This is a genomic window from Methyloversatilis sp. XJ19-49 (assembly GCF_024580145.1).
Classification (GTDB): domain Bacteria; phylum Pseudomonadota; class Gammaproteobacteria; order Burkholderiales; family Rhodocyclaceae; genus Methyloversatilis.
Genome location: NZ_JANINI010000001.1, coordinates 1 through 57,671 on the forward strand (window position 1 = coordinate 1; position 57,671 = coordinate 57,671).

43 protein-coding genes and 3 tRNA genes are annotated in these 57,671 nt (G+C 65.0%); 27 read left to right on the forward strand and 19 right to left on the reverse strand.

Going from position 1 to position 57,671, the window contains the following annotated elements:
* Positions 1-188 precede the first annotated feature (188 nt).
* Positions 189-737, reverse strand: coding sequence for a PEPxxWA-CTERM sorting domain-containing protein (locus NMQ16_RS00005; protein WP_257078416.1), 549 nt, complete (start codon positions 735-737; stop codon positions 189-191).
* A 453-nt stretch (positions 738-1,190) separates the two neighbouring features.
* On the opposite strand from NMQ16_RS00005, the gene NMQ16_RS00010 reads away from it, so the two are divergent.
* The 3 genes from NMQ16_RS00010 to NMQ16_RS19305 all read left to right on the forward strand — a co-directional run bounded on the left by NMQ16_RS00010 (position 1,191) and on the right by NMQ16_RS19305 (position 5,153).
* Positions 1,191-1,910: a class I SAM-dependent methyltransferase gene (locus tag NMQ16_RS00010; RefSeq protein ID WP_306441598.1), complete on the forward strand. Its 720-nt coding sequence runs from the start codon at positions 1,191-1,193 to the stop codon at positions 1,908-1,910.
* A 72-nt stretch (positions 1,911-1,982) separates the two neighbouring features.
* Positions 1,983-2,363, forward strand: a complete 381-nt coding sequence (locus NMQ16_RS00015) for a DUF423 domain-containing protein (protein ID WP_257078417.1) — start codon at positions 1,983-1,985, stop codon at positions 2,361-2,363.
* Between the two features lie 207 nt (positions 2,364-2,570).
* Positions 2,571-5,153, forward strand: a complete 2,583-nt coding sequence (locus tag NMQ16_RS19305; RefSeq protein WP_257078418.1) for an ATP-binding protein — start codon at positions 2,571-2,573, stop codon at positions 5,151-5,153.
* A 340-nt stretch (positions 5,154-5,493) separates the two neighbouring features.
* Here NMQ16_RS19305 and NMQ16_RS00025 read toward each other — a convergent pair whose 3' ends face one another.
* The 5 genes from NMQ16_RS00025 to prfB all read right to left on the reverse strand — a co-directional run bounded on the left by NMQ16_RS00025 (position 5,494) and on the right by prfB (position 12,886).
* A complete protein-coding gene (locus NMQ16_RS00025) occupies positions 5,494-8,283 on the reverse strand; it encodes an AAA family ATPase (RefSeq protein WP_257078419.1) in 2,790 nt (929 codons plus the stop codon).
* A 131-nt stretch (positions 8,284-8,414) separates the two neighbouring features.
* The gene (locus NMQ16_RS00030) at positions 8,415-9,110 is read right to left on the reverse strand and encodes a hypothetical protein (RefSeq protein ID WP_257078420.1); all 696 of its coding nucleotides are present in this window, start codon (positions 9,108-9,110) and stop codon (positions 8,415-8,417) included.
* A gap of 108 nt (positions 9,111-9,218) precedes the next feature.
* Positions 9,219-10,520 carry a hypothetical protein gene (locus NMQ16_RS00035; RefSeq protein ID WP_257078421.1) on the reverse strand — a complete coding sequence of 434 codons (1,302 nt, stop codon included), beginning with the start codon at positions 10,518-10,520 and terminating at the stop codon, positions 9,219-9,221.
* The gene (locus NMQ16_RS00040; RefSeq protein ID WP_257078422.1) at positions 10,517-11,785 is read right to left on the reverse strand and encodes a hypothetical protein; all 1,269 of its coding nucleotides are present in this window, start codon (positions 11,783-11,785) and stop codon (positions 10,517-10,519) included. Before NMQ16_RS00040 ends, NMQ16_RS00035 begins: the two co-directional genes overlap by 4 nt.
* Positions 11,782-12,886, reverse strand: a protein-coding gene (prfB, locus tag NMQ16_RS00045; RefSeq protein ID WP_257078423.1) for a peptide chain release factor 2 whose coding sequence is annotated in 2 segments (ribosomal slippage) — positions 11,782-12,804 and positions 12,806-12,886 — 1,104 coding nt in all. Because the reading frame shifts where the segments join, the coding sequence is not laid out codon by codon here. Before prfB ends, NMQ16_RS00040 begins: the two co-directional genes overlap by 4 nt.
* Before the next feature lie 354 nt (positions 12,887-13,240).
* On the opposite strand from prfB, the gene NMQ16_RS00050 reads away from it, so the two are divergent.
* Positions 13,241-14,359, forward strand: a complete 1,119-nt coding sequence (locus NMQ16_RS00050) for a beta-propeller fold lactonase family protein (RefSeq protein WP_257078424.1) — start codon at positions 13,241-13,243, stop codon at positions 14,357-14,359.
* Between the two features lie 175 nt (positions 14,360-14,534).
* On the opposite strand, the gene NMQ16_RS00055 is transcribed toward NMQ16_RS00050, so the two are convergent.
* From NMQ16_RS00055 to NMQ16_RS00085, 7 genes are all read right to left on the reverse strand, one after another.
* Positions 14,535-15,413: a hypothetical protein gene (locus NMQ16_RS00055; protein ID WP_257078425.1), complete on the reverse strand. Its 879-nt coding sequence runs from the start codon at positions 15,411-15,413 to the stop codon at positions 14,535-14,537.
* Positions 15,410-17,686, reverse strand: a complete 2,277-nt coding sequence (locus NMQ16_RS00060) for a hydantoinase B/oxoprolinase family protein (protein WP_257078426.1) — start codon at positions 17,684-17,686, stop codon at positions 15,410-15,412. The genes NMQ16_RS00055 and NMQ16_RS00060 overlap by 4 nt, the downstream gene beginning before the upstream one ends.
* A gap of 46 nt (positions 17,687-17,732) precedes the next feature.
* Positions 17,733-19,868 (reverse strand): hydantoinase/oxoprolinase family protein, encoded by a 2,136-nt coding sequence (locus tag NMQ16_RS00065; RefSeq protein WP_257078427.1) that lies wholly within the window; start codon positions 19,866-19,868, stop codon positions 17,733-17,735.
* 72 nt (positions 19,869-19,940) lie between these two features.
* The gene (locus tag NMQ16_RS00070) at positions 19,941-20,327 is read right to left on the reverse strand and encodes an acetone carboxylase subunit gamma (protein WP_257078428.1); all 387 of its coding nucleotides are present in this window, start codon (positions 20,325-20,327) and stop codon (positions 19,941-19,943) included.
* A 17-nt stretch (positions 20,328-20,344) separates the two neighbouring features.
* Positions 20,345-22,282, reverse strand: a complete 1,938-nt coding sequence (locus NMQ16_RS00075) for a hydantoinase/oxoprolinase family protein (protein ID WP_257078429.1) — start codon at positions 22,280-22,282, stop codon at positions 20,345-20,347.
* A 471-nt stretch (positions 22,283-22,753) separates the two neighbouring features.
* Positions 22,754-23,296 (reverse strand): hydrolase, encoded by a 543-nt coding sequence (locus tag NMQ16_RS00080; RefSeq protein ID WP_257078430.1) that lies wholly within the window; start codon positions 23,294-23,296, stop codon positions 22,754-22,756.
* Positions 23,297-23,368: 72 nt separating this feature from the next.
* On the reverse strand, positions 23,369-24,976 hold the full coding sequence (locus NMQ16_RS00085; RefSeq protein ID WP_257078431.1) for a 4-hydroxyphenylacetate 3-hydroxylase family protein: 1,608 nt from the start codon (positions 24,974-24,976) through the stop codon (positions 23,369-23,371).
* 66 nt (positions 24,977-25,042) lie between these two features.
* On the opposite strand from NMQ16_RS00085, the gene NMQ16_RS00090 reads away from it, so the two are divergent.
* Positions 25,043-25,741 (forward strand): TetR/AcrR family transcriptional regulator, encoded by a 699-nt coding sequence (locus tag NMQ16_RS00090; protein WP_257078432.1) that lies wholly within the window; start codon positions 25,043-25,045, stop codon positions 25,739-25,741.
* A gap of 6 nt (positions 25,742-25,747) precedes the next feature.
* On the opposite strand, the gene NMQ16_RS00095 is transcribed toward NMQ16_RS00090, so the two are convergent.
* Positions 25,748-27,034 carry a GTP-binding protein gene (locus NMQ16_RS00095; RefSeq protein WP_257078433.1) on the reverse strand — a complete coding sequence of 429 codons (1,287 nt, stop codon included), beginning with the start codon at positions 27,032-27,034 and terminating at the stop codon, positions 25,748-25,750.
* A 527-nt stretch (positions 27,035-27,561) separates the two neighbouring features.
* Here NMQ16_RS00095 and NMQ16_RS00100 point away from each other — a divergent pair.
* From NMQ16_RS00100 to NMQ16_RS00135, 8 genes are all read left to right on the forward strand, one after another.
* The gene (locus NMQ16_RS00100; protein WP_257078434.1) at positions 27,562-29,658 is read left to right on the forward strand and encodes a sigma-54-dependent Fis family transcriptional regulator; all 2,097 of its coding nucleotides are present in this window, start codon (positions 27,562-27,564) and stop codon (positions 29,656-29,658) included.
* Between the two features lie 278 nt (positions 29,659-29,936).
* Positions 29,937-30,734, forward strand: a complete 798-nt coding sequence (gene epsA / locus NMQ16_RS00105) for an XrtB/PEP-CTERM-associated transcriptional regulator EpsA (protein ID WP_257078435.1) — start codon at positions 29,937-29,939, stop codon at positions 30,732-30,734.
* Complete coding sequence (locus NMQ16_RS00110) at positions 30,731-31,555, forward strand: ankyrin repeat domain-containing protein (protein ID WP_257078436.1); 825 nt, start codon at positions 30,731-30,733, stop codon at positions 31,553-31,555. The genes epsA and NMQ16_RS00110 overlap by 4 nt, the downstream gene beginning before the upstream one ends.
* 217 nt (positions 31,556-31,772) lie before the next feature.
* Positions 31,773-33,749 (forward strand): sigma-54-dependent Fis family transcriptional regulator, encoded by a 1,977-nt coding sequence (locus NMQ16_RS00115; protein ID WP_257078437.1) that lies wholly within the window; start codon positions 31,773-31,775, stop codon positions 33,747-33,749.
* Positions 33,739-34,359 (forward strand): flavoprotein, encoded by a 621-nt coding sequence (locus tag NMQ16_RS00120; protein ID WP_257078438.1) that lies wholly within the window; start codon positions 33,739-33,741, stop codon positions 34,357-34,359. Before NMQ16_RS00115 ends, NMQ16_RS00120 begins: the two co-directional genes overlap by 11 nt.
* Entirely contained in the window at positions 34,311-35,816 is a 1,506-nt protein-coding gene (locus tag NMQ16_RS00125) for a DUF6513 domain-containing protein (protein WP_257078439.1), read from the forward strand. The genes NMQ16_RS00120 and NMQ16_RS00125 overlap by 49 nt, the downstream gene beginning before the upstream one ends.
* Complete coding sequence (locus NMQ16_RS00130; protein ID WP_257078440.1) at positions 35,813-36,376, forward strand: DUF447 domain-containing protein; 564 nt, start codon at positions 35,813-35,815, stop codon at positions 36,374-36,376. The genes NMQ16_RS00125 and NMQ16_RS00130 overlap by 4 nt, the downstream gene beginning before the upstream one ends.
* Before the next feature lie 5 nt (positions 36,377-36,381).
* Entirely contained in the window at positions 36,382-37,092 is a 711-nt protein-coding gene (locus NMQ16_RS00135; RefSeq protein WP_257078906.1) for a (5-formylfuran-3-yl)methyl phosphate synthase, read from the forward strand.
* A 353-nt stretch (positions 37,093-37,445) separates the two neighbouring features.
* Here the strand turns inward: NMQ16_RS00135 and NMQ16_RS00140 are convergent, their stop codons facing one another.
* The 3 genes from NMQ16_RS00140 to NMQ16_RS00150 are packed head-to-tail and all read right to left on the reverse strand — an operon-like array spanning position 37,446 to position 40,093.
* Entirely contained in the window at positions 37,446-38,837 is a 1,392-nt protein-coding gene (locus NMQ16_RS00140; RefSeq protein ID WP_257078441.1) for a sigma-54 dependent transcriptional regulator, read from the reverse strand.
* A complete protein-coding gene (locus NMQ16_RS00145; protein ID WP_257078442.1) occupies positions 38,804-39,241 on the reverse strand; it encodes a universal stress protein in 438 nt (145 codons plus the stop codon). Before NMQ16_RS00145 ends, NMQ16_RS00140 begins: the two co-directional genes overlap by 34 nt.
* A 57-nt stretch (positions 39,242-39,298) precedes the next feature.
* Complete coding sequence (locus NMQ16_RS00150; RefSeq protein ID WP_257078443.1) at positions 39,299-40,093, reverse strand: outer membrane protein assembly factor BamD; 795 nt, start codon at positions 40,091-40,093, stop codon at positions 39,299-39,301.
* On the opposite strand from NMQ16_RS00150, the gene rluD reads away from it, so the two are divergent.
* The 13 genes from rluD (at position 40,092) to NMQ16_RS00215 (ending at position 51,181) form a co-directional block, all read left to right on the forward strand.
* Positions 40,092-41,057: a 23S rRNA pseudouridine(1911/1915/1917) synthase RluD gene (gene rluD / locus NMQ16_RS00155; protein ID WP_257078444.1), complete on the forward strand. Its 966-nt coding sequence runs from the start codon at positions 40,092-40,094 to the stop codon at positions 41,055-41,057. The two genes, NMQ16_RS00150 and rluD, sit on opposite strands and share 2 nt — an antisense overlap.
* Complete coding sequence (gene pgeF / locus NMQ16_RS00160) at positions 41,054-41,809, forward strand: peptidoglycan editing factor PgeF (RefSeq protein WP_257078445.1); 756 nt, start codon at positions 41,054-41,056, stop codon at positions 41,807-41,809. Before rluD ends, pgeF begins: the two co-directional genes overlap by 4 nt.
* A gap of 32 nt (positions 41,810-41,841) precedes the next feature.
* Positions 41,842-42,732, forward strand: coding sequence for a ZIP family metal transporter (locus NMQ16_RS00165; RefSeq protein WP_257078446.1), 891 nt, complete (start codon positions 41,842-41,844; stop codon positions 42,730-42,732).
* A 435-nt stretch (positions 42,733-43,167) separates the two neighbouring features.
* Positions 43,168-44,949 (forward strand): class I poly(R)-hydroxyalkanoic acid synthase, encoded by a 1,782-nt coding sequence (gene phaC, locus NMQ16_RS00170; protein WP_257078447.1) that lies wholly within the window; start codon positions 43,168-43,170, stop codon positions 44,947-44,949.
* A 68-nt stretch (positions 44,950-45,017) separates the two neighbouring features.
* Positions 45,018-45,758, forward strand: a complete 741-nt coding sequence (gene phbB, locus NMQ16_RS00175; protein ID WP_257078448.1) for an acetoacetyl-CoA reductase — start codon at positions 45,018-45,020, stop codon at positions 45,756-45,758.
* An 85-nt stretch (positions 45,759-45,843) separates the two neighbouring features.
* The gene (locus tag NMQ16_RS00180) at positions 45,844-46,584 is read left to right on the forward strand and encodes a beta-ketoacyl-ACP reductase (RefSeq protein WP_069037385.1); all 741 of its coding nucleotides are present in this window, start codon (positions 45,844-45,846) and stop codon (positions 46,582-46,584) included.
* A gap of 152 nt (positions 46,585-46,736) precedes the next feature.
* Entirely contained in the window at positions 46,737-47,339 is a 603-nt protein-coding gene (gene phaR / locus NMQ16_RS00185; protein WP_257078449.1) for a polyhydroxyalkanoate synthesis repressor PhaR, read from the forward strand.
* A 75-nt stretch (positions 47,340-47,414) separates the two neighbouring features.
* Positions 47,415-47,915 carry a GNAT family N-acetyltransferase gene (locus NMQ16_RS00190; protein WP_257078450.1) on the forward strand — a complete coding sequence of 167 codons (501 nt, stop codon included), beginning with the start codon at positions 47,415-47,417 and terminating at the stop codon, positions 47,913-47,915.
* A gap of 57 nt (positions 47,916-47,972) precedes the next feature.
* A complete protein-coding gene (gene rimO, locus NMQ16_RS00195; protein WP_257078451.1) occupies positions 47,973-49,304 on the forward strand; it encodes a 30S ribosomal protein S12 methylthiotransferase RimO in 1,332 nt (443 codons plus the stop codon).
* A 2-nt stretch (positions 49,305-49,306) separates the two neighbouring features.
* Positions 49,307-50,737 (forward strand): FAD-binding oxidoreductase, encoded by a 1,431-nt coding sequence (locus NMQ16_RS00200; RefSeq protein ID WP_257078452.1) that lies wholly within the window; start codon positions 49,307-49,309, stop codon positions 50,735-50,737.
* A 125-nt stretch (positions 50,738-50,862) separates the two neighbouring features.
* Positions 50,863-50,938: transfer RNA gene (locus NMQ16_RS00205), tRNA-Ala, on the forward strand.
* 35 nt (positions 50,939-50,973) lie between these two features.
* Positions 50,974-51,049 (forward strand) — tRNA-Glu (locus NMQ16_RS00210).
* Positions 51,050-51,104: 55 nt separating this feature from the next.
* Positions 51,105-51,181 (forward strand) — tRNA-Asp (locus tag NMQ16_RS00215).
* Positions 51,182-51,296: 115 nt separating this feature from the next.
* Here NMQ16_RS00215 and NMQ16_RS00220 read toward each other — a convergent pair.
* Positions 51,297-52,304, reverse strand: a complete 1,008-nt coding sequence (locus tag NMQ16_RS00220) for a GGDEF domain-containing protein (protein WP_257078453.1) — start codon at positions 52,302-52,304, stop codon at positions 51,297-51,299.
* Between the two features lie 160 nt (positions 52,305-52,464).
* Between NMQ16_RS00220 and NMQ16_RS00225 the strand changes: the two genes are divergently transcribed.
* Positions 52,465-56,127 (forward strand): DUF748 domain-containing protein, encoded by a 3,663-nt coding sequence (locus NMQ16_RS00225; RefSeq protein ID WP_257078454.1) that lies wholly within the window; start codon positions 52,465-52,467, stop codon positions 56,125-56,127.
* 43 nt (positions 56,128-56,170) lie between these two features.
* Here NMQ16_RS00225 and NMQ16_RS19185 read toward each other — a convergent pair whose 3' ends face one another.
* Positions 56,171-57,508: a PAS domain-containing protein gene (locus NMQ16_RS19185; RefSeq protein WP_306441599.1), complete on the reverse strand. Its 1,338-nt coding sequence runs from the start codon at positions 57,506-57,508 to the stop codon at positions 56,171-56,173.
* Between the last annotated feature and the right edge of the window lie 163 nt (positions 57,509-57,671).

A 57,671-nucleotide genomic window follows, 5' to 3' on the forward strand; every position in this document is an offset into this window, starting at 1 on the left:
ACTTGCGTAAAAAAATTTATCTGACAGTGCTAACTGAACGGCATTACCGCTCCGCCCTCGCCGCGATAGGCGCTTCGCACGGCGCTGGTCATGGTACCGATCGCGACGGGGCCGTCGCTCCCACAGTCCCTGCGCTTGAGGGCTCGCTGTGGTCTCTTTGCGCCGGTCGGTCTGTCGGATGTATTGCTTCAGGACGCCCGGCGGCGCACGGCGGCACCGATCAGGGCGATGCCGCCCAGCAGCATGGCCCAGTTCGCGGGCTCGGGCACGGCCGGCGCGAACTGCGACGTGCCGTCGAGCTGTATCCACCAGGTGCCGCTCAACGTGCCGATGGTCGGGTCGAATCCGTCATAGACGACCTCATCGATGCGAAACGCACCATACGCGCCGTCGCGCCGCAGCACGACGAAGTCACCAACGCCGTTGGACGCACACGAAGCGTCGCACAACGGGCCGACGAAGAGTGTCGTGAAGCTGAGCAGCGAGGCGTCACCGATCTGTTCGACCGTGCTGACGCCGGGCGCCACGGCAATCTCGTTCCCGCTGCCATACAGGTAGGCGCGGTCAAAGGTGTTCACGCTCCAGCCGAATTCGAAGTTGAAGCCGTCCATGCCGATGTAGATCAGCGTCGGTTCCTCGACCGGTCCGGTATCGCCGGACAGCAGTTCGGCCTGAGCGGGGGCAGAGATCAGCGCGAAGGCTGCGGCGCTTGCGGCAAGCAGGTGGCGGATGGGCATGAGTGGGCTCCGGGTTGAGGCAACTGGACGAGCACAAGCATTCAACGTGCCACCAGAAGCCATATCCGTCAATGCCTTGCCGCGCGGAGCAATGAGCGGCAAGGACCGGTCGGCGCTTCGGATCAGTGTAAAAGGCGTCGACACTCTGCAAAGCACAGCCGTCGTGCTGCAGCTGCGCGTCAGCGCACCCGTTGTCCTGCACCCGGCTCGATTGCAACGGCCTGCGAAGCGGCGGCGTGTAGGAGCGGCCTCTGTGGGAGCGGCGGCCTCGCCGCGATAAGCACTTTGCTCAACGATGGTCGCAGCACAATCGCGGCGAGGCCGCCGCTCCCACAGGGACACCATCCACAGGGACACCATCCACAGGAGCACCTCCATCCGCGCGCACCCGGCGTCGAACTTCTGCCACGGTTTTCACTCTCCAGAGCGCGTTCATTCATCGGTGCGAGTGCCATGACCCGTCTTCCTGTCCTGTTCATCACCTGTGCTGTGCTGATCGGCGCGGCGGTGGCGCCCGTTGCGGCGCAGTCGGAACGCTATGTCGAGCGTTCGCCGAGCCGTGACGGCATCGGCAAGGTGTACATGGGGCGCGAAATTTCGGCGGTGATGGGCTGGCAGGGCGCGGGCTGGCTGGAGCGCAGCGAGCGGGCGCAGGAAGAGCGCACCGATCTGCTGCTGATGGCGCTGGCGCTGAAGCCGGGCATGGTGGTGGCGGACATCGGCGCCGGTACCGGCTACCTGTCGCGGCGCATGGCCGGGCTGGTGGCGCCCGGCGGCAAGGTACTGGCGGTGGACGTACAGCCGCAGATGATCGAGGTGCTGGATCGGCTGGTCAGGCGCAACGGGCTGAAGAACATCGAACCGCGTCTGGGCAGCGAAACCGACATCAATCTGCCGCCGCAGTCGGTCGATCTGGCGGTGATGGTCGATGTGTACCACGAGCTGACTCACCCGTACGAGGTGCTGGCCAGCGTGCTGCAGGCACTCAGGCCGGGCGGTGAAGTGGTGTTTGTCGAGTACAAGGCGGAAGACCCGACCGTACCGATCAAGCCGCTGCACAAGATGAGCGAGGCCCAGATCCGGCTCGAGGCGTCGGCCCACGCGCTGGAATGGGTGCGTACCGAAACCGGTCTGCCGTGGCAGCATGTGGTGGTGTTCCGCAAGGTGCGCTGAGCATTTTTTCCGGCGCGCTTTCCACTAGGCGCGTTTTCCACCCTCTCTGCATATATGTATACACAACCCGACTTGAACCCCGCCGCACGGCGCATGCTGACGCTGGCCGCGCTGGCTGGCGCAGTGGCGGTGATGACCGGCGCCTTCGGCGCGCATGCGCTGAAGGCGAGCCTGACGCCCGATCTGCTCGTCGTGTGGCAAACCGCAGTGCAATATCATTTCTGGCATGCGCTGGCGCTGGGCCTGATCGGCGTGCTGATGCTGCATCGGCCGGACAGCCGCGCGCTGCGCACCGCCGGCTGGCTGATGATGCTCGGGCTGCTGTTGTTCAGCGGCAGTCTGTACGCCCTATCGCTGACCGGTGTGCGCGGCCTCGGCGCAGTGACGCCGCTGGGCGGGCTCGCATTCATCGGTGGCTGGCTGATGCTTGCCTGGGCCGTCTGGCGACGCTGAATCGTCCCGCCTGCGAAAAAGGCGGACATTGACCAAGAGACCTTACACTCGCTGTGTCATTCTATGCATAAGGGCGTATTCTTCGCGCCGGTCTTATTCTCCTGGTTCTCGTGTGGTGCAGCATTTCCATCGTCTTGCGGCAGACCTGCCGGGCTGTGTTTTCGTTGCCCGGCCAGACCCCGCGGTCCGGCAGCGAAAGTTTGAAGGGTGAGCGGCCTCACGCCCGGTCTTGACGCGCCGTCACGCGCCCTGCGCCTCCGGCTGATCGGGGCACTGGTCGTTTTCAACGTACTGGTGCTCGCGCTGTCCGTTCATTCGGTGCTGCAAAGCCGCACACAGCACGAACTGGAAGCGGAAACGCTGACCCAGAACGTCGCGATCGCGCTCGAACAGACGCTGTCGAACAGCATCGGCAAGATCGAATTCGCGCTGCGCGTCGTCGCCGACGAGCTCGAGCGCGAGCTGGCCGATGGCCACATCGACGCACCGCTGATGAACACGATGCTCGAGCGCCATGCCGGCCGCCTGCCCGAGCTGGAGTCGTTTCGCGTGGCCGACGCCGACGGCGTTGTCATTCTGGGCAAGGGCGTCAGCGACAGCGTGCGCGCCAGCTGGTCGGACCGCGACTACTTCGCCTGGCACCGCGAACACGCCGGAGACGCGATACGGGTGACGAAACCGATCGTCGGCCGCGTAGCGCAAAAGTACATCGTGGCGTTCACGCTGCGCTACAACCATCCGGACGGTCGCTTCGCAGGGGTGATCGCGGCGCCCATTGCCGTGGACCATTTTTCGGAAGTGCTCGGTCGCTATGATCTAGGCACGTACGGCACGCTGATATTGCGTGATGCCGAACTTGGTCTGATCGCCCGCCAGCCGCCGATTCCGGACAAGCCAGTCGGCCAGATCGGGAATCGTGGTGGATCACCCGAAATGATGAAGCTTTACGGCGAGGGCGCGCGCGTCACGACCTACTACACGCCGGTCGGCGCCGACGGCTACGAACGCATCGTGACCTTGCGGCGCTTGGAAAGCGTGCCGATGGTGGTCATCGCCGCCACCGCGAGCGACGATTACCTTGCGCCTTGGCGCAACGAAGTATGGGCAGCATTCGGCTTGGCGGGCGGTTTTGCGCTGCTGTCGGCGCTGCTCGGCGGAGGGCTGATGCGTCAGATCGGCGAAGCTGAACGCAGTGGCCGGGCGCTCGCCGAACGCAAGGCGCAACTGCAGACGCTGATCGAAGTCGTGCCCGATTCCATTCGTTTCAAGGACGCGGAGGGCCGCTGGCTGATGGCCAACAGCGTATGCCTGCAGAATTTCGGACTGGGAGCCGATGACTGGCAGGGTTGCACCGATGCGGAACTGCTTGTCCGACACCCGGAACTGGCCGACCGGCTGGCGCTGGTGCGTGCGTACGAGGATGCCGCGTGGACGGCGGGTGGGCCGTCGCGCACCGAAGAGCACGGCGTCGATGCCGACGGTCGGCCGACCTGGCACGAAGTGATCCGTGTGCCGCTGTTCGACGATGCGCAGCAGCGACGCGCCATGGTCGAGGTGGGGCGTGACATCAGCGAACGAAAACGCAGCGAAATCGAGCTGGAACAGCACCGCCGCAACCTGGAAGACCTGGTCGCACAACGCACCGCCGAGCTGATCGACACCGAGGCACGCGCCATGCACATCGTGCAGTCGAGCGCAGCCGGCCTGTTTGGCGTGGATACACACGGCATCATCACCTTCGTCAACCCGGCGACCTGCAGCATGCTGGGCTATCCGGCCGACAAGTTGATCGGCGCCTCGGGCCATCTGCTGTTCCACCACAGCCGATCCGACGGATCGCCTTACCCGCTGGCGGACTGCCCGAGCCACGGCGCGCTGTTGTCGGGCAGCAAACTGCGTGTTGACGACGAAGTGTATTGGCACGCCGATGGACATGCGATTCCGGTCATGTACGAAGTGCATCCCATCGAGCAGCACGGCAACATCACGGGCGCCGTCATCAGCTTTGTCGACATGAGCGCTCAGCATGCCGCGGCGCGGGCTGGCGAGCGCGCACTGGCGGTTGCCGAGCAGCTCGCGCGCATGCGCAGCGAATTCCTCGCCAACATGAGTCATGAAATCCGCACGCCGCTCAACGGTGTGCTCGGGTTCGCCGAAATAGGCCTGCGCAACCACCGCAACATCGACAAGGCGCGCGAGGCATTCGAGAAAATCCAGGCATCGGGTATCCGGCTGCTCGGTGTCATCGAGGATGTGCTCGACTTTTCGAAAATCGAAGCCGGCAAGCTGGTGATGGAACAGGCGTCGGTCGATCTGCGTGAGGTCATCGCACACGCGGTGGATCTGGTGCAGGTCCTGGCGCAGGCAAAGGGGCTCGAGGTGCGGGTCGAACGGGCGGCCGATCTGCCCGACACCTGCCTCGGCGACCCGACGCGCATCGGGCAGGTGCTGTTCAATCTGCTGTCGAATGCGGTCAAATACACCGAGCGCGGCTGCGTCCAGCTGTCGGCGTCGCTGCACGACGGACAGCTCGCATTCGTGGTGGCCGATACCGGCATCGGCATGAGCGCGTCGCAGATCGAGCAGCTGTTCAATCCGTTCCAGCAGGGCGACGGCTCGACCACCCGACGTTTCGGCGGCAGCGGTCTCGGGCTGGCCATCAGCAAGCGCATGGCCGAGCTGATGCGCGGCCACATCGACGTGCGCAGCGCGCCCGGCGTCGGTACCACGGCCGAGTTCAGACTGCCTTACGTTCCGCTCATCCGCGCACCGGCGGCTCAGGCGGAGTGAGGCGGCACAGAGACCGCAGTCACGCTCAGTGAAGCGGTCGTGCGGTGGCTACCCTGTGGAGGCACCCTGTGGGAGCGGCGGCCTGTGGGAGCGGCGGCCTCGCCGCGATCGGCGCGTTGATCAACGATCATCGCGGCATCAATCGCGGCGAGGCCGCCGCTCACACAAATCCGCGCCGCTCCCGGGGGTCGCACNGCCGCGATCGGCGCGTTGATCAACGATCATCGCGGCATCAATCGCGGCGAGGCCGCCGCTCCCACAGGTGAAGCTGCTCACAGGTGATGCTGCCCACAGGCCGCTTCCACAGCGTCCTGACCTGAAGGTTCTGATTCCCCAGGCGCTACTTCGCGCGCTTCAGGATGCCGATCGGCGGTGCCCAGCTTTCGGTGGGTGACTTCTTGCTGGTGATCAGTGTCAGCTGCGAGGGCGCGAACACGTTCGCGTTGTGCGTCACCGGGGTGGTGATGAGGTATTGCGCACGGGTGGCGCCAAGGAAGCGGCCGACGCGGTCGATGTTGGCGACGTCCAGGTGGGCGAACGGCTCGTCGATGAACACGAAGCCGCCGGGTCGGGTGTCGTCCATCAGCAGCGCGATCAGCAGGATGAGGGACTTCATCACCTGCTGGCCGCCGGACGCTTCGCCGTCATTCAGGCCGACAGCGCCCTTGCGGTCGAAGTCGAAACTCACGTCCAGTCCGGCCTGGGCAAGCGCCAGATCGTCGTTGTCCAGCGGCGGTGCGCCGCAATCGACGCCCACGTTGGCCAGTTCGCCCAGCGCACGCAGGTTCTTGCCGTACTGACGCACGGTGGCGCGCAGTTTGGCGATGTAGGCGGCGCGGGCGTCGTCGGTGTGACGGCGGGCGGTGGCGCAGTAACCCTGGCGGCTGGCGAAGTCCTGTTCGCGCCGCGCGAGATCATCCTTCAGCCGGTCGCGCAGCGTCAGCGCGGACGGATCTGTGACCCAGTCGCCGGTCGCCAGCAGGTCGCGCAGCCGACCCAGCTCTCGCCGCGCGGCGCGCGTATCGCCGTAGCGTTCGGCCAGCTGGGCCAGCTCCCGCGGGTCGAGCCAGTGCGCCGGCATGCCGCGGCGGCGCGCGCGCAGCGCCACCAGTCGCTGCGCCTGTTCCGTGCGGCGCGGCATCAGTTGCTGCGTCAGATCGCGCAGGCGCGTACCCACTGCATTCAGCTCGCGGCGACGACGGTCGATTTCGGTGTCGATGCCGGTCAGGTTTTCTCGCAGGCGCTCGACCTCGCGCAACGCGGCATCGCGCGCGGTGAGGGTCTGGTCGTTGCTCGAACGCGCACCGGGCAGCGCCGCCCGGGCCTGCGCAAATTCATTGCTGCGCAGGGCCAGCAGGCTGGCCGACTGCAGGCCGAGCAGGCGGGCGCGCAGCGCGCTCACCTGCTCGCGTGCCCGGTCCAGCTCCGGGCTCAGCGCGCGGCGCGCGGCATCGAGTCCGGCGATGTCGCGGCCCAACTGCTCGATGCGCGCCTGCCGGGCCAGTTCGCCAAAGTGGAATTCGGCCGGGCGGCCGAGGTGGCGCGCACCGCGGCGCTCGCGGTGATAGCCATCGCGGGTGATCCATTCGGTATCGCGCGGCAGGTGACGGGCGGCATCGGCGCTGTCCACGCGCTGCATGCGGCCCAGCAGGTCGGCGAGCCAGCGCGGCACCGCGGCGGCGAAGCGCACCACTTCGGCCAGCGAGCCGGCGCGTGCCACCGCCACATTTTCGCGTTCGGCGACGATGAAGTGGCGAAAGCGCGCCTGTTCGCCCAGCGCCCAGGCCGCGTGACGGTCGTCTTCGCGGTCCAGCAGCACGAGGTGGCGGTACGGTCGCAGCACGGCTTCCAGCGCGGCCTGCCAGGCGACGTCGGTCACCTCGACCACGTCGGACAGCACGCAGTGCGCGATGCCGGCTTCATCCAGCTTCGCCCGGAAGGTACTCACCTCGGCGTCGCCCGGCGCGCTGCGTCGTTCCTGTGCGGCGCGCAGTTGTTCGGCCTTGTCTTCGAACTGCGCCACCAGCATGCGCTCGTCGCCCGCCAGTTTCGTCGCCAGCGCTTCGGCTGCGGCATGCTCGGCTTCCAGCGTCAGCGCATCGGCGCCATGTTCGCTGGCCACCCGCTCGCGCAGCTTGCGTTCTTCCTCGAGCAGCCGCTCGACGTCGCGCAGCGCATCGTGGGCGGCCAGCTGGCGGGCTTCCGCCTGCTGCGCGTCGGCGCGCACCTCGGCCAGTGCGGCGACGGCCGCTTCGCGTTCGGCCGTCACGGCGGCAAGCCGGTCCGAAAGCGTGCCCTGTTCGCGGCCGAGCCAGCGCAGGTCATCGCGCAACCGGGCGAGGTCGCCGCGCTCGTTCGACATGTCGCGCGTCAGTTCGGCGACTTCGAGCCGCGGCACGATTTCGGTTTCCAGCGCCAGCACCTCGTCGGCGTGCTGCTTCCATTGCCGGTAGTTGTCGGCTTCGAGGCGCTTGGCTTCGGCCTGTGCGCGCAAACGTTCGAGGTCGAGGCCGATGCCTTCGAGTTCGCGTTCGGCGCCTTTCTGTTCCTCGCGCGCGGCCTGGTAGTTGTCCAGCACCTCCTTGTCGCCGAACACGTCGAACACCAGGTCGAGCAGGGCGCGCGGCGAGTATTCGCACAGCTTGTCGGTGTCGCCCTGTTCCAGCGACAGCACCTTGGCGATGGCCGGCGTCAGCCCGCCCCAGGCGAGGCGGTTCTGGTAGTCGCGCAGGCCGGTCCATTCGCCACCGGATTCCAGCGTTTCGATCGCGACATTGCCGTCGAGGATGGCGTAGTCGCGCGTCCAGTCGCCGCCGGCGCGCTTGATGCGGCAGGCCAGCGTCACTTCATCATGGACGCACGGAAAGAACGGCCGCTTGCCGGTGCCGCTGGCCACGTTCGCCACGACGGCGCGTATCCATGCGTAGTCGTGATCGCCGCGCCGCACGTAGCGGCGGAAGTCGCGCTTGCCGGAACAGCGCAGCGCAAACAGCGTGCGCAGCGCATCGAGCAGCGTGGTCTTGCCCGAGCCATTCGGCCCGACGATGGTGATGATCTGTGCATCGAGCGGCAGCGTGAAGCGCCGCCAGAAATCCCAATGCACCAGTTCGAGTTGCTTGATGTGGAACATGGGTGCTCGTCAGCGTGCGTGAGAGGTGGGTCGGAGCGGGCCGCTTTGGCGATGGGGCGTGAAGTCAGCCGCCTGCCGATGATCGACAGGCGCGTCGCGGGCGGGGCCTGCGCCTGCGAAGGACGAATGAATCATGATTCGACCTCATCGTCGTCGGCCTCTGCGGCCCGCTCGAAGGCATTGGCTTCAGGCACGGCGCGGCCGGCGCCGGTGAGCACGTCGGCCAGCGTGCCGTGGATGACGCGGTCGGCCAGGATGCGATAGTCGAGCAGCACGTCGAGCAACGGGCCTTCGAACACCAGGCCATTGCGCCGCTCGATGAATCCGAGCCGCGCCAGCTTGCCGAGCGTGATGTTCAGTTTCATCTTGCCGCCCAGCCTGCTGCCGAAGTCGGCCAGCAGCGACGCTTCGGTGAGTGCGCCCGATACCGCATCGCCGTGCTCGACCGGCTGTTCGGCGCCGAACATGTCGTCCTGCCCTTCGTCGTTCAGTGCGCGCCGGCTGACCTGGCGTTCGCGCTTGGGCAGCACGATCAGCGACCAGATCACCATCAGCCAGGCCAGTTCGTCACGCATCAGCCCGACATTGCTGGCGGCGTATTCGCGTGTCTGGCCGAACACCGGCTCGCGCATGTCGTCGGCGATGCCTACGGCGATGTGCGCGGCATAGGGATTGTCGAACAGTTGCAGTCCGACCGCAGCGAGCCGCTGGTCCAGTGCGTGGCGGAAGCCGTCATCGACCAGGGCGCGGCGCGCCAGCCGGTCCGTGCGCGGCATCGAGCGGTGCGCCAGCAGGCGCGCGGTAAGGGTGCGAAGTTCTGTTTCCATATCCATCAGGTCAGAGGACCTGCCGCAGGCAGGATCCGGTCAGTTCGGATGAAACCATCAGCACAGCGGCCGTACTCCGGTGCATCCGCATCCATGCCGGGCGAGTACTCATGACGGCGCGCCCCGCGGCAGCACTTCGCCGACCGTGATCGCGGCGATGTCGTCATCGGCCAGCGGCTGCAGGTGTTCGGTGAAACGCACGTCGATGGCCAGACGCAGGAAATCGGCGACCGGACCTTCGCCAGCTTCGACCGCCGGGTCGCCGCCGGCTCCGGCATCGCGCAGCAGCGCGAGCAGCGACATGCGGTAGGACGCCTGAGCGAAGCCGTTGCCCGGAATCACATCGGCCAGCGCGATCGGGCCGGGCAGGGCGCCAAGGCGATGGGCGAAGCGTTCGAGCAGGTGCAGGTCTTCGGCGGGCGGTTCCGCGGCGACCGGTGCGTCGTCGGGCGCCGGCAGCGCCGTTTCGGCTTCGCTGACCGGTTCGGCAGACAAGGTTGGTTCGGCGCGGTCCAGCAACTCGTGGTCGCCGGCCAGCAGGGTGAGGTCGGGGCAGGGCGCGAGTGCGTCGGCGGCCAGCGCCGCGAGCGCCGCGCTGTCGAGCCGGCGCAGCCAGCCGGCGACGTCCGACGACGAAATGCCGGAGCCGCCCAGCGTTACGCGCTGCGACTCGATCTTGTTCAGGGCGCGCTGGAAGGAGGCGTCGACCCGGGCCAGGCGTGACTGCGCGAGGCCGATGCGCTGCGCCAGACGGGCGCGCTCGAACGGCAGGTCGTCATCGGCGAGCAGGTCGCGCAGCAGCGCGGTGCCCCGTTCCAGCCAGCGGCCGTTGGCATCCAGACGGCGGCGCGCCGCGATGATGCGGAATTCCGACCCGGAGGCGATCGCATCCTCGAAGTGCAGCGTGAGATCGTTGAGCTTGCCCAGCAGGTGCTGCAGCGCGTCGCCGGTGTCGCCATCGACCGCCTGCAGGCCGGCGATCTGTGCGGTCAGGAAGCCCAGTTCCACATCTTCGTCGCCGGACAGTTCGAGCAGCATGGCCAGCGCGGCGCATGCATTGCGGCCGATGTCGGACAACTGGTACTGGCTGTCCGCTACGCGCAGCAATGCGTGGTCGCGCAGGCGGCGCAGCACGGTTTCGAGCTTGACAGGATCGATGAAGGCGAAACGTGCGCGCAGCGCCTCGGGCGACCAGCGCGGCGCGTCGGCGGTGCGGCCGATCTCGCCCAGCACGAGCACGCGCAGCAGCACTTCGGCTTCCGAGCCGTGGAACAGCGTCGTGAAGGCGGACAGCAGGGGCCGCGCGCGCGCCAGCCGGTCAAGTTCCGGCAGGTCGCCGGGGCTGACGCCGGGCGAGAGGAAGTCGGCAAAGTCCACCGCAGGATCGATCCGGAATTCGCCCGCGCTCACCGGTACAGCTCCAGTCTTGCGAGGCGGGCCTCGATGTCGTCGATCACTGCCTTGTAGGCGGGGGCATCGACGCCACCGAAGCGGCGCAGAAACTCGTCCTCCGGCATGAATTCGGGCAGGCCGTCGAGCGGCGGCAATACGTCGTCAACCGGCAGACCGGCTGCAAAGCGCTGCGCGATGTTGCCGCGGCCGGCGGCAATCTGTTCGCCAAGCCGGGTGCCGGCGCGGTCGGCCAGCAGGTCGGTGAAGGAAAAGCCGCTGCCGATGCGCGCATCGCTCACTTCCTTCGACAGGCCGATGGCATCGGCCCACGCGGCGCCCGCCTGCAGGGCGAGCAGGGCGGAACCGACGTAGTGCTGCGACAGATCTTCCCGGCCGCGCAAGGTCAGGCTCAGGCGCGGCACGGGCAACCATTCGGCGGCCTGCGGCACCAGATCCCGCGGATGGCGCCCATGGACGAACAGCGCCAGCGCGAGTACGGCGGACCGCTCTTCCGCCAGTGCGTCGCCATCGCCTGAGCGCTGTTCGGCCAGTGCAAACAGCGCCTGCATGGCACGCAGCAACTCGCTGTCGCCGTCCTTGCGCATGCCCACCACGACCTTCACCAGCGCCTCGTGATAGAAGCCTAGCCGTTGGGCTTCGCCGGCCGGCAGCATCGACTGCACGCCTTCCTTCCACAGTTCGGTCGACCAGACGTAATTCAGTGCGATGCCCGCCGGGCTGATCTGCACCCGGTCGAGCAGATCTATGAAACGCTGCGGATCGATGCCGACGCCGGCCACGGAGAGCGCTTTCGGCACGGCGTAATACACCAGCGGCTGAGCGATGAAGTCGGGCACGTTGATCTGGCCGATGCGCAGGGTGTCGAGTTCAGGCTGGCCGGTGTCGGACACCGCCACGCGCGCCTGCACATTGACCCAGCGTGATGCAGCCGGCAGTTCGAGGCTGGCGGCGATGTTCATTCCGCCGGCATCCGGCTGCAGATCGAGGCGGGTCGCCGGCAGCCGGCGGCCCGCCTCCTGCGCCAGCAGCTTCAGGTCAGCCGTGCCGAGCCGGATTTCGCTGCGCTGGCCGGTACGCAGGTGGCGCGGGTCGTTCAGCGCCAGTTGCTGCAGCAGCTTTTCGGCGGCGGCCGGCGCCACGACCGGCGGCTCGGGCAGCGCCGGATTGGCATCGAGCATCAGCGACACTGCGCCGATCACGGCAGCCAGCGCAAGCAGCAGCGACAGCGGCAGCAACCACAGCAGGAACTTCAGCAACTTCACACGCCCTGCTTCAGGCTGGCCTGGATGAAGCCGTCGAGGTCGCCGTCAAGCACGCCCTGCGTGTTGCCCACTTCGTAATTGGTGCGCAGATCCTTGATCCGGCTCTGGTCGAGTACGTAGGAACGGATCTGGTGACCCCAGCCGATGTCGGTCTTGGAATCTTCCAGCGCCTGCTGCTCGCTCTGCCGCTTGCGCAGTTCGGCTTCGTACAGGCGCGACTTCAGCATGGCCATGGCCTCGGCACGGTTTCGGTGCTGGCTGCGGTCGCTCTGGCACTGCACGACGATGCCGGACGGCAGGTGCGTGATGCGGATCGCCGAGTCCGTCTTGTTGATGTGCTGGCCGCCGGCGCCCGACGCGCGGAAGGTATCGACCCGCAGATCGGCCGGATTGATTTCGATCTCGATCGAATCGTCCGCTTCCGGATAGACGAACACGCTGGAAAAACTGGTGTGGCGGCGCGCGCCGGAATCGAATGGACTTTTGCGCACCAGACGGTGAATGCCGGTTTCGGTGCGCAGCGTGCCATAGGCGTATTCGGCGGTCACCTTGATGGTGGCGCTCTTGATGCCGGCCACGTCGCCTTCCGATTCTTCCATCACCTCTACGTCGAAGCCCTTGCGTTCGCAGTACTTCACGTACATGCGCAGCAGCATCGATGCCCAGTCCTGCGCTTCGGTGCCGCCGGCGCCGGCCTGTATTTCCAGAAAGCAGGGGTTCGGGTCCTGCGGGTTGTTGAACATGCGGCGGAATTCGAGCCCGGCCACGTCGGCTTCGACCTTCGCCTTGTCGGCTTCGATCGCCACCACGGTGTCCTCGTCGGCTTCCTCGCGGGCCAGTTCGAACAGCTCGCTGGCGTCGGCAAGCCGCGCGTCAATCGATTCGATGGCGCGCACGACCGCTTCCAGCGTGTGCTTTTCCTTGCCCAGTTCCTGCGCGCGTGCGGTGTCGCTCCAGATGCCCGGATCTTCCAGCGCGCGTTCTACCTCTTCGAGCCGCGATGCCTTGGCATCGAAGTCAAAGGTACCTCCGCAGTTCGCCGGCCCGCGACTGCAGGTCGGTCAGATGATTGGCGATGGCGTTGAGACGTTCTGCTTCCATGATGTGCGGGCCCGGAATACGGAAAACCGGTGATTGTACCGGCTGCAGCGGCCGGGCACGGATCGCAGGCGTGCGGCAGGCGATGCTCGACCTTGTCGGGCGGCGGGTGGGCCGGGACGATTTCCCTTGTAGCGCGGGGTGACGGTGCGACACCGTAACGGGAGGGTTTCCCGGTCGGCGGGGTCGCACCCGCGTCGCCCGCAGCCCCCGATTGGCGGATTTCCTGAACCGAAGGCCGCTCGACGGTCTCTATACTTCGGCGCTTCGATCATGTCGTCCCGACGCCTTGCACACGCGTTGGGGTTCGGTGTGGCCGACAGCCGTCCAATAAGAATGAATCAAGGAGGAAGCCCCATGAAAACGATGACCCCACCGATGTTCGCAGCGCGCAGCCTGTGGTCTGCCGCACTTCTTTCGATGTTTGCCGCTGCCGGTCTGGCGCAGGCAGAGGGCACCGCCTACGTGAGCAATCAGGAAGGCGGCATTTCGATCATCGATCTGGCGAAGATGCAGGTGACCGGCGAATACGCGGTCGGCGGCAAGGTGCCGCGCGGCCTCGGCGTTACCGACGACGGCAAGACGCTGGTGGTCGCGGTGCGTGAAACCGGTGACGTTGCGCTGATCGATACGGCCAGCGGCAAGATCCTGAAGCGCGTCAGGATCGGCAAGAACCCGGAATTCGTGCGCGTGCGCGGCGACATGGCATTCGTGTCCTTCGAGCCGACCTCGAAGCTCGGACCGCCGCCCAAGCCGGGTGCGGAAAAGAAGGAAGAAAAGAAGGACGGTGGCAAGGACGGCGGCCACGGCCATGACGACGACGATGACGACGACAAGGAGCCGGCACAGGTCGCCGTGGTCGATCTGAAGGCCGGCAAGGTGGTGCGCAACATCGTCGGCGGCCCGGAGACGGAAGGCATCGAGTTTTCGCCCGACGGCAAGAGCCTGGTGGTCACCAACGAAGCCGACAACACGCTGACGCTGCACGACATCAAGTCGGGCAAGCTGGTGAAGAGGGTCGATGTGGAAAAGTACGGTGCCCGCCCGCGTGGCATCAAGCTCTCGCCGGATGGCAAGACCTACATCGCCACGCTGGAATTCGGCAACAACTTCCTGGTGCTGGACGACAAGCTCACGCCGATCAAGACGGTTGCGACCGGCCAGACGCCCTATGGCGTGGCCTTCGACCGCAAGGGCGAGCGGCTTTATGTGGCCACCGCGCGGGCCCAGGCGCTCGAAGTGTTCGACGCGAAAACCTTCGCCAAGATCAAGGATGTGCCGCTCGCCGCCGAGCGCTGCTGGCACTTCACCTTCACACCGGACGAAAAGCAGATCCTGGTGGCGTGCGGCCGCTCGAATCAACTCGTGGTCGTAGACGTGGCAAAACTCGAAGTCACCGCCCGGATCGAGGACAAGAAACTGCCCTGGGGTGTGGTGACCTGGCCGCGTGCGATGGGCAGCCTGGATCAGCCCTGAAAGTCGCGGTATGCGGAGAGTGAAAAGCCCTGCCTGCGCCGGTCAGTAACCGGCGCAGGCGGGCGTGCATTCGCGGTCGCCTGTGGTAAGGACGCCGCGACCGCGCAGGCCGGTAAGGCCTGCGGGCTTGATGCGCGGTGTTAGGGGGCATCCCGGGCGGGATGTCCCCGGTTGTTCAGCCGCCGATCGACGCGCGCAGCGCAGCCAGCGATTCGAGGACGGACTCGGGTTTCTGGCTCGCCGGAATGTCGGCGAAGCAGAACTGACCGGCTTCGAGCACCGGCAGCGACGCACCACTCCACAGTGCCTGACTGACATCGACGCCGGTCGACGACGGTGCCGCCACGCGCAGGCTCGGCGAAATCATCGCATCGAAGTCGGCCAGCGCAGGCGAAGGCAGCAGGGCATCGCCCTGCGGGCGCAGCGCGGTCGACCAGCGATAGTGTTTCGCGACATTGATCAGCGGGCGATAGCGTTCGACGTCGGTGTCGCCCATGCGGGCGTCGTCCGGATGTTCCTCCAGCAGGATGCCGCCGACCGGGTGAGCGGACACCGAACGGATCAGATCCGCCATGTACATGGCCGCATCCTCGATGCCGTCCGGATCCAGTTCGATGTCGGTGCGGCCTGCCAGCTCGTTGGCGTGAAACAGCCAGTGCTTGGGCGAGGGCATCGACAGCACCAGCGGCGTCTGGCCGCGCAGATTGGCGATGACCGCCTCGACGATCTCCGCCAGCAGCAGGCGCGGCTCGTCCTGCTCCAGCAGCTTGCGCAGCGGAAAGGAGAGCCGCTTCTTCGACCCGAGTTCGGCGCGCACCTCCGGGTGACGCACCAGCCATGAATCGAACAGCTCGCCGACCTCCACCACGGCCACGTCGGGCCGAAGCAGCCCCTGGGCCTGCGAGAAGTACGCCAGATACTGGGCACCGCTGAGCCATGGATCGCCGCCTTCACCCAGCAGCAGTCGCCGGGTGTAGGCGGAGGACTTCAACCAGACCTTGAGGCCGCCGCCGCCTTGCTGACCGGGCAGGATGTCGGCGAGGCGCTGACTCATTGCTTGTCGCTCCCCATCGCACCCAGCGCAGCCAGACGGGCTTCCAGTTCGGCGATCCGCACGTCCTTCGGGTGCACCATGTAGTTCGGGCGCGGCGTGTTGGCGTCACGGAACTTGTCGGCGCTGCCCATGTAGAGCTTGGTGATGTCGTCGCCCCAGCAGCCGAAATACTGCAGATGCGACGGCGGCGTCGGCTTGTTCCAGCTCTTGATGAATTCGGCGTAGGGCACGCTGCGGGCGATCCGCGCCTTGCGTTCGGCATCGCGCGCAGCGTCGGTCGCTTCCTGGTTGATGGCCAGCGTCACCGGGTCGAACTTCACCTTGTACAGGCGTTCTGCAACGCCCGGCGAGATCAGGCCTTCCTCGATGTCGCGGATGACCCCGGCCGGGTCGCGCTCCAGCAGATCGCCGTAACCGGCGCCGGCACCCTGCGAAATCATGAACAGCTCGCCGCGCTTCGAAATTTCGAAGCCCATGCCCATGTGATGGGTGGTGTAGGCGGCACCTTCGAACGGGCGCTCGTTCATGATTTCCTCGATCGAGTGCTTGAACTTCTCCGGCTCGTTGAGCAGGACGTCATAGACGTCGACACCCTTGACCTTCGACAGCGGATAGCAGCCGCAGGCGTAGCCGCCGAAAAGACCCTGGATCGGCGGAATCTTCGCGCCCTGGGTGGTGGTCATGAAGCCCCACTGTTCGGAATCCTTGGTCGCCACGATCATCGTGTAGCCCTGGCCGCCGCGGTACTTGCCCGGGGCGATGGCATCACGCGTCATCTTCTTCGACACCAGTTGCAGGAAGGGCACGTCTTCCTCGTTCAGCTCCTGCTCGCCGATGTCCGCCATGGTGGCGAAGATCGGGGCGAGGGCATGCTCGCCGTCGGTGTCGGAACGGGCGCCGCCGCCCATGCCGTTCAGGTCGGCACACAGGTTGCCCAGCGTTTCGCCGTGCTGGCTGACTCCACCCCAGATGAAGGTGTTGATCATGTTGAAGGTCGGCGCATGCACCTTGGTGTACTTCTCCGGGCAGCTGTAGAGGAACTTGGCCACGGCGTGCTGACCGGCGGTGAAGCCGGTGAAGATGGACATCAGTGACTGCGAGTTCGGCGCGTCATACGACGAATTGACGATCGAATGCGGATCGGTGATCACCTCGATCGGTGCGAACGCCGCCTGGCCGCGCGGCAGGTCCGGCCACACATAGCACAGGAAACACTGCGCCAGCATGCCCTTGAGGCCGGCCAGGATGGTGTTGGTGGCGCGATTGGTGAATTCCGGGCTGGAGCCGCGGAAGTCGAAGATCAGCCGGTCGCCGGTCTTGGTCAGCTTGCAGTTGATCTTCACCACGCAGTTCTCGCGCAGCGTCGAGTCCTGGATGATGTAGGTGCGCACCGTCATGTCCGGCCATTCGCTGACCCGGCGCTTCACTTCGGCACGGACGTTTTCCATCGTCGTGCGCAGCGTGGCGACCAGCGCTTCCGGGCCGTCGCTGTTCAGCGTTTCCTCGATGCGCTGCTTGATGCGCAGGCAGGCGAAAAGCTTCACCTTCATGTCTTCGTACTGCAGCTTGGGCTCGCGCACCGAGTTCTGCAGGAAGGTCAGGATGTCGCGCTTGATCTGGTAGTTCTCGACCACCTTGAACGGGCACATCTTGAGGCCTTCGTCGGACGGGCTTTCGGCCATCGACGGCATGCCGCCCGGCTCGATCGCGCCGTTCTCGCCCTCATGCACGGTGGACGCCACCCAGCACACCAGCTTGCCCTTGTGGAAGATGGGCAGGATCATCGACTGGTCGGTGTTGTGGACGTTGCCGTAGCGCGAGTCGTTGTGGATGAAGCCGTCGCCGTCGCGTACGCCCACCGTCGGCTCGTTCACCCAGTTCTTGATGATGAACTTAATCGGGTGGTGCACCAGCGCCGAGAAGATCAGCACGCCGCCGGCGCTGGCGATCGCCAGGTCACCGGACGCGGAATACACGCCGGTGATGATGTCGCCCCACTTGGCGCCGGGTGCGGCACCCATCTGCTCGACCATTTCGTAGCCTTCGTCGCAGCCCGCCTGGATGCGGTCGCGGATCTTGGCCACGGTGTGCGCGTCGCTGATGGTCTTCATCGCGGCGTCTTCTTCGGCGCTGCGCGGCATCAGGTCGTGGTTCTGCATGATTTCCGGGTCGGGACCCAGAAACAGCGTGGTGTCGTTCAGGAACTTCTTGATCAGCGCAACTTCTTCGGCGCTCGGCATTTTCGGTGCCACCTTCGTGCTTGTCTCGCTCATTTTCAATCCTGTCATCTGTATGGGTTTGATCGGGATGCCCGCGCGTTCAGCCGCGCAGGAACCAGGACGCACCCTGTTTCGCGGCCACGAAGGTCCAGCCCGGATCCACCAGGAAGGTCGTGACTTCGGAGGCGATGATGGCCGGGCCGGCGATCTGCATGCCGGGCTCGATCGCATCGCGGCTCCATACCGGGGTATCGAAGGCACTTTCGTGGCCCACGAACCAGCACTTGCGGCGGCTGGCCGGGGCGGGCGCAGCCGTACGCGCTTCAGCAGGTACCGGCTTGATGTTCTCGAACTTCACCGTTTCGTGGCGCACGAAGGCGGCGACCCGGATGGTGTTGATGCGGATGCCCGCTTCCGGCGCCTGCGAGCCTTCGCCGAAGCGCTTGCCGTAGTCGTTGGAGAATTGCGTGATGATGGCCATCACGTCGCTCACGCCATTCACTTCATGCTGCGGGATGACGGCGGTGGTCTGCACCAGCTGGTTGCCGTAGCGCATGTCCAGCTCGAGGCTGTGGCAGACGTCCTCACGCGGCACGCCCTGGCGCTGCAGATCCTGGGTGCCCAGTTCCTTCAGCTCGGCCACGATGGAATTGAAGCGGGCGTAGTCGTCGAACAGGTGACGCGTGTTCGAGTCGTAAAGCACCATGTAGAGCGACTGTTCGTGGATGTGCAGCTGGTGCATGTTGCCGGCACCGACCGCCGAGAACACCGAACTGAGCGGCGGCGCAAGGATCTTGTCGATGCTCAGGTTCTGCGCGATGCCGCAGCAGTGCAGCGGACCGTTTCCACCGTAGGCCAGCATGGTGAATTCCTTCGGGTCGTAGCCCCGGGCGCGCAGTTCGGTGAACAGGCCGTTGGCCATGTTGGCATCGACCTTCTCGCGAATCAGCAGCGCCGCTTCGATCACCTCGCAGTCGAGGTCGTCGCACAGCGCGTCTTCGATGGCCGCCTTGGCACGACGCGGATTCAGCGGAATCGACCCACCGGCGTAGTTGGCCGGGTCGAGATAGCCGAGCAGCAGGTCGGCGTCGGTCACGGTTGGATTCATGCCGCCGCGGTCGTAGCAGGCCGGGCCGGGGTCCGAGCCGGCCGACTCCGGACCGCACTTCACCGTGTTGTACATGCGGTCGTAGCTGGCGATCGAACCGCCACCGGCGCCCAGCGTGACCAGGTGAACCATCGGCACGGACACCAGCCAGCGGTCGATGACCGGGTTGAAGTCATAGTGCTTGATGCCGCCTTCGACGACGATGCCGATGTCGTAGCTGGTGCCGCCCATGTCGGTCGCCACCACATTGCCCAGGTCGCACTGCATGGCCAGGTGTTCCGACGCCGCGATGCCCGACACCGGACCGGAGTGGATGGTCTGCAGCGCGTCGGTCGAATTCAGCTGTGCCATGCCGCCGGAGTTGTGGATCACCAGCATCGGCTTTTCGTACTTGTGGGCGCGCAGGTTCTGCTCGAGCGCCGACAGCGCGTGATACATGGTCGAGTGCAGGTAGCCGTCGATGACGGCCGAGGTGGCGCGCACGTACTCGCCCTTGCGACCGGCCACCTGGTGCGACAGGATGATCGGGATCGCGCCGAGCAGGTGCGACGGATATTCCTCGAGCAGGATTTCTTCGATGCGCTGCTCGTTCACCGGGTTGACCACGGAATTCACCAGTGCCACGACGATGATTTCGGCACCGCGGTCCACCAGTTCGCGGATCTGCGTGCGAACGTCTTCTTCGTCGAGCGGCATGACCAGCTCGCCTTGGAAGTCGAGGCGTTCGCGCACGCCGCGGATCATGTGTGCCAGCACCAGCGGCTCGGGGCGCTGCGCGTTCGGCAGATCCTGCTGGCCGAGATTGTCCAGCCCTTCACCGTAGCCGCGGGCACGGCTCAGCGGCACCGTGGCCTCGAAGCCGGCGGTCACCAGCATGCCGATCTTCGGGCCCTTGTGTTCGATCAGGGCATTGGTGCCGAGCGTCGTGGCGTAACGGACCGAATCGACCTGGGACAGGATTTCTTCCAGTTCCAGACCGAGCACGTGATAGGCCTTGCTCAGCGCTTCGTTGAAGCCGAGTGCAAGGTTGTGGTGGGTGGTCAGGGCCTTGGCCTCGATGTGCTTGCCGTCCCACACCACGAAACAATCGGTGAATGTGCCACCGATATCAACTGATACGCGCCTCATGCTATCTCCTCAATTCGTTCGTACTGGCGCGCGGCGCCCCTGCGGACCCGCTCGCCGGCAAACCATCCGGGTTCAGTGGCCGTGTCCCTTGTCCGCAGCGACTGCGGGGCCGACGACCGGCGTCTTCTGCTCGCCGCGGCTGGCCCACTGGGCCTTGAGTGCGGGCAGATCCGGTTCCATGTCGTACAGCGGCGGATGGCCGGGGATGGCGTATTCGGTTTCCACCTGCGTGCCGCAGGACGGGCAGCAGAATTCGAGGATGCGCACCCATTCCGGATCGGGGCTGAAGGTGAAGCGGTACTTTTCCGGGTCGAGGATGGGCGGATGGATTTCGCGCGGGTCACGGTTGTGCACCAGCAGACCTTCCTTGTAGCTCTTCGTGGCCGAGCCGATCACGTGGTCGCACACGCGGCATTCCCAGTTCTCGGTGTCCAGGTCGATGCGCAGATATTCGGTCATCAGTACTTTCATTTGTTTCAGCCCTTCCTGTTCAGCATGATGTCGCCCGCGTCGCTGATGACGAAACTCCAGCCATCAAGCACCCGGCAGGTGAAGTAGTCTTCTTCGAGAATGGCCGGACCGGCGGCCTGGTCGCCCGCCTTGAGCTGGCTCAGCTTGTAGACCGGCACCTCGACGCGTCCCTTGTCGCGGATCAGCACCTTGCGCATTCCGTCGGCCTTGGCGGCGGCGCCCGCAACGAAGCGCGCGGTGTCGGCTGCGCTCGTACGCAGTGACTTGACCGCTCTGAGCTGCAGTTCGACCGCCAGGGCATTGGCCAGCGCAGCGGGCAGGGTGGGCGTGCCGGAGATGGCATGCGTGCTTTCGCTGCCGTCGCTGTTCTCGCCCACGAGCCAGGCTTCGACCTCATATTCGCCGGCGCCGAAGCCTTCGGCGAACATGTCGCGCGATGCCTTGATCTTCAGTGCTTCCAGCGCCGCGCCCAGTGCCTTGTCGCTGCGGTCGTTGAGCGCCACTGCGTAGCGCTGCGAGATATCGCAGGAACCGATGCCGAAGGCGCTGAACACGGCGGCCAGCTTCGGCACGGCCACCTTGTCGATGCCGGCCTTTTCGGCGACGCCGCAGGCATTCAGCGGGCCTGCGCCACCGAAGGCCAGCATCACGGTGTCCTTCGAAATCTTCGTGAAGCGGTGCAGTTCGACGGCGATCTTGTCTTCGTAGGCGTGCTCCATCTTCAACAGCGCTTCGTCGAGATCGACGCCGAGCGGCTCGGCGATCCTGACCTGGACGGCCGTTGCGGCACGGTCCAGATCGAGCGTCATGCCGCCGCCGAAGTAGGACTTCGGATCGAACAGCCCACCCAGCAGGCAGGCGTCGGTGATGGTCGCTTCCTTGCCGCCACGGCCGAATGCCGCCGGTCCGGGCACGGCGCCGACGCTTTCCGGTCCGATGACGACGCGGCCGTTCACCACCTTGATGATGGAACTGCCACCGGCGCCCGCGCTCATGATTTCGCACAGCGGGAAGGACACGCTGATGCCTTCCACGTGACCGCGCTGCACCTCGGCGACCTTGCCGTCCAGACACTGGCCGATGTCGGTCGTCGTGCCGCCGACGTCGATGCCGATCACGTCCGACATGCCGTACAGCCGGGCGAAGGACTTCATGCCTTCCATGCCGCCGCGCGGGCCGGAACTGTAGGTCTTGATCGCCACGGTCTTGGCCACGCGCGAAGCGTCGCCGTCATTGCGGAAGATCAGCAGCGGATTCTTCGTGCGGTAGTCACGCAGGCGCTTTTCCGCGTTGAACAGGAAGGCTTCCATCGCCGGATGGAGGAAGGAATTGATCAGCGAGGTCCAGGTGCGGCGGACCATGTCGCGATCGGTGGACAGGTCGCTGCCGTACAGGATGGGCACCGCGCCGAGCAGGTGGCGCGGGTACTTGCGCAGCGCCACCTTCTTGAAGCAGGTTTCCACCGCCATGAAGTCGGCGCCGTCGAAGCTCACGACGAGGCGGCTGGCACCCATCGCGGTCAGCTTGTTGATCGCCTTGACCACTTCGATTTCGGCACTGGCGCCGGTGACGTCTGCGCCGTCGAGGAACACCACGCGATCACCGACCAGCGCTTCGTACACTTCCGGGTCATGTTCGGCCAGACGGATCGGCAGGTCACGCGACTTGCCGTCGACAATCAGTCCCAGACGCGGGCCCTTGCGTTCGCAGATGGCATTCGTACCCTGCGTGGTCGAGTAGCGGATCAGGTCCACCTCCTCGAGCAGGCGCTTCACGTCCGCTGCGCCGTAGATCACTTCGGACGCTTTGTGAAGACCGTCGAAGAAGCATTTGCTGAGGTCATAGGGTGTGGTGAGCACCTTTGTCTTTTTGACGACGCCGTCCGCCATGATGCAGATATCGGTGAGCGTTCCACCGTTATCGATGTTGATGTGCACTGCCATTCCCCATTACCTCCCACCATCCATTCGTGGATCAAGACCGCTTTTAGAAGATCAGAAATCGATACCGACGCCGCATGGCCTGTCCGCCGGTCGATGACATCGATGCCGCGGACAGGACCCGTGTGACAGTGGATTTCCCGACAGCAGCGACGCAAGCGCTGTGCCATACGGCGATTTATTTCAAGATATTGATTTATTAGGGAATAAGAAACTCGGGCTGACGCGGGGAGCCAGACGATGGTCCGCTAACCGGACGATCGTCCGGTGTCCTGCGATTGCTGCGACGCAATATCGGCGCCGCTTGGGATCGCGTTCAGGACGGGTCCGGAGGACGGATTGCCGGGCGGAAAGGCGTACGGAAAGTGGGGCGGGCAGGTGCGCTGGGAAAGCACGGAAGGGAAGCGCGAACCGCAGTGCGTGCGCGCGCCTGCGGTCGGGCAAGTCGGGCCGGCGGGGCCGCCGGCCTTGTGGTCAGCGGATGAAGCGTTGCAGCACGGCGCGGAAGACCGGTGTGTTCGATTGTTCGAGCCATTCGAACGCCACCATTTCGCGGCTGACGATCTCGGCGCCGTTCTGCTGCATGCGCTGCAACGCCAGCGCCTTGTCCCGGGCGCGTCGGGAGCCGACCGCGTCTTCCACGACGAAAACCTGGCCACCCATGGCCAGCCGGTCCAGCACGGTCTGCTGCACGCAGACGTGAGCCTCGGTGCCGACGACGATCCATTGTCTTCGTCCGGCTTCGGGTGCGCCGAGCAGGCTGCCTTCGGCGAGCGCCGAGAAGTGCGTCTTCTCGACGATGCAACCGTCCGGAATACGGGCCCGCAGCCCGGCTTCGGTCACCCCGAGGCCCTGTGGATACTGCTCGGTCGCCAGTATCGGTACGCCGATCGCCTGTGCCACATCGACCATCCAGGTCGCGTTCTCCAGCACGGTCCGGCCGTCATCGATGGCCGGCAGCAGCCGTCCCTGAAGGTCGATGACCAGAAGCAGGGAGTCGCAAGGTTTGATGCGCATGCTGGCTCTTTCCTGTTGCGCCGGTCTCCCGCCGTTGCGGGAGGCGGCTGGTGTTCGGGTCAGGCCCGGTTGTCAGTCATCGGTCGGGAGGGTGCGGGGCAGCGGCACCATCACGGCCTGCCCGGGCTGGCTGCAGCCCGCGTCGCAGCAGCGGCCGGGCTGCCGGTTGCGCGTGATCGAACGCGTTTCATCAGCCAGCACACCGCGATCGAGCAGACGTTCGACCAGATCGACCTTGTCGCCGACCGGGTAGTTGCGCCAGATTTCCTGCTTCAGCGCGGCCGGCGATCCGCCGCCGTGCAGGCTGATCAGCGAATACCAGCCGCCCTGGTAGGACGCGGTCAGGTCTTCCATGAAGCGCGCGACCTCGATCCGCTTGTCGTACGGGATGTCCGGATTGGCGCGCAGCACCTCGGCCAGCGTCGCGGCCGTGGCCGGGTTGTGGTCTTCGTCCGGGCCGGGCAGGGCGACGATCAGGCCACCCGACACTTCGTGCGCCAGCCGGTGCATGTCGTAGATCTGGGTGGACAGCAGCAGCTTGCCGATATTGGCGAACACCGGCTCCGGCATGAAGGTGTGCGAGTACGGATCGGCCGCCGCATAGACGCTGGCCGCCACGCCGCAGGCGTAGAACCCTTCTGTGATCTTGATCAGTTCGACCATCGGGTCGCGCAGATTGGCCTTGCGGTCCGGGTCCAGACCGTTGGCTTCGCACATCAGCGCGGCGGCGCCGATCAGCAGGTCGCCAAAACCGGCGCGCGCCGCGATGCAGCTGTGGCGGTGATGGGTGGCGTAGTTGTAGGTGACGGCGCCCGAGTGTTCCCACTCGCCAGCCAGGAACACGCGCTCCCAGGGCACGAACACCTGGTCGAAGATGACCACGCCGGTGGACTGTCCGTAGCGGCGCGAAAACAGCGGTGAGCCGTGTTCGGGTTTCTCGCCCGGGCGCCCGGCGGGTCGGGCGACGATGGTGATGCCCGGCGCGTCGACCGGCACCGCGCAGCACACGGCAAAGTCGGCGTCCGCTTCCGTCATGTTGCGCGACGGCATGACCAGGAACTCATGCATGTAGGGCGCACCGGTGACGATGGCCTTGGTGCCGGAAATGACGATGCCGCGGGCGTTGCGCTCGACGATGTGCAGATAGACGTCCGGATTCGACTGCTGGTGCGGCCGCTGGCTGCGGTCGCCCTTGGCGTCGGTCATCGCGATGCCCAGCGTCAGGTCTTCGTCCTGCACGCGCTGAAGATAGTCGGCGAAGCGGGCGCCGTATTCGGTGTTGCCCCGCGCGTCATCCAGTCGCGCCACCGCCTGACCGATGCCATTGAGTGCGTCATGCGCCAGATAGCGCTGCGCGCAGCCTGTTTCCTGACACAGGATGCGCACCGCTTCGAGCTTGTTCAGCAGGTCGCCGGACGACTCGTTGATGTGCAGCATGCGATTGACCGTGCGGCCGCTGCGCGTCTGCAATGCCGTCATCAGCGGGGCCCTGGCCGGGTCGTGCGCGAAGTCGTAGCTCACTGCGAGCGCGTTGATGCCGGGCTGCAGCGACGGCGCATCGACGACCGAATCGATCCGCTGGCCATCGACGTACACGGTGGGGGCGTACCTGCGCAGGGACTCACGGTAGTCCTGTCCGGTCATCAGCGTGGCGGTGCCGGGTGGCGCGTGCTTGTGCATGGGAAGTGTGGTGTGTTCCATTGATTGAACACTGTTCAAATAATTGCGTCAGGTTAAAATCAGGCCATGGTCAAGTCAACCGTACGGTCACCGGACGACGCCCCGGCGCAGGCTGAACCGAGCGCGCCGCGCGTGCTGCGCGAGGCCGTCATCAACGAAGCGCGGCGCATGCTGATCCTTGATGCCGCGCGGTCCGCATTCCTGGAACTGGGGCTCGATGGCGCCAGCCTGCGGGAAATCGCCAAGCGTGCCGGCTACACACCGGGCGCGCTCTACAGCTACTTCGGCAGCCGCGAGGAAATCTACGCCGCACTGCTCGGCGAGTCGCTGCTGCGTCTGCAGCGCCGTGTGGATGACGCGACGCCGGCGGATACCGGGCCCGTGACGGATGAGCGTGCCGCGCTGATCGCGTTGCTGCGTGCCCGGGTGATGGCTTTTTTCGACTTCTATCGCGAGCACCCGCAGGACATGGACCTCGGGTTCTATCTGTTCAATGGCGCGCGGCCACGCGGTCTGACCCCGGAACTGAACCAGCAGCTGAACGGCCGGCTGCAGGCCACACTGCAGCCGATCCAGACCGTGCTGGTCCGGCTCGGTCTGAATGAAGCGGAGGCGGTGATCGAAACCACCGCGATCTTCGCCCACACCGTCGGCCTGCTGATGCTGAACAACACCGGCCGCATCCGCTTGTTCGGGCAGAACGCGCAGGACCTCCTGGTGCGCTATCTCGAGCCGCTTTCTGCGCGCTTCGCCGGCCCCGCCTGACGCCGTTCAGCCGCCGCCGCGAACCGGTGCGGGGCGCGCCGAAAAGCGCCGGGCCTGAACGACCCAGCCGTCTGCCTGCAGGCCGCCGGCTTGCGCGACCGGCATTCTCTGCGACAGCCAACAGCGCGTCGCCATGAAAGGGTTGGCGGCCACCGCGCGCGCGGCGGCTGCCTGCGGCGGAAGATTGGCAAGCATCGTGCGGATGAGGTCGCGCTCGTCTTCACCGATGTCGCGCGTGATGAACACCAGACGCCCGTGGCGATCGTCGAACGGGCCGCCTGCCGGCCACGCGGGCAGGCGCAGCGGCGGGTAGGCCACGTCCTGCACGCACTGGATCACCTGCGGCAGGTCGTCGCCGGCCACATTCATCAAGCCTTTCACCCGCAGCAGACGCGGGCCCCAGGTCTCCAGGATGCGGCCCATGGCGACTGAAAACCCGTACCAGGGAACCGGTGCTTCGAAGCGGACGACGAAGCTCGATACCGAATCGTCGTGGCGCGCCGACGTTGCGCGCGCCGGTGCCGGCTGCGTGGTCCAGCGCAGCGGAGCCGCGGCCTGTGCGGCCCGGGCGCTTTCATCGAGCACGCGTTCCTCACCCAGCCACGCCGCCACATCCGGCAGCTTGCCGGCGGTGGAATAGATGCCGCTGCCGAACAGCTGGTCGGGCTCGATCCGCCCATGGCGCACGTCCAGACGCTGCGCGCCCGGATTGAGCATGTCGATCCGCGCATCGAGCGCCGTTCGGCTGTCGGCATCGGCCAGGTCGCCCTTGGTGATCAGCAGGCGGTCGGCCATGGCGATCTGGCGCAGCGCCTCCTGATGGCGGTCGATCTGCTCCAGGCCGTGTGTTGCATCGACCGCGGTCAGCACGCTGTCGCACACGAAACGTGCGGCGATGAAGCGCTCTTCCATCAGCGTGTAGATGACCGGCACCGGGTCGGCCAGACCGGTGGTTTCGATGAGCACCCGCGTGACCGGCGGAATTTCGCGCTTCGAACTTCTGAGGTGCAGCTGCCTGAGTGCCGCCACCAGATCGCCCTGCACGCTGCAGCACAGGCAGCCGGAATCAAGCAGAACGGTGGTGTCGTCGAGTCTTTCCACCAGATGGTGGTCGATGCCCACCTCGCCGAATTCGTTGATCAGGACCGCAGTGCCGGCCATCGCCGGATGCTTCATCAGGCGGTTCAGAAGGGTCGTCTTGCCGGCACCGAGAAAGCCGGTCAGCAGGCTCACCGGGATCCGGTCCACCGGGGCGGAACCGGTGCGGGCAGTCGATGGAACACGAGAGGTCAAGGGATTCTCCGAAGGTTCTGGCGGCGCGGGCGAGTCCGGGAGCCCGGAATCCTCTGGCGCGTTGCAACGGTACTCGAGTCGCCGACCGGGTAGTACCCGGCCTGCGCAAACGCAGCTTTCGCACCAGCGGCCGACGGCGTGACCCGCCCGCCGCGATGATGCATTTCACCTTTGTTATCAATGACTGAACCCCGTTCGTGGCCGCTACAAGCGTGGTGCAGGCGATCGTACTTTGGTATAACGCATCATTGTAGAGGGTCGGGGTCGCATCGCTCTCGTGTCCGCTTCGGGATACCGACGCACAGAGCCGGTCAGCGGTTCTTGTGGCAACGGTTCCCGCGCACGCGCGCAGCGGCGTCACCGGCAGACCCGTGCTTCTCTCCCGTTGCAAGGCGGGACAGTCCGATCCCCCGCATGTTGGCCAGATTGATCCGGATCGCTGCGGCCTTGCCGACGCGTGCCGCTCGACCGCGTCGGCAAGACGATGCGCGGATGCTGCGGTGCTTCAGGACAAACCAGGGAGGTGCATGAGTTCGACCACTTCAGCCCAGCTGTTTTCCGAGCCGGAAAACGATCATCAGGTGATGGCGTCGTGGGAGCGTTTCCTGAATGGCGACGAGGGCGGTGCGGATGCCCTGCGCCGCCTGATCGATGATTCATGGCGACGCTGCCAGGGCGCCAGCGTCGATCCGGCGATCTATCAGGCGCCGCCGCCGATCAAGGAAAACTCGCTGCATTCGCTGCAGACCGAATGCAGCGAACTGCTGACGGCGAGCACGCCGGTGATGGCTGCGGCGCGCGACTTCCTCGCGGAAACCGGTACGGTCATGGTGCTGACCGACCAGAGCGGCACGATCCTGAATCTCGAAGGCGACATGTCGACGCGTGGCGCAGCGGAGGACGTGCATCTGCTGTCCGGCGCCAACTGGAGTGAACTCGCCTGCGGCACCAACGCGATCGGTACCGCGCTGGCGGTCGGGCATGCCGTGCAGATCCACTCGGCGGAGCACTACTGCGCGGGCATCAAGCGCTGGTCCTGCGCGGCCACCGTGGTGCGCGACCCGTACGACAAGTCCATCCTCGGTGTCGTCGATGTGTCCGCCCTGACCGAGTCCTACAACCGTCTCAGTCTCGCGCTGGTGCTCGCGACGGCAGGCCGCATCGAAAACCGGCTGGCCAAGCTGGAACTGGACATCCGTTACCGCCTGCTCGAAGAGTGCGTCGCCCGGCTGTCCAGCCGGACCACCGATGGCGTCATCGTGTTCGACCGTCGCGGGCGTGCCATCAAGTCCAACGGGCGCTCGTCGGCGATCATTTCCGATCTGGGCATCGACGCGGCCGCCGTCGATCCGGAAGGGCTGTCATCGCTGAGCTTGCGCTGGAACAAGCGAAAGGATTCGCCGGACGATCTGCCCGACTGGATACGCCGGGAGTGGGTCGAGCCCGTCATCGAGAATGGCGAGCACATCGGCAGTGTGCTGACCCTGCCGAGCCGGCGCGGATCGATGCTGGCAGGCAGTCGCCGCAGCAGTCTGCCTGCTGCCAGCGGCGACGCATCCGACAAGCGCGGTTTCGAGAGGATCATCGGTCAATCCGATGCCCTGATGCAGGCAGTCAGCCGCGCCCAGCAGTTGGCCAAGTCCCGCGTGCCGGTGCTGCTGCTGGGAGAAACCGGCGTCGGCAAGGATGTGTTCGCGCGCTGCATCCATGAATCGGGGACGTCGGCGGGCGCGCCATTCGTGGCGTTGAATTGCGGTGGCTTTTCGCGCGAGCTGCTGTCGAGCGAGCTGTTCGGTTACGCTGAGGGCGCCTTCACCGGTGCCCGGCAGGGCGGGGCCATCGGCAAGATAGAAGCGGCCAGCGGCGGCACCCTCTTTCTCGATGAAATCGGTGAAATGCCGCTCGATCTGCAGCCCCACTTCCTGCGCGTGCTAGAGGAGGGCGAGGTCTATCGAATCGGTGAAAACAAGCCGAGAAAGGTGAGCTTCCGGCTCATTGCCGCAACCAATCGCGACCTGCGCAAGGAAATCCAGTCCGGCGGATTCCGCATGGACCTGTTTTACCGGGTGGCCGTCACCAGCATCAACATCCCTTCGCTGCGTGACCGCACCGACGATATCGCGCTGCTCGGCGAGTATTTCCTGACGCAACTGTCGCACCGGCACGACATGCCCAGGCGGACCTTGTCACCTGCCGTCCTGAGCGTATTGCAGCGGCACGCCTGGCAGGGAAACATCCGCGAATTCCGCAACGTGATGGAAAGCATGCTGCTCATGTCCGGGAACACGGTTCTGGACGTGAGCGATCTTCCGCCTCATGTGCTGTCGCCACCACTGTCATCCGCATCAAGCCCTTCAGCGGCGACCGTTGTACCGGCCGGATCCGTCGCGGCAATGACGGTTGCGGACGGCGCCACGCCATTGACCGGCATGGAGAATGCCGAACGGGAAGTGATCTTGAACGCCATCATCAAGCATGGCGGAAACATGACCGCCGCTGCGCGCGAAGCGGGCATCGCCAAGAGCACGCTCTACGTGAAGCTCAAGCGCTTCGGCATCGACGAGCGGCTTAAACGCTCCGGTCTGGACGGCCTCACGCGTGACCGGCAGGACATGCCGGCCTGATCACGACGGAACGTCGTTCAGTGGCTGCCGGATTGCGCCATCGCGCAGTGCCACAGCACCCTTGCGCACCGCAAGACCTGCCCCAAGTTGGCGCACTCGTCACCCGATTGCAACATTCACCCTTGAGAATCCGACATTGCGGCGTGTCACGCATCGCCGCGCAAGTCATTCAGTCCCGTTTTCCGTTTCGCGCCCATCACGGATTCGCGGAGCGGACATACCGCACACAACGACGGACCGGTCATGCGTCCAGACATACAAGACCGTTCAGGCGCTCCATGAAAGATTCGCTCGCGCAGGAACAGGTGGACGTACAGCTGCTGCTGTTCACGATCGAAACGTCCATCAGGGTGGTCAAGCGCTTCCAGTTCTTTCTGTGGGCGCAGGGTTCGCTGCAGACCTTCCTGCCGCACGAAACCCTGCTTTGTGCCTGTGGTGATCTGGACCGCGGCAACTTCCGCGCGCTGGTGTTTTCGCGTTCCGTCCTTGCGCCTGAGATCGAGGCGCAGATGACCAATCCGGTCGATGGGTTGATCGGCCGTCTGATCGAGGACTGGCGCAACGGCGCGCGCGAACCGCTGGCCCGTTCGAGCGGTCCGCGCAACCGCGACAGCAGTACGGCGCTGCTGCGCACGCTGGGCATCGAGCATGCCCTGGCGCACGGCTGTCGCGAAGCGCGCGGCGAGCAGTCCACGTTCTTTGCGCTGCTCGGCGTGCCGGCGGCGCCGACCAGTCAGGACGCGCGCCACATCGAGCTGCTGATGCCCAATCTTCACCTGGCACTGCTGCGCATCGTCGAGTTCGAGCGCGCCGAATCGGGTGAGCGCACAGGCAGACGCTCGCCTTTTCAGGCGACACTGAGCGGACGCGAGCTGCAGGTGCTCGACTGGGTGCGCGAAGGCAAGACGAATCAGGAAATCGGGCAGATCCTGGACATCAGCCCACTGACCGTGAAGAACCATATCCAGAAAATCCTGCGCAAGCTCGACGTGACCAACCGCGCACAGGCCGTGGCGCGGATCACTGCGCTGCGCGCACACGAAGGCGGCGTCGAAACGGCGCGGGACATGTCATGAACAGGACGATATCGATGCTGCAGCGCCAGACATTCTTCCTTCTGCTGGGCTTCTGGCTGGCCGGCGCGCAGGCACAGGATGTACCACCCGAGTGGCAGGGCCGCATCGCCGAGCCCGAACGGCCGCGCGCCGCCGTGCCGGTGACCGCGCTCGAGTACGCCGACATCCGGCGCAGCGGTGCCGACGTCGAACCACGCACTTATCGTGCGGCGGATATCGCGCTGCTCTCTGCTGCGCGTCGCGGTGAGTGGGTCACCGCGGCGAAACTGCTGAAGGCCGGTGCGCCGGCCAACGCACGAGACGTGTGGGGCGACAGCGTGCTGGTCCATGCGGCGGCGGCCGGTGAAACCGAGTTCGTGCGCGCGCTGATCAACGCCGGTGCCCACGTCGACCGGCGCGGCTCCAAGGGCTTCACGCCGCTGGGCGCGGCAGCGCTCGCCGGCCATCACAAGGTGGTCGATCTGCTGCTGCGCGCCGGTGCCGACATCGACGCCAAAAGTTCGAACGGCCACACGCCGCTGATCGACGCCGTGATGCTCGACCGCAGCGAGGTGGTGGCCGTGCTGCTGCGCCACCGGCCGCAATGGGAATTCCAGACCGAGCGCGAATTCGGCCGCCATGCGCTGTCGCTGGCGGCATCTCTCGGTCACCTGAACGTGCTCGACCAGTTGCTGGAGGCCGGTTTCGACCCGAATATTCCGGATCGCGGCGGTTTCAATGCGCTGTACTGGGCGGTATTCAAGAAGCAGCGGCTGGCCGTCGCCCACCTGCTGGCGCTCGGCGCCGATCCGGGCGCCATGTCGACCGACATCTACGACTGACCGCCGGCACCGCGCAGGTCATCATCTCTGCCGCGCCCGCGCGGCGGTCCGGCCGCCGTCTCGCGGTTGTCGGTTCGGGCAGGGCGCCGGCTGGCCCGGGATGTCGCCCCGGTGATACCATTCGCTGCTTTTCCCACGACCTGCGCGGCCTGCAAAACGATGCGTCCGGCACACCGCGGCGCGCACTGAGCGGCCCGGGCTCCCAAGGCTTGAATTCATGGTGTCTTCCAATTCGGTGGCGGAACACGTCCGTTCGGTTCACGCCATCATCAGCCGTCCGCAACGCCCGGCGGGCCACGAACTCGTGGCCCGCTCGTGGTTGCGCTGCTTTCACGAACTGGGCCTTGACCCGGCCGCCGAAGACAGCCCGCCACCGCTGGCGCCCCAGGCCTGGCGCGAACGCGGCGACCGGCTGGGTGAGGTCATGGACAGCGCAATCCCGGAAATGCAGACACTGCATCGTCAGCTCGACGACCCGCAGTCGGCGCTCGTGCTGGCAGACGCCGAGGGCGTCATCGTCAGCATCGTGCGTCACCCGGGTTTCGCGCGTGAAGCGTCGCTGCGCGGACTGGTTGAAGGCGCGCGCTGGAGCGAGGACGTGCAGGGCACGAATGGCATCGGCACCGTGCTGGCCGAACGTCATTCGCTGGTGATCGCCGGCGAAGAGCACTTTTTTGCGCGCCATACCGACATGGTGTGCGCCGCGGCACCGATCTACGACGGCGTCGGCGAGGCGGCGGCGGTGCTGGCGGTATGTTCGCTCGCTCCGGGCGGCGCACGCGCGCTGCGAGCGCTGATCGAGCGTTCGGCACGGGTGATCGAACACCGCGCCTTCCGGGCCCGCCATGCCGCCGACTACATCATCCGCTTCCACGCCCACGCCGGCCGCGTTCTGACTGCGGTCGACGGTCTGCTTGCGCTGTCGCCGGAGGGTGAGGTGATCGAAGCCAATCACATTGCGTTCGAACTGCTGTCGCCGGAGGGCGAGGCGCTGCTCGGACGCGAAGTGACCGAATTTTTCGGCCAGTCGCTGCCGGAACTGCTGTCGCGTACCTTCCGCGCCGGTTTTCATCCGCTCGCGTTGTCGATGCCGCAGCACCAGACCTGGCATCTGCTGGCCCAGCAACCCTCGCGTACCCGCACGCAAAGCGGTACGCGCGCCAGCGATTCAGCGTCCGCGGCGCAGGCGCTGGCCGAGCTGGACCTGGGCGACCTGCGCATGGCCGGCAACGTACACAGCGCGATGCGCATCCTCGATCGCGACATTCCGCTGCTGATCGCCGGCGAAACCGGCACCGGCAAGGAAGTGTTCGCACGTGCCTTTCACGCGTCAAGCCAGCGCGCGCGCGGGCCTTTCGTCGCGATCAACTGCGCGTCGCTGCCCGAAGCACTGATCGAATCCGAACTGTTCGGCTACAAGCAGGGCGCCTTCACCGGCGCCAATCGCGACGGCCGTCGCGGCAAGGTGCTGCAGGCCGACGGCGGGACGCTGTTCCTCGACGAGATCGGCGACATGCCGCTGCAGCTCCAGGCACGCCTGCTGCGCGTGCTCGAAGAGCGCAAGGTGACGCCGCTGGGTGGCGAGAACGCGGTGCCGGTCGATCTGCAGCTGGTGTGCGCGACACACCGTGATCTGCGCGCCATGGTGCGCGACGGCAGCTTCCGCGAAGACCTGTACTACCGTCTGCGCGGCATGGAAATCAGTCTGCCCCCGTTGCGCGAGCGCACTGACCGCCGCTCGCTGATCGAGCGCTGCCTGAGCGAGGAAAGTGCCGGGCGCCACCCGCCGGTGCGCCTGGGCCATGCGGCGATGAATGTGCTCGACCGCTTCCGCTGGCCGGGCAATATCCGTCAGCTGCGCTATGTGCTGCGCACGCTGGTCGCACTGTGCGACGGACCTGAAATCACGCTGCGCGACATGCCTGCCGAAATGCTGGACGCGCCCGAGCCGGTGCCGCCCGCCACCATCGCGCACGAACCCGCGCATGAGACCGCAGCGGTTCCATCTGCGCCGCCGAGCAACCTCAATCCGTTGCAATCAGCCGAGCGTGACGCGCTGCTGAGCGAGCTGCGTCGCCATCGCTGGAACATCGCCGGACTGGCGCGCGAGCTGGGCGTCAGCCGCAACACCATCTACCGCAAGATGAAGCGGCTCGATATCGACACTGACGCGCAGGTCGGCGATGGCTTCTGATCCGCGGCTCGACCCGCAGTGGGACCCGCTGGAACTGCTGCCCGACGCGCGCATTGCGTGGGGGCTGACCGGATCCGGTCACTTCCTGAAGGAGTCTCTCGAACTGGCGGACGCCATGAACGGCATCGACCTCTTCATGACGCGCGCCGGTGAAGAAGTGCTGAACATGTACGGCTATCCGCTGGCCGACATGAAGAAGCGCTATCGCATCTTCCGCGACAACACCGCGAGCGCGGCGCCGGTCGGGCTGTTCTATCAGGGCCAGTACCACACCGTGGTGATCGCGCCGGCGACGTCGAACACCGTGGCCAAGTGCGCGCTGGGCATTTCCGATACGCTGGTGAGCAATATCTTTGCGCAGGCCGGCAAGCTGCGCATTCCGACCATCGTGTTCGCGTGCGACAGCGAGCCGGTGGTGATCACCGAATCGCCCAGCGAATGGGTGACGCTTTACCCGCGCGCCATCGACCTCGCACACACCGCGACCCTCGGGACCTTCGAACACGTGACCGTGGTCGACAGCGTCGAGGCGCTGAACGCAGCGCTCAAGCGAAGATTGGCATGCCTGAAAACGACTCCGCCCGCTCCGTCGAACGCGTCCTCTTCCTGACCGGGCATCTGGCGCAGAAAAGCCTGCACCGGATACTCGACGACATGCAACCGCTGCCCTTCGCGCCCGAGGTGCTGGACATCGGCGTCAATGTCGCCGGTCTGATGACGGCCGAACTGATCCGTCGCCGCCTGCCGGCGCCGGTCGCCGCCGACCGCATCATCGTGCCCGGCCGCTGCCGCGGCGACCTCGATGCGCTGGCGCAGCACTACGGCGTGCCGGTGCAGCGCGGACCGGACGAACTGAAGGACCTGCCGCTGCACTTCGGGCGCAAGGCGAAGGTGGCCGATCTGTCGAAGCACGACGTGCTGATCTTTGCCGAGATCGTCGATGCGCCCCGGGTCGAAGTGGCTGCCGTCGTCGAACGCGCACAGCGCTACCGGCGCGACGGTGCGGACGTGATCGACATCGGTTGCCTGCCCGACACCGATTTTCCGCATCTCGAAGACTGCGTGCGTGCGCTCAAGGCCGAAGGTTTCCGCGTCAGCGTCGATTCGCTCGATCCAAAGGACCTGCTGCGCGGTGCCCATGCCGGCGCGGATTTCCTGCTCAGCCTGAAGGAAGACACGCTGTGGGTGGCCGACGAGGTCGACGCCACGCCCATCCTGATTCCAAACACGCCGGGCGACCTCGATTCGCTGCGTCGCGTGGTCGACCTGATGGTCCAGCGCGGCCGGCCTTTCTTCGCCGACCCGATACTGGAACCCATCCACTTCGGGCTGACCGCGTCCATCGTGCGTTTCCACGAGCTGCGGCGCAGCCACCCGGACATTCCGATGATGATGGGCGTGGGCAATCTGACCGAACTGACCGATGCCGACACCAGCGGCATCAATGCGCTGCTGATGGGCATCATTTCGGAGCTGCGCGTGGGCGCCATCCTTGCCACCGAAGTCAGCCCGCATGCGCGTCGCGCGGTGCGCGAGGCCGACTGGGCGCGCCGCATCATGTTCGCCGCGCGCGAGGACAACGCGCTGCCGCGCGACTATTCCGGTGCGCTGATGACCACTCATGCACGACGGCCCTACACCGACACGCCGCAGGAAATCGTCGACGTGGCCGGTGCGGTGCGCGACCGCAATTTCCGCATCCAGGTCGCCGAGAACGGCGTGCATATCTACAACCGCGACGGCCACCAGGTCGCGACCGACCCGTTCGATCTCTACCCTAAGCTGGGCGTCGAGGACGACGCCGGTCACGCGTTCTACCTCGGTGTGGAGCTGGCGCGCGCGCAGATCGCGTATCAGCTGGGCAAGCGCTACGCGCAGGATGAAGAGCTGGAGTGGGGCGCTGCGGTCGATCCGAAGCCGGTCGACCTGCAGGTGCATCGCGCGCCGGGCAGCACCACGAAGAAGAAGCCGAAGAAGGCCGCCGAGCGGCTGGCCGACGCACAACAGGGCAGCATGCCCGACGGCACACAGGATCCCGACCAGGACCGCATACAGGACACGCCATGATCTGGGAAACCATACTCACCACTGTCGACGTGCAGGGTCGCACCCACATCACGCCATTGGGCATCCGCGAGGAGCGCGGACTCACCGTGCTGTCGCCGTTCCGCCCGTCCTCCACATTGGACAACGTGCTCGCCAACCGTGTGGCAGTGGTCAATTTCACCGACGATGTGCGCGTGTTCGCCGGGTGTCTGACCGGCCGGCGCGACTGGCCGGTGCAGCCCGGTGAAGAAGTTGCCTGCGCGCGGCTGGTCAACACGCTGGCCCATCGCGAACTGGAGCTGGTCGAGGTCGAGGAAGACGATGTCCGCCCGCGTCTTTACTGCCGCACCGTGCACGAGGCCGGTCACGGTGCCTTCCCCGGTTTCAACCGCGCCCGATCGGCGGTGGTGGAAGCCGCCATCCTGGTCAGCCGCCTGCACATGCTGCCCATCGAGAAGATCGATGCCGAACTGGCTTACCTGCAGATTGCCATCGACAAGACCGCCGGCCCGGCCGAACGCGAGGCCTGGGGCTGGTTGATCGAGAAGATCAACGCCCATCGGGCCGGAGTGCAGCCTTGATCCGCATGCTTGCCAGCGTGAGAGACCTGGCCGAGGCGCGGGTCGTGCTCGACGCCGGCGTCGACCTGATCGATCTGAAGAACCCCGCCGACGGCGCACTCGGCGCATTGCCGGTCGATGTCATCCGGGAAGTCGTCGACTTCGTTGCCGGCCGCACGATTACCAGCGCCACCGCCGGCAACCTCGACCCGGATGCCAGCGAACTGCAGGCAGCGATGGCGCGCATCGCCGCCACTGGCGTCGACTACGTGAAGGCCGGCCTGTTTCCACGCGGCTGGGCGCACGGTGGGCGGGGCTACATCGAGGTGTTCGACTGTCTCGCCGGGCTGCAGCCGCAGCCCGGCGTGCGCCGCATCGCGGTCCTGTTCGCCGATCTCGCGCCGACGCTCGATCTGGTGGATGCGGTGGCCGAAGCTGGCTTTGAAGGTGTCATGGTCGATACGGCGCTGAAGCAGGGCGGCAGCCTGTGCGATGTTGCTTCTTCTGGATGGCTGGCCGATTTCGTTGCACGCGCTCACGGCCGCAGCCTCATGTGCGGCCTGGCTGGGTCGTTGCGTGTGGAGCACATCGACGCGCTGGCTTTACAGGCTCCCGACTACCTTGGCTTTCGCGGCGCGCTGTGCGTCGGGCGCGAGCGCGGCAGCGAACTCGACAGCGAAGCGGTGCGGCGCGTGCGCCAGAGGCTGCGCGCCATCGAGCACGATGCGGTCGTCTGACGGCTCGTCGGTCGCCCGTCTTCAGCCCGTTGTTGGGCATCGCTGCGCTCACCCCAACCTACGCGCCGCACTCCGTAGGTTGGGGTGAGCGCAGCGATGCCCAACACATCGGCCGTATCACCCGTGTCGCCGGAGCGACGCAAGCGTCGCTAAACCCCAGATGTGGGAGGTCGGCTGGGTACAGCCGACCCGTGGCGCCGGAGCGACACATGCGTCGCTAAACCCCTGATGTGGGAGGTCGGCTGGGTACAGCCGACCCGTGGCGCCGGAGCGACACATGCGTCGCTAAACCCCTGATGTGGGAGGTCGGCTGGGTACAGCCGACCCGTGTCGCCGGAGCGACGCATGCGTCGCTAAACCCCGGCGACACCCCACATCGCGCATTTGCGTTCTATGGTTTTGCGCGACACGCCCAGTTGGCGGGCGGCTTCGGACTTGTTGCCGCCGCAGGCGGTGAGCACATCGAGGATGTGCTTGCGTTCGACGTCATCGAGCGCGGTGCGCTCGCCTGCGGCGGGCGGGGACAGGCTGCCGAGGGCGTCGGCCGGAAAGTAGCCGAGGATGAGGGCGCGTTCGACCAGGTTGCGCAGTTCGCGGATGTTGCCGGGCCAATCGTAGCCAGCCATGCGAAGCACGGTGTCGCGGTCGAGCGGAATGGGCGCCACGCCGAGGCGGCACGACAGTTGCGCCATGAAGTGGGCGATCAGCAGCTTCACGTCTTCACGCCGTTCGCGCAGCGGCGGAATGGTGATGCGCACGACGTCGAGCCGGTAGAAAAGGTCCTGACGGAAGCGGCCGGTGCGCACTTCGGTGGCGAGGTCACGGTTGCTGGCGGCGACGATGCGGATGTCGACCGGGACTTCGCGCGTCGAGCCGACCGGGCGGATCATGCGGTCTTCGAGCACGCGAAGCAGCTTGGTCTGCATGGCCTGCGGCAGTTCGGAAATTTCGTCCAGGAACAGCGTGCCGCCCTGAGCATAGAACAGCAAACCGGGGTAGTTGTCCTGCGCGCCGGTGAACGCGCCTTTCACGTGACCGAACAGTTCGGATTCGATCAGTTCGGCACTGATGGCGCCGCAATTGACCGGCACGAACGGTGCTGCGGCGCGCGGGCTCATCTGGTGCAGCGCACGCGCGGCGACTTCCTTGCCGACGCCGGACTCACCGGTCAGCAGCACGGTGCTGGGCATCGCCGCGGCGCGTCGCAGCACGGTGGCCAGTTCGCGCACCGGTGCGGATTCGCCGACCATGCCTTCAACGCCTTCGGTCTGGCGCGCGATTTCCCGGCGCAGCACATAGTTTTCACGAAGCAGGCCGGCGCGGTCGAAGCAGCGGCCGACGGCATTCATCAGCTGGTCGATGCGGAAGGGCTTCAGGATGAAGTCCGACGCGCCGGCACGCAGCGCGTTGATGGCGGTTTCGATGTCGGCAAACGCGGTGATCAGGATGACATCGCACTGGTGCCCCTGTTCGCGCAGCTCGTTGAGCCATTCAAGGCCGCTGCGGCCGGGCAGGGTGATGTCGAGAATGATGAGGTCGAAGTGCAGCCTGGCGAACAGTTGCTGCGCGGATTCGACGCTGCCGGCTGCTTCCACCAGACCACAGCGCACACCGAGTGCGCGCGTGATGAAACTCCGCATGCCTTCTTCGTCGTCGACCACCAGCACCGAATACTGCTGCCAGTCGCGCGTGCCCGCGCGCGCCGCAGCCGTCACGGGTTCTGCACGGCGACCAGGATGCTGCATGGCGCTTCCTCGACAAGCGAAGCGCCTACCGAGCCCTTCCACCAGCGCTCCAGCCGCGACGGGTGGTGCTTGTGGCCGATCACGATGAGGTCGACCTTCAGTTCGCGCGCCATGCGGCTGATCTCGCGCACCGCGTCACCGGTCACCAGATGGCCGGCCGCCTTCACGTTGCGTGCCGCGAGCTGGGCCAGGCCATCGTCGAGCACCTGCGCGAAGCGTGCGTTTTCCTCTTCCTGCGGCACGTCGGCGACAAAGCCTTCGGCGACGAATAGCGTCGGTGCAATCGGCGCGACCGCCAGCAGGTGAATGTCGGCATGCAGCAGGTTATTGATGTCGGCGCACTCGAACAGCGCGCGGCGGCCGGATTCGGATCCGTCGTAGGCGAGCAGGACCTTGCTGTACATGGGACGCTCCCTGTCGATACAGTCAGATCTGCCGCGCGGGACTGCGCGGCAGGATGATTACCAGAGCTTCCACCACGGGTCGTCCTTGCCGTCCTGGAAGCCCAGTTCCGGATAGGTGCTCTCGGGGAAGTTCTTCACCATGACGCGCTGGGCATCTTCCTGCAAGTCGCTCAGGCCGAGCTGTTCATACGAGCGGGTGAGGATGTACAGCGCTTCTTCGGTCGACGGCGATTCCTGGAAATTGCTGATCGCGAACTGTGCGCGGTTCGCCGCGGCGAGATAGGCGCCGCGCCGGAAGTAGTATCGCGCCACGTGTACTTCGGCGGCGGCCAGCGCATTGACCAGATAGCCCATGCGCGCCTTGGCGTCCGGCACATACTTGCTGTCCGGATAGCGCGTGATCAGTTCCTTCAGCGCATCGAACGAGTCGCGCAGGCCCTTGGGGTCGCGTTCGGTCATGTCCTGACGCGAAATCTTGCTCATGAAACCCATGTCTTCGTTGAAGTCGACCAGGCCGCGCAGGTAGAAGATGTAATCGATGTTCGGGTGATTGGGGTGCAGGCGGATGAATCGTTCGCAGGCGGCAAGCGCCTGTACGCGGTCACCGGAGCGGTAGTAGGCGTAGGCCACCTCGATCTGCGCCTGCTGCGCGTAACGGCCGTAGGGGTAACGCGCTTCCAGCTTTTCGTACATCTTGACCGACTGGTCGAAGGCGCCTTCGTCGAGCAGTTGCTTGGCTTCGGTGTAGAGGCGCTGCGCCGACCAGTTGGCCGTTTCGTCGATCTTCTTCGGCAGGATGTTGCAGCCAGCGGACAGCATCACCACAAGCACTATCGTTAAAATACGCCACATGACCGAACCAGCCCTGGAAGAGATTCAAGAAGAGGATTATATCGCCGAGCCGCCCGGTCATCGACTTCATGCAGTGGTGCCGCCCGGCGTGGTCGGCCAGCGGCTCGACGTGGTGCTGGCTGCAGTGTGGCCGCAGTACTCGCGGGCGCGGCTTCAGGACTGGCTGCGCGCGGGTCGGGTGAAGGTGGACGAGGCGGTGGCGAGCGACACCCGGCGCCGCACCTTCACCGGCGAGCGGCTCGAACTCGATCCCGACGTACCGGCGCCGGACACTGTGCATGCGCCGCAGGACATCCCGCTCGACATCATCCACGAAGACGACACGCTGCTGGTGGTCAGCAAGCCGGCCGGCATGGTCGTGCACCCGGGCAATGGTGTGCCGGACGGCACCTTGCTCAATGCACTGCTGCATCACCGCCCGGCGCTGGCGCAGGTGCCGCGCGCGGGCATCGTGCATCGGCTGGACAAGGACACGACCGGCCTTCTGGTGGTGGCCTGTACGCTCGAAGCGCAGACCGATCTGGTGCGTCAGCTGCAGGCGCGCTCCGTGTCGCGTCGCTACATTGCGGTGGTCAGCGGCACCGTGCGGGCCGATGGGGTGGTTGACGCGCCGATCGGCCGTCACCCGGTGCATCGCACGCGCATGGCTGTCGTGCCGACCGGGCGGCCTGCGCGCACCCACTACGCCTTGCGCGATCGGCTGCGTGACGCCACGGCGGTCGAGTGCCGGCTGGAAACCGGCCGCACGCACCAGATACGCGTACACATGGCATCCATCGGTCACCCGCTGCTCGGTGACGACACCTATGCGCCACGTCCGGTGGCGGCGCAGTTCGGCCGGCAGGCGCTGCACGCCTGGCGCCTCGGACTGATCCACCCGCGAAGCGGTGCCGACGTCGCCTGGGAGGTGCCGCTGCCGGATGATCTGGTGCAGTTGATCGACAGCCTGCGACTGCCCCGATGACGCTGCCGCTGATCCGCCCCGACTGGCCGGCACCGCCTGGCGTGCACGCGGCCGTGACGACCCGTCTCGGCGGGGTCAGTCAGCCTCCGTTCGGTCCGTTCAACCCGGCGTCGCACGTCGGGGACGATCCGGCTGCGGTTGCGGCCAATCGCGCGTTGTTGCGCGCCTGCCTGCCTGCCGAACCGCTCTGGCTCGATCAGGTGCACGGTGCGGACGTTGCGGATGCGGACCGCGACCGCACGGCGTGTGCCGACGCATCGGTGTCGCATCAGCCGGGTTCGGTGTGCGCGGTGCTGACCGCCGACTGTCTGCCGGTGCTGTTCTGCAACCGTCAAGGCACGGTCGTGGCTGCCGCGCATGCAGGCTGGCGTGGCCTGGCCGCTGGCGTGCTCAGCCGTACCGTCGAACGCATGGGCTGTCCGGCGTCAGACATCCTTGCCTGGCTCGGACCGGCCATCGGGCCGGATGCCTTCGAGGTCGGACCTGAAGTGAAGGATGTCTTTGCGGCACGGCTGGCACGGGCAGAAGACGCGTTCCGGTCCGGCGAGGGCGACCGGCTGTTTGCCGATATCTACCGGCTGGCCCGGCTCGAGCTCGCACAGGCCGGTGTGCAGGCCGTGTATGGCGGCGGTTTGTGTACGGTCGGACAGGCCGGGCTGTTCCATTCGTTCCGGCGCGACGGTCGCACCGGGCGCATGGCCAGCCTGATCTGGCGGACTGCAAACCCCTCTATGTCGCCGGATCAAGGATAATCCGGCCTCTTTTCAGCTACTCGCGGCACTTTATGTCTGTACTCATGTGGATCGTGCTTGCCTCTTTCGTGGGTGGCGTGATCAGTGTATGTGCCGCTGCCCTGGTCGGTTTTGCCGCGAAGCCGCACAGCATTCCGCTGCTCATCAGCTACTCGGTCGGTGCGCTGCTCGGTGCATCGCTGCTCGGTGTGCTGCCGCAGGCGATCACCGAAATCGGCAGCGTCGAGCTGGCCACGAGCATTCTGCTGGCCGGCATCCTCGGCTTCTTCCTGCTGGAAAAGCTGGTGCTGTGGCGGCACTGCCATGAAGTGAGCTGCGAGGCGCACGATCCGGTCGAAGTGAAGCGAAGCGCGACTGCGCATTCATACCGGCCGGTTGCGCCGGCGGCCATACCCGTCGCGCTCAAGGCTCACAGCCACCTCCCGGGCGGTGGCCATGCGCATGGGTACGGCAGCGAGGAATCGATGCGCAGCGCATCGTTGATTCTGATCGGCGATGCCTTTCACAATTTTGTCGACGGCGTGCTGATCGCCGCTGCCTTCACTCAGAGCATTCCACTCGGCATCGTCACCGCGACCGCGATCGTGGCGCACGAAATTCCGCAGGAGGTGGGTGACTATCTGGTGCTGCTGCACTCGGGCATGAGCCGCATGAGGGCGCTGGCCTTCAATCTGCTGTCGAGCATGGCCACGCTGGTCGGCGCAGTGGGCGCGTACTTCGCGCTGGCGTCTATCTCAGGGGCGGTGCCCTACCTGCTGTGCATCGCGGCTGCCAGCATGATCTATGTCGCCGTCGCCGACCTGATCCCCGGTCTGCACCGCCGTGCCGAGCTGTCCGCCACCATTCAGCAGGTGGTGCTCATTTCGGCCGGCATCGGCAGCATCGTGCTGATCCACCATCTGGTCGACGGATTCGCCCACTGAAGCTTCGGCCTGCGCGAGCAGCGATTTCCGATGCGCCGCGCGCCGTCGCGCCGGCGTGCCGAAAATCCACAGAAAAAGGGCCAGTGGCGCCAGACCGTAGAAAACAAAGGTCATGATGCCGGCGATGACGGACTGTTCGGTGATCGACATCATCAGCACGACGTAGATCCAGGCGATGGCGACGATGTACATCCGGTATGACTCCTTCCGCACTACGGGATTGACACAGTTTTTGTGCAATGCAACAATTCTTGGCGATGCTGGATGGCGCAAGGTATAAATGCGCTGCATTCATGCAAGGCCGGACCTGAAGACAGGTCCTTTGATGTTGCCGCTGCTATGCTCGGTAGCCGTAAATCCGTACCCGATCACACCACAGCTTACCGTCGCTGGCCGTGCATACGGGTACATCAGGAACGACAGGAATCGAAATAGATGAGCAGTGAATCGGCAAGCCCCGGGCCATCTTCGATGCCGCCATCCGGCGAACAGACCCAGGACTGGATGGCCATCATGACTGCCATGAGCCGCCACTTCAGCGATTTCATGGCTCGTCAGCAGCCAGCGGATGGTGCCCGCGCCGCTGCTGGTCAGACAGCGCTTCCGCCAATCGGTTTTCCGCCGCCGGAAGCCGAGCGCTTCAACGCCCTGCATCAGCAGTGGCTGACCAGCCAGCATCAGCTCTGGCAGGCCTTTGCACAACGCAAACACGATGAGCCGGGTACCCCGGTGGTCAGGATGGATCCGTCGGATCGCCGCTTCCGTGCGCCGGAATGGTCGGAGAGCCCGTATTTCGACTATCTGCGCCAGGCTTATGCGCTCAACTCTGCCTTCATGCGCGAATGCGTCGAGGCGACGCCGGTGGCCGACGGACGTGCCAAGGAGCGCATGCGCTATCTGTCGAAACAGATGATTGAGGCGATGTCGCCGGCGAATTTCGCCGCGACCAACCCCGAATTCATCCAGACGGCGCTGCGCACCGAAGGCGAAAGCATCCGCAAGGGCATGGAAAACCTTTTGCGCGACCTGCAGCAGGGCTACATTTCGATGTCGGCACCGGGTGCCTTCGAGGTCGGGAGGAATCTGGCCGTGACGCCAGGCTCGGTGGTGTTCGAGAACACGCTGATACAGCTGATCCAGTACGCGCCGCTGACCGCCAAGGTGCATGCGAAGCCATTGCTGATCATTCCGCCCTGCATCAACAAGTACTACCTGATGGACCTGCAGCCGGAAAACTCGCTGGTGCGCTATCTGGTCGAACAGGGCTTTACGGTTTTCCTCGTGTCGTGGCGAAATCCGGACGATTCGATGGGCAACCTGACCTGGGAAAACTACCTCAGTCTCGGCCCGCTGGCGGCGCTGGATGTCGTACGCGACATCACGGGTGACGCACAGCCGAACACGCTGGGTTTCTGCGTCGGCGGCACCATTCTGGCCTCGGCGCTCGCCGTGGCTTGCGGACGCGGCGAGAAGCCGGCGGCCAGCATGGCCTTGCTGACCACGCTGCTCGACTTTTCCGACGCCGGCGAACTTGCCTGCCTGATCGACGAAGGCATGGTGGCTGCGCGCGAAGCAACCATCGGACGCGGTGGCGTGCTGCCCGGGCGCGAACTGGCGCAGACCTTCAGCAGCCTGCGGCCGAACGACCTGATCTGGAATTACGTGGTCGGCAACTACCTGAAGGGCGAAACACCCCCGCCTTTCGACATCCTGCACTGGAACTGCGACAGCACGAATCTGCCCGGGCCCTTCCTGACCTGGTATCTGCGCAACCTGTATCTGGAAAACAGCCTGCGCGTGCCGGGCAAGCTCGAAGTGCTCGGCGTGCGGCTCGATCTCGGCAAGGTCGACATGCCGGCCTACCTGCTCGCCACATCGGAAGATCACATCGTGCCCTGGACCGGCGCCTACCTGGCGCGCGGACTGCTCGGCGGCGACACCACCTTCGTGCTCGGCGCCAGCGGCCATGTTGCCGGCACGATCAATCCGGTTTCGAAGGACAAGCGCTCGCACTGGACAGGCGGCGACGCATCGACCGCGCTGGAATGGCGCGCGGGCGCCACCGAACATCCGGGCAGCTGGTGGAAGCACTACGCCGTGTGGCTGGCGGGCAAGTCCGGCAAGAAGGTCGCCGCGCCGAAAGCCCCCGGAAATGCAAGGTATGCCGTGATCGAAGCGGCACCCGGACGGTACGTGAAAGGGCTGGCAACGACTTGAGAAATGGCGGCCTTAAAGAGGGGGGCCGCGGCAGCGAAATACCCTCACAAAAATCGGAGGAGACAAGCATGGCAAGAGTTGCACTGGTAACGGGCGGCATGGGCGGATTGGGTGAAGCGGTCTGCATCAAGCTCGCTGCACTGGGTTTCCGCGTGGTCACCACGCACAGCCCGGGCAATACGAAGGCAGCCGAATGGCTGCAGGCAATGAACAACATGGGCTATGGATTCAAGGCCTACGCGTGCGATGTGTCGGACTTCGATTCGTGCAAGGCGTGCGTGGAAACCGTGACCCGGGAAGTGGGGCCTGTGGATGTGCTGGTGAACAACGCCGGCATCACGCGCGACATGACATTCAAGAAGATGACGGCGGCGGACTGGAAAGTGGTGATTTCGACCAATCTCGACTCCTGCTTCAACATGACCAAGCAGGTCATCGACGGCATGACCGAGCGCAAGTGGGGCCGCGTCATCAATGTGTCGTCGGTCAATGGTTCCAAGGGCGCCTTCGGCCAGACCAACTATTCGGCTGCCAAGGCCGGCATGCATGGCTTCACCAAGGCGCTGGCGCTTGAAGTGGCGCGCAACGGCGTCACGGTCAACACGATTTCACCGGGCTACATCGGCACCAAGATGGTGATGGCGATTCCGCAGGAGATTCTCGACAGCAAGATCCTGCCGCAGATTCCGGTGTCGCGTCTGGGAAAGCCGGAAGAAATTGCAGGCCTCGTGGCCTACCTGGCGTCGGACGAAGCCGCTTTCGTCACCGGCGCCAACATTGCAATCAACGGTGGTCAGCATATGGCCTGACCGCCAGCGCGGATGTCCGCGCAAAACTTCCACCCCGTCCGGCGGGGGTGGAAGCTCACTGACGCAGCTGGCTGGGAGATGAGTGATGACGAAAAGAGTGGCGCTGGTAACCGGCGGTATGGGCGGCCTGGGAACGGCAATCTGCAAGGCACTGGCAAAGGACGGCTACACCGTGGTGGCCAACTGTCTGCCGGGCTTCCCGCAGAAGGACGAGTGGCTGACGAAGATGCAGACGGAAGGTTTCGACCTGAAGGCTGCCGAAGGTGACGTGTCGGACTATGAGTCCTGCAAGGCCATGATCGAAAAGGTCGAACAGGATTTCGGACCGGTGGACGTTGTCGTCAACAACGCCGGCATCACCCGCGACAAGTTCTTTTCGAAGATGGACAAGGGCCAGTGGGACGCCGTGCTGACCACCAATCTCGACAGCCTGTTCAACGTGACCCACCAGGTTGCCGGCCGCATGGCCGAACGTGGCTGGGGGCGCATCATCAACATCTCGTCGGTCAATGGCGTCAAGGGTCAGGCGGGGCAGACGAACTACTCGGCCGCCAAGGCTGGCGTGATCGGTTTCACCAAGGCGCTGGCGGCCGAAATGGCCACCAAGGGCGTCACCGTCAATGCCATTTCGCCGGGCTATGTCGGTACCGAAATGGTCATGTCGATCCGTGACGACATCCGTCAGAGCATCATCGATTCCGTGCCGATGAAGCGTCTGGGCAAGCCGGAAGAAATCGGTGCGGCGGTGTCCTATCTTGCGTCGGAACTGGCGGGCTATGTCACCGGCGCAACGCTGAACATCAACGGCGGGCTTTACTACCAGTAAGCCTTGGCGTCTGAGCAATCAGCGCACTAAGTATCAAAGCAAAGGCCTTATGCGGCACTGCCGCATAAGGCCTTTGCTTGCTGTATGATCGAAAATGTTGCGGGCAAAACCCACCGCTCCGACGCAGAGCCATCGAACGAGGACAGGACATAATGAGCGTTTCGCAAAGCCGCGAGGGGACCAGTTCCACCCACAGGCTGATCAAGAAATACCCCAACCGCCGGCTTTACGACACCCGTACGAGTTCCTACATCACCTTGTCCGACGTGAAGGAACTGGTCCTCGAGAACGCGGAATTCCAGGTGGTCGATGCCAAGACCGGCGACGACCTGACGCGCAGCATCCTTCTGCAGATCATCATCGAAGAAGAGAGCGAAGGCGTGCCGATGTTCACGTCCGACCTGCTGTCGCAGATGATCCGTTTCTACGGCAATGCGATGCAGGGCATGATGGGCAAATACCTTGAAGGCAACATCAAGGCATTCACCGACGTACAGTCCAAGCTGCAGGATCAGGCGCGCGCCATCTACGGCGACAACAATGCCATGAGCAAGGATCTGTGGGCCCAGTTCCTGAACTTCCAGGGCCCCGCCATGCAGAGCATGATGGGTGCCTACATGGAACAGAGCAAGCGCATGTTCGTGCAGATGCAGGAGCAGATCGAACAACAGACGCGCTCGATGATGTCCGGCTTCAAGTTCCCGGGCTTCACGCCACCGCAAGGCGGCGACAAGGGGCCGCCGCCAACCAAGTAAGCGGCAACGTATGACGGTGCGAACCACTCAGAGCCGATCCGCAGGGTCGGCTCTTTTGTTTGCGGAGACGCCGCGTTGATCAATGCCTGCCTGCTTGCCGATCGGCTGGTGCTGGTGCCGATGACTCAGGACGACGTATCCGATCTTGCGCTGATCGCGGCCGACGCGTCGATTTTCCGCTACATCCCCGACGTTGCGCTGCCATTCGACGCCGGACGCTGGGTGCGCAGCGTGATTGCCAACGACGCGCACCGCATCAAGCACGTGATCCGTCTCAGGACCGGCGAGCCGGTCGGCTTCCTGCAACTCGGGCAACGGCGCAACGGCGATCTGCAGATCGGCTACTTCCTCGCCCGTGCGCATTGGGGGAACGGATTCGCGCGCGAAGCCTGTCTGTCCGTACTCGGGTTTCTCGCCAGTCGAGGCGAAGCACACCCCGTTCATGCTGCAGTGCATCGCGACAACCTGGCGTCGCTCCGCATGCTCCGATCGATGGGCTTTCGCCGCCTCGATTCAATGCCGCCCTGCGCCGATTTGCCGCCAGACATGATCGACCACGTCCGGCCGTCGTTCTGAGCGGTCCGGGACGAACTGGGCGGTATACTTGTCTGTTGATTTCCTATCGAGTGCTTCATGAGCAAGAATCCGAGTGTGGGTTTCCTCAGCCTGGGGTGTCCCAAGGCTACGGTTGACTCCGAATCCATCCTGACGCGGCTGCGCTCCGAGGGCTACGACATTTCACCGACCTATGACGGTGCCGACATCGTCGTGGTGAACACCTGTGGCTTCATCGATGCCGCGGTCGAGGAATCGCTCGATGCAATCGGCGAGGCGCTGGCCGAGAACGGCAAGGTCATCGTGACCGGCTGCATGGGCGCCGAAGGGCCGAAACGCCAGCAGGTGCTGGAAACGCACCCGCAGGTACTGGCGGTGACCGGTCCGCACGCGACCGAGGAGGTCATGAACGCGGTGCATCGCCACCTGCCCAAGCCGCATGATCCGTTCACCGATCTGGTGCCGCCTCAGGGCATCCGTCTGACGCCGTCGCATTACGCCTATCTGAAGATTTCCGAAGGATGCAACCACCGCTGCAGCTTCTGCATCATTCCGTCGATGCGCGGCGATCTGGTCAGCCGGCCGATCGGCGATGTCATGCGCGAAGCCGAAACGCTGCGCGACGCCGGCGTGCGCGAACTGCTGATCGTGTCGCAGGACACCAGCGCCTATGGCGTCGATGTGAAGTACCGCACCGGCTTCTGGGGCGGCAGGCCGCTGCGCACCAAGCTGTATGACCTGGCCAGTGCGCTGGGCGAACTGGGCATCTGGGTGCGCATGCACTATGTGTACCCATACCCGCACGTCGATGACATCCTGCCGCTGATGGCGGAAGGCAAGATTCTTCCCTATCTCGACGTGCCGTTCCAGCACGCCAGCCCGCGCATCCTGAAGGCAATGAAGCGGCCGGCCAATGCCGAGAACAATCTCGAACGCATCCGCGCCTGGCGCGAGATCTGTCCGGACATCACGATACGCAGCACCTTCATCGCGGGCTTTCCGGGCGAAACGGACGCCGAGTTCGAAGAGCTGTTGCAGTTTTTGGGCGAAGCGCGGCTGGACCGTGTCGGCTGCTTCGCCTATTCCCCGGTCGAGGGTGCGACCGCCAACGATCTTCCGGGCGCGGTGCCGGAAGAGGTGCGCGAAGAGCGCAGGCAGCGTCTGATGGAGTTTCAGGAAGACATCAGCACGCAGCGGCTGGAAGAGAAGATCGATCGCGAAATGATCGTGCTGGTCGACGAAGTGGATGACGATGGCGCCGTGGCGCGCAGCGAGGGCGACGCGCCGGACATCGACGGTCTGGTGCACATCCTCGACGGTCAGGACCTCGATGTCGGAGACTTCGTGCGCGTACGCATCACCGACTGCGACGTGCATGACCTCTACGCCGAACTGGTCACCGAGGACTGACGATGGAGCGCGAGCGCATCGCTGACGCGCTCGCCGGGCTGCGCGATCTCGTCGGCGACGCCCACGTGCTGACAGCCGCTGCTGATACCGCCCCGTACCTGACGGACTGGCGCGGCCGCTACATCGGCGATGCGCTGTGCGTCGTGCGCCCGGCAACGACCGAAGAACTGTCTCGCGTCGTACGGCTGTGTGCCGACGCCGGGCTGCCCATGGTGCCCCAGGGCGGCAATACCGGCCTGTGTGGCGGCGCAACGCCGCGCGCGGGGCAGGGGGAGGTGCTGGTCAATCTTTCGCGCCTGAACCGCATCCGTGCGCTGGATCGCGACAACGCGTCGATCATTGTCGAAGCCGGCTGCAAACTGGCTGCCGTTCAGGCGGCTGCGCGCGACGCGGGTTTGCTGTTCCCGCTCAGCCTCGCGTCGGAGGGATCGTGCGAAATAGGTGGCAACCTGTCGACCAACGCGGGCGGCGTGCATGTATTGCGGCATGGCAATGCACGCGACCAGGTGCTCGGGCTGGAAGTCGTGCTGCCCGACGGTCGCGTCTGGGACGGTCTGCGTGCCTTGCGCAAGGACAATACCGGCTATGACCTCAAGCACCTGTTCATCGGCGCCGAAGGCACCCTCGGCTTCATCAGCGCCGCCGTGCTGAAGCTGTCGCCGTTGCCGGCGCATTCGGCGCTCGCCTGGGTGGCGCTGGATGATGCGCAGCGCGGCATCGATGTGCTGGCGCATCTGCGCACGCAGGCAAGCGACGTACTGAACGCCTTCGAACTGATCGGGCGTGAGGCGCTGGCGCTGGTACTCAAGCACATGCCCGACACGCGCGACCCGTTGTCCGGCGTTGCGCCCTGGTATGCGTTGGTCGAAGTGTCAGGGAACCAGCCCGGGCTCGATGAGCGCCTGGGTGAGCTTCTGGGAGCCCTGATGGTGCGGGGCGTGATGCGCGACGCGGTGATCGCTCAGGATCTTTCGCAGGCGGCTGCACTGTGGGCGCTGCGCGAAAACATTTCCGAGGCGCAGCGCATCGAGGGTTTCAGCGTGAAGCACGACATCAGCGTACCGGTCAGTGCGATTCCGTGCTTCATCGATCAGGCCGGTGCGCGCATCTTGAAGGCATTGCCTGGCGTACGTATCGTGGTGTTCGGTCATGCCGGCGATGGCAACCTGCACTACAACCTGTCCTTCCCGCAGGCAGAAGACAACGCGCGGCTGCTGGCCGACGCAGCAACCGCCAACGCACTTGTCTATGAAATGGTGCGCGAGCTGGCGGGATCGGTATCTGCCGAGCACGGCATCGGTCAGCTCAAGCCGCAGCTGCTGGCCGCATGCAAAAGTCCGGTGGAGCTCGACCTGATGCGTGCAGTGAAACACGCACTCGATCCGCAGGCCCTGATGAATCCAGGCAAGCTGCTGCCACCGCCTTTCATCTGAAGGCAGACTTCCGCAATATGCGGAAGCACTACGTATATGGAATGCATGCGCTGGTCAGGCAAAAATAATCGTCCGGCTCACTTTACAAAGCGCCCGGACTGCTTATAATGCGCGTCTCTTTCGACGGGGGTATAGCTCAGCTGGGAGAGCGCTTGCATGGCATGCAAGAGGTCAGCGGTTCGATCCCGCTTACCTCCACCAGGCGAAAGAGAAGAAGCAAAAGCAGCACAAACTAGGTCCCCATCGTCTAGAGGCCTAGGACACTACCCTTTCACGGTAGGTACCGGGGTTCGAATCCCCGTGGGGACGCCAGTGATTCCGCTGGTCAGTCAAGTGAGTCCGGAAATGCTAGTGCCGGCACCAACAAGGAGTGGTAGTTCAGTTGGTTAGAATACCGGCCTGTCACGCCGGGGGTCGCGGGTTCGAGTCCCGTCCACTCCGCCAGCAATAATCGGGGCACAGCACGTGCTCCGGTCAAAGGAAGGGCCGCTTATGCGGCCCTTTTCTTTTTCATGCCTTCAATCGCGCGTTCCGTTGCGATCGATCGCAGCCTGTCGTTTCAGAACAGTTCGATCGCGCCAGAGTTGTCGACTTCGAGCAATTCGTCGCTTCGCAGCAGCGCCTCATGAGAATGCACCTGATTGCGACCGTGCTTCTTTGCGTGATAGACGGCGCGGTCGCCCCGGTCGACTGCGCTGCTCGCGTTGTCCATTTCGCGAACCCGGGTGAATCCCACGCTCGCGGTGACCGTGCCGACCTGCGGGAAGCTGAAGCCGGCAAGCTGTTCGCGAAAGAACTCGAAGGCGAGCATGGCTTCACCTTCGTGTTCGGCGCGCAACAGCACGATGAATTCTTCGCCGCCGAAACGATAGAGTTGTTCGCTCTGGCGAAACGCACTGCGCAGCAGGCGCGCAACCAGCAGCAACACTTCGTCTCCGATCAGGTGCCCGAAGTTGTCATTCACCCGTTTGAAATGATCGACATCGATCACGCCCAGCCACCACGACAAGGGCCTGTCGTCTTTTGTCGGTTCAATGCATTTGATGAACTGCTCATCGAAGGTCTTGCGGTTAAGCAGGCCTGTCAGGCTGTCGCGCTCGCTGTAATCGAGCAGCGTGATCTGGTTGCGATAGATCTTCAGCAGACCGCTCACCAGCCGGAGTTGCACCGGCAGCAGTGGCTGCTCGCTGATCAGTTCGATGATACCGAAGCGTCGGGGTCCGGCCCATACAGCGAAAAGATTGAGCCACGGACCGTCATCGTTGCGCAGCGGCAGATCGAGCAGCGGTTCGTCCTGCGCGAAAGCCTGCTCGAACTGGGGGCGCGAAGTCAGTTGTGGCAGCGCTTCGAGCGGCGTCCAGGAAGGGTCGGCCGCAACCATGCCTTGACCTTTTTCCATCCCGGCCTGCAGCAGAAGACGCAGGTCCGATCCGTCGCCGACGCAGCGATACAGATTCAGACGCAGCGGGTCGAGCCAGTCCCCGAGCACCGAAACGAAGGTACTGTCGATGAGATCACGGTCGCGGTATCCGGTGAGATTGGCGACTGATCCGATGAGGTCTGACATAAACGGCGGTGTACCCGGGAGGAAGGAATTCGAAGGGTTTATCGGCCCGCTTCCGCCTGCACTTTAGCGCGTCCTTGGCGTCGATCCTCGCCGGCGCGCAGAGCGCCGAAGGCGCTGTGCGGTGATACGCTCCGCTTTCACTGTACCTGACGGATGCCGCATGCCTGTCCAGATTCTCGAATCCCGCCCACGCCTTCGCAAGACACTGATCGGTTTGATCATTTTTCTTGTGCTGTTCGGCCTGTTCGGCTTCTTTGCAGCGCCACACATCGTGCGCTCACTGGCGGAAAAGCATGGCTCGGAATTTCTCGGCCGGCAGCTCACGCTGAAAGAGGTTTCGATCAATCCCTATACGCTCGAACTGTCGCTGGCCGGCCTGCGCATCCTTGAATCGAACGAGGAAACCGAGGCGCTTAGCCTTGCCCGGCTGGCGGTGGATGTCGAGTGGTCTTCGCTGTTCCGTGGTGCGCCGATCGTTCGCTCGGTAGAGATCGATCAGCCGCGCATTCGTCTGGCACGCATTGATGCGTCGACCTACAACTTCAGCGACGTGCTGAACAAGATTCTCGACCAGCCATCGACCGACGACGAGCCAGCGCGCTTCTCGATCAACAACATCGTGCTGCGCGGCGGCCATATCGACATCGATGACCAGCCTCTGGGGCGTCAGCACACGATCAGCAACATCGAAATCGGTTTGCCTTTCGTGTCCAATCTGCCGTCGGACGTGGCACTTCATGTCGAGCCGTCGATTTCTGCGCGGGTCAATGAGGCCGCGTTTGCGCTGCAAGGCAAGGTACGACCCTTCACCGACGAGCGCGAAGCGACGCTCAAGCTGGAATTGAAGGCACTCGATCTGGCGCGAAGCGACGAATACTCGCCGGTACCGCTGGACTTCCGCATCGCCAGCGGCACGCTCGATACGGACATCGAGATCGGTTTCCGGCAGCCGCTGGATGGCGAGCCGCGCATCACGCTGCGTGGAACGCTTGGCCTGCACGATCTGAAACTTGACGACATGGCCGGTGCCGCGCTGATCAAGCTGCCAGCGCTCGACGTCGTACTGAACGAGATTGAACCGCTGATCGGCAAGGTCGACATCGCCAGCGTTCGCATCGACCAGCCGGATATCGATGTCGCGCGCGCAAAGGACGGTCGCCTCAACCTGTTGTCGCTCGTGCCATCAGGCGGGACGGCGCCGACCGATATTGCCCCGGCCGACGCCGCGGCCACTGCTCAGCCGGCAGCCGCCACGAAGCCGGACATCAGGATCACGCTGCTCGAAGTGGTGCAGGCACGCATCGGCGTCATTGATGCGGTGCCGGCACGCCCGTTCGCCTTCGTCGTTGAACCGATCGACGTCGTGCTGCGCGACTTTTCGCTGCAGGGCGAAGCGCCGGCCACGCTGGTTGTGGACGCAAAGGGCGATGGCGGCCTGCAGATCAAGGTGGAAGCCCGTGTGACGGCCGCGACAATGACTGCCGACGGGGAACTGTCCATCGCCAGCCTGGATATCCCGCGCTTTGCCGGCTATCTGCCGACATCGCTCGACTTCATGATCGAGCAGGCGCAGGCGCGGCTCGGCGCGAAGCTGAAGATCGCACTGGTCGAGGGCGTGCCGCAGGGTGAAGTGACGGTGACCGAAGCGGGGGTCGGCGGGCTCAAGCTGGTGCGCAAGGGCGCCAGGCAGCCTTTCATTCAGGCTGACGACATCGTGCTGTCCGGCGCGACAGTGGATCTGGCGGCCCGAACAGTGAAGGCGGACGCGTTCGATATCGTTCATCCGAAGCTGCGCGCTGCGCGTGAAGCCGATGGCAACATCGATCTCGCAGGAATTGTCACGGCATCGTCCCCGCCCGTGGCAGCGGCACCAACCGCACGCGATCCCCAGCCGAACGGTGCGTCGTGGACCGCCTTGCTCGGCGCTTTCCGCCTGAAGGAGGGTGCGGTTCGGTTCGAAGACCGCACGCTGGCCAAGCCTGGTGTGGTCGAACTGGACAAGATCGCGCTGACGGTGGACAACATCGGCACGGACAAGACCCTCAAGTCACGTATCGACGTGGCGTTCCGCGATGCGGCGGGCGGCCTGTTCGGTGCGCGCGGCGGCTTTTCGCTGCAGCCGGTGTCAGCCAGCCTCAAACTGGACGCGCGACGTCTTGACCTGCTGGCCGGACAACCCTGGATGGCCGAGCGGCTCAACGCCGAATTGCTGCGCGGCAATGTCAGCCTGCGCGGCGACCTGGGCGTGCAGGTCGCGCCGGCAGGGACCTGGGCTCTGTCGTGGAACGGCGAGACGACGGTGGCCGATGTACATCTGACCGACAAGATCCATGCCTCCGACCTGCTGAAGTGGCGCACGCTGTTCATCGGTGCTGTGGCGTTGAAGCTCGACAGCAGCAAACCCGATCTGCTGTCTTCGCTGTCGGTCGGCGAGGTTGCGCTGTCCGATTACTTCGCCCGCATCATCCTTTCGAAAGAGGGCCGACTCAATCTGCAGGATATCGTCAAGCAGCCGGCCGGCGCCGCCACTTCCGTAGCGCCGCCGGCCGCTCCGGTCGCAGCCGCGCCGCCGGCGCCGCCCAAGCCACCGGCCTCACAGGGTGCAGCGCTGGCGAAGATGATCGATGCGGCGCGGCCGCCGGTCGACGTGAAGACGATCGTACTGCAGGGCGGACAGGTCGATTTCAGCGACTTCTTCATCAAGCCGAACTACCGCGCGCAGCTTTCGAAGCTGGGCGGACGGGTGTCCGGCCTCAGTTCGAAGTCGGGTACCGCAGGCGAAGTCGAACTGCGCGGCGTGGTCGAAGGTTCGGCGCCGATCGACATCACGGGCCGCATCAATCCGCTGGCCGGTCCGCTGTTCCTCGACATCAAGGCGAATGCGCGCGGCATCGAGCTGGCGCCGCTTTCACCGTACTCGGGCAAGTACGTGGGCTACGGCATCGAGAAGGGCAAGCTGAGCGTCAGCATCGCCTACAAGATCGAGAATGACCAGCTCACGGCACAGAACAATGTGGTGCTCGACCAGCTTACCTTCGGCGCGCCGGTCGACAGTCCGGACGCGATCAAGGCACCGATCCTTCTTGCCGTGTCGCTGCTGAAGGACCGCAACGGCGTCATCGACATCAATCTTCCGATCAGCGGCTCGCTGTCCGATCCACAGTTCTCGATCGGTGGTCTGGTGGTGAAGGTGATCGTGAACCTGATCGTCAAGGCCGTCACATCGCCATTTGCGCTGCTCGGGTCGCTGTTCGGCTCGGATGCCGACCTCGACCACGTCGCGTTCGAACCCGGACGGGCTTCGCTTGGCGACACCGCGCGCGGCAAGCTCGATACGCTCGGCAAGGCGCTGGCCGACCGGCCGGCGCTGAAGATCGAAGTCACCGGCCGTACCGACCGCGCGACCGACGTCGAGGGGTATCGCCGCGCGCTGCTCGACAACAAGGTGAAGGCTGTCAAGGCGGCGAAAACCAAGGTGCCAGTCGACGAGGTGGTGGTTGATCCGGCGGAGTACCCGGATCTGCTGGAGACGGTGTACAAGGCAGCGTCGTTTCCGAAGCCGCGCAATATTGTCGGGCTGACGAAAAGCCTGCCGGTCGGCGAGATGGAAACACTCCTGCTCACCAATACCGAAGTGAGCGATGAAGATCTTCGCCTGCTCGGACTGGCACGTGCGCAGGCGGTGAAGGACTATCTCGCACAGCAGGCAAAGATCGATGACGCACGGCTGTTCGTCATTGCGCCGAATACGGTGGCAAAAAACGGCGAGAAGACAAGTGATGCCAGGACATCACCGGCTCGCGCCGATTTTTCGATCAAGTAGCCGCTGCACCGGGGGCGCAGATCGATCTGCCTGAGCGCCAGTTTCAGTGGCTGGCTTCCTGCGCCGGAATGATGTGGGCAATCTGTTCGGTCGCCTCGCGCGTGCGTTCGGACAGTGTACGCACCTCGTCGGCCACAACCGAGAAACCGCGTCCGGCATCGCCCGCACGCGCAGCTTCTATCGCGGCATTGAGTGCCAGGCGGTTCGTCTGGCTGGCAATGTCGCGGATCGTGGTGACGATCTCGTGGATCTTCTGCACGTTGTCCTTCAATTGCTGGCGCTGGTTCAGTTCCAGTTCCTGCAGGTGGCGTTCGTTCAGTTCGCTGTCGATGCTGGTCAGCGCCCCGACGGCACGCAGTGGCGTGCCGTCGGGGGCGCGCCGCGTGCGGCCGCGGGCGCGGAACCAGCGGTACTGGTTGTCCTTGCAGCGCAGCCGGTAGTCGATGCAGTAGGGCGTACGACCGCTGCGGTCCATCAGATGGTCGATGAAGGCCTTGAACACGGCCTGCTTTTCGTCCGGATGCAGACGCGAAGCCCAGCTGTCGAGTACGTTCGGAAACTCCTCTTCGGTCTCGAAGCCGACCAGCTGCCGGAACTGGTCCGACCACCAGAAGGTGTTCGACGGATTGACCGGGTCGCCGGCGACGACGTCGAGGTCCCAGATGCCGTCGTTGAGCATTTCGCTGGCCAGCGTGAAACGAGTCAGCGTGACGTCCAGCATGGCTTCGTCTTCACGGCGCTGCGTGATGTCGGTCAGCGATCCGGCAATGCGCAGGGACTGGCCTGATGCGTCGAAGGCCGTCACGACGCGACCGCGTATCCAGCGGTAGCTGCCATCCCTGGCGGCGATCCGGTACTGCATGTCGGGCCAGCTGCCGTCGCGCCGGTTGCACCAGGCGTGGCTCAATGCCTCCAGAGTGGCCTTTCGATCATCCGGGTGCAGGCGGCTCGACCAGCTCTCGAGCCGGTTCGGAAAGTCGGCTTCGCTTTCAAAGCCCAGCATGTGGCGCATGGTGTCGGACCACCAGACGGGCGCTTTCGGATCCAGCGTGCGGCTGTCGCCAGGCGTGGCTTCCCACAAACCCGCATCGGACACCGATGCCATCATTTCGCTGCGCGTACGCGCCTGATCGCCCGCCTCACGGACTTCATTCAGCTCAGCCTTCGTGGCCGCGAGATCGCCTTCCAGCTGCCGAACCTGCTCTTCAGCGTGGTGCAAACCCTTCTTCAGGCCATTCAGCGCATCCGCCAGCGAACTCAGCAGCGCGCGCTGTCGTGCGCCCCCACCGGCAGGAGGTGCGTAGCCGTCGCCACGCGATGCGCTGTCTGCGATCTTCTGGATTTCCTGCGGAAGGTTCGACCCGAAAAAGCTGTTCAGCATGTTCTTATTCCCCCGTTATGTGTCCGCTCGTGGCGAACCTGTAGCAAGGCGATCGGTGCGCCTTGTGGATTCGTGGTTAGCGGACGCTGCGGCCGGATACTTGAAGCATTTCTTCACGCTGCAGGGACGATGATTGCGCAAAGAAATTCCGGATTTCGAGGCA

What these genes read in the sequence shown, in the direction of transcription:
- NMQ16_RS00060 (WP_257078426.1), bottom strand. Translation starts at nt 17,686, where the DNA reads ATGAGCGAGACAAGCACGAAGGTGGCACCGAAAATGCCGAGCGCCGAA.
- NMQ16_RS00010 (WP_306441598.1), top strand. Translation starts at nt 1,191, where the DNA reads ATGACCCGTCTTCCTGTCCTGTTCATCACCTGTGCTGTGCTGATCGGC.
- NMQ16_RS00070 (WP_257078428.1), bottom strand. Translation starts at nt 20,327, where the DNA reads ATGACCGAATATCTGCGCATCGACCTGGACACCGAGAACTGGGAATGC.
- phaC (WP_257078447.1), top strand. Translation starts at nt 43,168, where the DNA reads ATGAGCAGTGAATCGGCAAGCCCCGGGCCATCTTCGATGCCGCCATCC.
- NMQ16_RS00080 (WP_257078430.1), bottom strand. Translation starts at nt 23,296, where the DNA reads ATGCGCATCAAACCTTGCGACTCCCTGCTTCTGGTCATCGACCTTCAG.
- NMQ16_RS19185 (WP_306441599.1), bottom strand. Translation starts at nt 57,508, where the DNA reads ATGCTGAACAGCTTTTTCGGGTCGAACCTTCCGCAGGAAATCCAGAAG.
- NMQ16_RS00065 (WP_257078427.1), bottom strand. Translation starts at nt 19,868, where the DNA reads ATGAGGCGCGTATCAGTTGATATCGGTGGCACATTCACCGATTGTTTC.
- NMQ16_RS00025 (WP_257078419.1), bottom strand. Translation starts at nt 8,283, where the DNA reads ATGTTCCACATCAAGCAACTCGAACTGGTGCATTGGGATTTCTGGCGG.
- NMQ16_RS00115 (WP_257078437.1), top strand. Translation starts at nt 31,773, where the DNA reads ATGGTGTCTTCCAATTCGGTGGCGGAACACGTCCGTTCGGTTCACGCC.
- NMQ16_RS00145 (WP_257078442.1), bottom strand. Translation starts at nt 39,241, where the DNA reads ATGTACAGCAAGGTCCTGCTCGCCTACGACGGATCCGAATCCGGCCGC.
- NMQ16_RS00110 (WP_257078436.1), top strand. Translation starts at nt 30,731, where the DNA reads ATGAACAGGACGATATCGATGCTGCAGCGCCAGACATTCTTCCTTCTG.
- phbB (WP_257078448.1), top strand. Translation starts at nt 45,018, where the DNA reads ATGGCAAGAGTTGCACTGGTAACGGGCGGCATGGGCGGATTGGGTGAA.
- rluD (WP_257078444.1), top strand. Translation starts at nt 40,092, where the DNA reads ATGACCGAACCAGCCCTGGAAGAGATTCAAGAAGAGGATTATATCGCC.
- NMQ16_RS00135 (WP_257078906.1), top strand. Translation starts at nt 36,382, where the DNA reads ATGCTTGCCAGCGTGAGAGACCTGGCCGAGGCGCGGGTCGTGCTCGAC.
- NMQ16_RS00075 (WP_257078429.1), bottom strand. Translation starts at nt 22,282, where the DNA reads ATGGCAGTGCACATCAACATCGATAACGGTGGAACGCTCACCGATATC.
- pgeF (WP_257078445.1), top strand. Translation starts at nt 41,054, where the DNA reads ATGACGCTGCCGCTGATCCGCCCCGACTGGCCGGCACCGCCTGGCGTG.
- NMQ16_RS00055 (WP_257078425.1), bottom strand. Translation starts at nt 15,413, where the DNA reads ATGAGTCAGCGCCTCGCCGACATCCTGCCCGGTCAGCAAGGCGGCGGC.
- NMQ16_RS00165 (WP_257078446.1), top strand. Translation starts at nt 41,842, where the DNA reads ATGTCTGTACTCATGTGGATCGTGCTTGCCTCTTTCGTGGGTGGCGTG.
- NMQ16_RS00220 (WP_257078453.1), bottom strand. Translation starts at nt 52,304, where the DNA reads ATGTCAGACCTCATCGGATCAGTCGCCAATCTCACCGGATACCGCGAC.
- NMQ16_RS00150 (WP_257078443.1), bottom strand. Translation starts at nt 40,093, where the DNA reads ATGTGGCGTATTTTAACGATAGTGCTTGTGGTGATGCTGTCCGCTGGC.
- NMQ16_RS00130 (WP_257078440.1), top strand. Translation starts at nt 35,813, where the DNA reads ATGATCTGGGAAACCATACTCACCACTGTCGACGTGCAGGGTCGCACC.
- NMQ16_RS00120 (WP_257078438.1), top strand. Translation starts at nt 33,739, where the DNA reads ATGGCTTCTGATCCGCGGCTCGACCCGCAGTGGGACCCGCTGGAACTG.
- NMQ16_RS00030 (WP_257078420.1), bottom strand. Translation starts at nt 9,110, where the DNA reads ATGGAAACAGAACTTCGCACCCTTACCGCGCGCCTGCTGGCGCACCGC.
- NMQ16_RS00225 (WP_257078454.1), top strand. Translation starts at nt 52,465, where the DNA reads ATGCCTGTCCAGATTCTCGAATCCCGCCCACGCCTTCGCAAGACACTG.
- NMQ16_RS00200 (WP_257078452.1), top strand. Translation starts at nt 49,307, where the DNA reads ATGGAGCGCGAGCGCATCGCTGACGCGCTCGCCGGGCTGCGCGATCTC.
- NMQ16_RS00180 (WP_069037385.1), top strand. Translation starts at nt 45,844, where the DNA reads ATGACGAAAAGAGTGGCGCTGGTAACCGGCGGTATGGGCGGCCTGGGA.
- phaR (WP_257078449.1), top strand. Translation starts at nt 46,737, where the DNA reads ATGAGCGTTTCGCAAAGCCGCGAGGGGACCAGTTCCACCCACAGGCTG.
- NMQ16_RS00005 (WP_257078416.1), bottom strand. Translation starts at nt 737, where the DNA reads ATGCCCATCCGCCACCTGCTTGCCGCAAGCGCCGCAGCCTTCGCGCTG.
- NMQ16_RS00100 (WP_257078434.1), top strand. Translation starts at nt 27,562, where the DNA reads ATGAGTTCGACCACTTCAGCCCAGCTGTTTTCCGAGCCGGAAAACGAT.
- NMQ16_RS00085 (WP_257078431.1), bottom strand. Translation starts at nt 24,976, where the DNA reads ATGCACAAGCACGCGCCACCCGGCACCGCCACGCTGATGACCGGACAG.
- NMQ16_RS00125 (WP_257078439.1), top strand. Translation starts at nt 34,311, where the DNA reads ATGCCTGAAAACGACTCCGCCCGCTCCGTCGAACGCGTCCTCTTCCTG.
- NMQ16_RS00090 (WP_257078432.1), top strand. Translation starts at nt 25,043, where the DNA reads ATGGTCAAGTCAACCGTACGGTCACCGGACGACGCCCCGGCGCAGGCT.
- rimO (WP_257078451.1), top strand. Translation starts at nt 47,973, where the DNA reads ATGAGCAAGAATCCGAGTGTGGGTTTCCTCAGCCTGGGGTGTCCCAAG.
- epsA (WP_257078435.1), top strand. Translation starts at nt 29,937, where the DNA reads ATGAAAGATTCGCTCGCGCAGGAACAGGTGGACGTACAGCTGCTGCTG.
- NMQ16_RS00050 (WP_257078424.1), top strand. Translation starts at nt 13,241, where the DNA reads ATGAAAACGATGACCCCACCGATGTTCGCAGCGCGCAGCCTGTGGTCT.
- NMQ16_RS00140 (WP_257078441.1), bottom strand. Translation starts at nt 38,837, where the DNA reads ATGCAGCATCCTGGTCGCCGTGCAGAACCCGTGACGGCTGCGGCGCGC.